Annotated in this window: 46 protein-coding genes, 1 tRNA gene and 2 pseudogenes (2 of these 49 running past the window's edge); 21 read left to right on the forward strand and 28 right to left on the reverse strand. The window is 60.4% G+C overall.

The genetic code is table 11. The annotated features are described in order from the left end of the window. Positions 1–544, reverse strand: the 5' end (the start) of a protein-coding gene (locus tag AC1D1N_RS23565; protein ID WP_477351385.1) for a PAS domain S-box protein. 3,443 nt of this gene lie to the left of the window's left edge; the window shows 544 of its 3,987 coding nt (coding positions 1–544); its start codon is at positions 542–544; its stop codon lies beyond the left edge, outside the window. 306 nt (positions 545–850) lie between these two features. Here AC1D1N_RS23565 and AC1D1N_RS23570 point away from each other — a divergent pair, with 306 nt between their 5' ends. From AC1D1N_RS23570 to AC1D1N_RS23580, 3 genes are all read left to right on the forward strand, one after another. Then, positions 851–1,309 (forward strand): phasin, encoded by a 459-nt coding sequence (locus tag AC1D1N_RS23570; RefSeq protein ID WP_112561969.1) that lies wholly within the window; start codon positions 851–853, stop codon positions 1,307–1,309. Between the two features lie 348 nt (positions 1,310–1,657). After that, positions 1,658–1,734, forward strand: a tRNA-His gene (locus tag AC1D1N_RS23575). A 231-nt stretch (positions 1,735–1,965) separates the two neighbouring features. After that, positions 1,966–2,556, forward strand: coding sequence for a hypothetical protein (locus AC1D1N_RS23580; protein ID WP_477351387.1), 591 nt, complete (start codon positions 1,966–1,968; stop codon positions 2,554–2,556). Here AC1D1N_RS23580 and AC1D1N_RS23585 read toward each other — a convergent pair. The 11 genes and pseudogenes from AC1D1N_RS23585 to AC1D1N_RS23635 form a co-directional block, all read right to left on the reverse strand. Next, complete coding sequence (locus AC1D1N_RS23585) at positions 2,553–2,753, reverse strand: hypothetical protein (protein ID WP_477351389.1); 201 nt, start codon at positions 2,751–2,753, stop codon at positions 2,553–2,555. The two genes, AC1D1N_RS23580 and AC1D1N_RS23585, sit on opposite strands and share 4 nt — an antisense overlap. After that, positions 2,750–2,887 carry a three component ABC system middle component gene (locus AC1D1N_RS23590; protein ID WP_436258324.1) on the reverse strand — a complete coding sequence of 46 codons (138 nt, stop codon included), beginning with the start codon at positions 2,885–2,887 and terminating at the stop codon, positions 2,750–2,752. Before AC1D1N_RS23590 ends, AC1D1N_RS23585 begins: the two co-directional genes overlap by 4 nt. A gap of 79 nt (positions 2,888–2,966) precedes the next feature. Next, positions 2,967–3,173: pseudogene (locus AC1D1N_RS23595) on the reverse strand (three component ABC system middle component); the annotation flags it as partial. Between the two features lie 84 nt (positions 3,174–3,257). After that, a complete protein-coding gene (locus tag AC1D1N_RS23600; RefSeq protein WP_477351485.1) occupies positions 3,258–3,353 on the reverse strand; it encodes an ABC-three component system protein in 96 nt (31 codons plus the stop codon). 29 nt (positions 3,354–3,382) lie between these two features. Beyond that, a pseudogene (locus AC1D1N_RS23605) lies at positions 3,383–3,727 on the reverse strand (IS3 family transposase); the annotation flags it as partial. Between the two features lie 253 nt (positions 3,728–3,980). Next, positions 3,981–4,382, reverse strand: coding sequence for a cytochrome o ubiquinol oxidase subunit IV (gene cyoD, locus AC1D1N_RS23610; RefSeq protein WP_107648313.1), 402 nt, complete (start codon positions 4,380–4,382; stop codon positions 3,981–3,983). Further along, positions 4,379–5,050, reverse strand: a complete 672-nt coding sequence (locus tag AC1D1N_RS23615) for a cytochrome (ubi)quinol oxidase subunit III (protein WP_436258325.1) — start codon at positions 5,048–5,050, stop codon at positions 4,379–4,381. The genes cyoD and AC1D1N_RS23615 overlap by 4 nt, the downstream gene beginning before the upstream one ends. Next, entirely contained in the window at positions 5,047–7,050 is a 2,004-nt protein-coding gene (cyoB, locus tag AC1D1N_RS23620) for a cytochrome o ubiquinol oxidase subunit I (protein WP_436258326.1), read from the reverse strand. Before cyoB ends, AC1D1N_RS23615 begins: the two co-directional genes overlap by 4 nt. A gap of 1 nt (position 7,051) precedes the next feature. Further along, complete coding sequence (gene cyoA, locus AC1D1N_RS23625; RefSeq protein WP_436258327.1) at positions 7,052–8,002, reverse strand: ubiquinol oxidase subunit II; 951 nt, start codon at positions 8,000–8,002, stop codon at positions 7,052–7,054. Between the two features lie 133 nt (positions 8,003–8,135). Then, positions 8,136–9,362, reverse strand: coding sequence for an oxalate decarboxylase family bicupin (locus tag AC1D1N_RS23630; RefSeq protein WP_436258328.1), 1,227 nt, complete (start codon positions 9,360–9,362; stop codon positions 8,136–8,138). A 266-nt stretch (positions 9,363–9,628) separates the two neighbouring features. Next, positions 9,629–10,210, reverse strand: coding sequence for an HdeD family acid-resistance protein (locus tag AC1D1N_RS23635; protein ID WP_436258329.1), 582 nt, complete (start codon positions 10,208–10,210; stop codon positions 9,629–9,631). Between the two features lie 387 nt (positions 10,211–10,597). Here AC1D1N_RS23635 and AC1D1N_RS23640 point away from each other — a divergent pair, with 387 nt between their 5' ends. The 6 genes from AC1D1N_RS23640 to AC1D1N_RS23665 all read left to right on the forward strand — a co-directional run bounded on the left by AC1D1N_RS23640 (position 10,598) and on the right by AC1D1N_RS23665 (position 15,557). Continuing rightward, positions 10,598–12,037, forward strand: coding sequence for a PAS domain-containing sensor histidine kinase (locus AC1D1N_RS23640; protein ID WP_436258330.1), 1,440 nt, complete (start codon positions 10,598–10,600; stop codon positions 12,035–12,037). Then, a complete protein-coding gene (locus AC1D1N_RS23645; protein ID WP_112563194.1) occupies positions 12,034–12,702 on the forward strand; it encodes a response regulator transcription factor in 669 nt (222 codons plus the stop codon). The genes AC1D1N_RS23640 and AC1D1N_RS23645 overlap by 4 nt, the downstream gene beginning before the upstream one ends. Before the next feature lie 117 nt (positions 12,703–12,819). Beyond that, on the forward strand, positions 12,820–13,194 hold the full coding sequence (locus AC1D1N_RS23650; protein ID WP_436258331.1) for a response regulator transcription factor: 375 nt from the start codon (positions 12,820–12,822) through the stop codon (positions 13,192–13,194). Between the two features lie 137 nt (positions 13,195–13,331). Next, a complete protein-coding gene (gene rpoH, locus AC1D1N_RS23655) occupies positions 13,332–14,228 on the forward strand; it encodes an RNA polymerase sigma factor RpoH (protein ID WP_436261904.1) in 897 nt (298 codons plus the stop codon). A 332-nt stretch (positions 14,229–14,560) separates the two neighbouring features. Next, the gene (locus AC1D1N_RS23660; protein WP_436258332.1) at positions 14,561–14,989 is read left to right on the forward strand and encodes a hypothetical protein; all 429 of its coding nucleotides are present in this window, start codon (positions 14,561–14,563) and stop codon (positions 14,987–14,989) included. A gap of 262 nt (positions 14,990–15,251) precedes the next feature. Further along, positions 15,252–15,557, forward strand: coding sequence for a hypothetical protein (locus AC1D1N_RS23665; RefSeq protein WP_436258333.1), 306 nt, complete (start codon positions 15,252–15,254; stop codon positions 15,555–15,557). Positions 15,558–15,849: 292 nt separating this feature from the next. Here the strand turns inward: AC1D1N_RS23665 and AC1D1N_RS23670 are convergent, their stop codons facing one another. The 4 genes from AC1D1N_RS23670 to AC1D1N_RS23685 form a co-directional block, all read right to left on the reverse strand. Continuing rightward, positions 15,850–17,349 carry an efflux transporter outer membrane subunit gene (locus AC1D1N_RS23670; RefSeq protein WP_477351395.1) on the reverse strand — a complete coding sequence of 500 codons (1,500 nt, stop codon included), beginning with the start codon at positions 17,347–17,349 and terminating at the stop codon, positions 15,850–15,852. 41 nt (positions 17,350–17,390) lie between these two features. Next, on the reverse strand, positions 17,391–18,977 hold the full coding sequence (locus AC1D1N_RS23675) for a DHA2 family efflux MFS transporter permease subunit (RefSeq protein ID WP_477351397.1): 1,587 nt from the start codon (positions 18,975–18,977) through the stop codon (positions 17,391–17,393). Further along, a complete protein-coding gene (locus tag AC1D1N_RS23680; RefSeq protein ID WP_477351399.1) occupies positions 18,974–20,272 on the reverse strand; it encodes an HlyD family secretion protein in 1,299 nt (432 codons plus the stop codon). The genes AC1D1N_RS23675 and AC1D1N_RS23680 overlap by 4 nt, the downstream gene beginning before the upstream one ends. Positions 20,273–20,752: 480 nt before the next feature. After that, positions 20,753–21,490, reverse strand: a complete 738-nt coding sequence (locus tag AC1D1N_RS23685; RefSeq protein WP_477351401.1) for a hypothetical protein — start codon at positions 21,488–21,490, stop codon at positions 20,753–20,755. Between the two features lie 126 nt (positions 21,491–21,616). On the opposite strand from AC1D1N_RS23685, the gene AC1D1N_RS23690 reads away from it, so the two are divergent. The 4 genes from AC1D1N_RS23690 to AC1D1N_RS23705 all read left to right on the forward strand — a co-directional run bounded on the left by AC1D1N_RS23690 (position 21,617) and on the right by AC1D1N_RS23705 (position 30,673). After that, positions 21,617–22,789, forward strand: a complete 1,173-nt coding sequence (locus AC1D1N_RS23690) for an efflux RND transporter periplasmic adaptor subunit (RefSeq protein WP_112563180.1) — start codon at positions 21,617–21,619, stop codon at positions 22,787–22,789. Continuing rightward, positions 22,786–25,926 (forward strand): efflux RND transporter permease subunit, encoded by a 3,141-nt coding sequence (locus AC1D1N_RS23695; RefSeq protein WP_477351403.1) that lies wholly within the window; start codon positions 22,786–22,788, stop codon positions 25,924–25,926. Before AC1D1N_RS23690 ends, AC1D1N_RS23695 begins: the two co-directional genes overlap by 4 nt. A gap of 1,352 nt (positions 25,927–27,278) precedes the next feature. Next, a complete protein-coding gene (locus tag AC1D1N_RS23700) occupies positions 27,279–28,181 on the forward strand; it encodes a hypothetical protein (protein ID WP_477351405.1) in 903 nt (300 codons plus the stop codon). A gap of 1,433 nt (positions 28,182–29,614) precedes the next feature. Next, positions 29,615–30,673, forward strand: a complete 1,059-nt coding sequence (locus tag AC1D1N_RS23705; RefSeq protein ID WP_436258340.1) for a helix-turn-helix domain-containing protein — start codon at positions 29,615–29,617, stop codon at positions 30,671–30,673. A 177-nt stretch (positions 30,674–30,850) separates the two neighbouring features. On the opposite strand, the gene AC1D1N_RS23710 is transcribed toward AC1D1N_RS23705, so the two are convergent. Both AC1D1N_RS23710 and AC1D1N_RS23715 read right to left on the reverse strand, forming a co-directional pair. Beyond that, positions 30,851–32,377 (reverse strand): DegQ family serine endoprotease, encoded by a 1,527-nt coding sequence (locus AC1D1N_RS23710; RefSeq protein ID WP_477351407.1) that lies wholly within the window; start codon positions 32,375–32,377, stop codon positions 30,851–30,853. Between the two features lie 267 nt (positions 32,378–32,644). Continuing rightward, on the reverse strand, positions 32,645–32,941 hold the full coding sequence (locus tag AC1D1N_RS23715; RefSeq protein ID WP_477351409.1) for a hypothetical protein: 297 nt from the start codon (positions 32,939–32,941) through the stop codon (positions 32,645–32,647). A gap of 538 nt (positions 32,942–33,479) precedes the next feature. Between AC1D1N_RS23715 and AC1D1N_RS23720 the strand changes: the two genes are divergently transcribed. The 6 genes from AC1D1N_RS23720 to AC1D1N_RS23745 all read left to right on the forward strand — a co-directional run bounded on the left by AC1D1N_RS23720 (position 33,480) and on the right by AC1D1N_RS23745 (position 42,402). Then, positions 33,480–35,924: a PAS domain-containing protein gene (locus AC1D1N_RS23720; protein WP_436258343.1), complete on the forward strand. Its 2,445-nt coding sequence runs from the start codon at positions 33,480–33,482 to the stop codon at positions 35,922–35,924. Next, positions 35,921–36,568 (forward strand): response regulator transcription factor, encoded by a 648-nt coding sequence (locus AC1D1N_RS23725; protein WP_436258344.1) that lies wholly within the window; start codon positions 35,921–35,923, stop codon positions 36,566–36,568. The genes AC1D1N_RS23720 and AC1D1N_RS23725 overlap by 4 nt, the downstream gene beginning before the upstream one ends. After that, complete coding sequence (locus AC1D1N_RS23730) at positions 36,565–36,954, forward strand: response regulator (protein WP_436258345.1); 390 nt, start codon at positions 36,565–36,567, stop codon at positions 36,952–36,954. Before AC1D1N_RS23725 ends, AC1D1N_RS23730 begins: the two co-directional genes overlap by 4 nt. Before the next feature lie 2 nt (positions 36,955–36,956). Next, positions 36,957–37,712: a response regulator transcription factor gene (locus tag AC1D1N_RS23735; RefSeq protein WP_436258346.1), complete on the forward strand. Its 756-nt coding sequence runs from the start codon at positions 36,957–36,959 to the stop codon at positions 37,710–37,712. A 726-nt stretch (positions 37,713–38,438) separates the two neighbouring features. Further along, positions 38,439–41,213 (forward strand): ATP-binding protein, encoded by a 2,775-nt coding sequence (locus AC1D1N_RS23740; RefSeq protein WP_477351412.1) that lies wholly within the window; start codon positions 38,439–38,441, stop codon positions 41,211–41,213. Between the two features lie 388 nt (positions 41,214–41,601). Next, positions 41,602–42,402 (forward strand): sensor histidine kinase, encoded by an 801-nt coding sequence (locus AC1D1N_RS23745; RefSeq protein ID WP_477351414.1) that lies wholly within the window; start codon positions 41,602–41,604, stop codon positions 42,400–42,402. Positions 42,403–42,577: 175 nt separating this feature from the next. Here the strand turns inward: AC1D1N_RS23745 and AC1D1N_RS23750 are convergent, their stop codons facing one another. The 7 genes from AC1D1N_RS23750 to AC1D1N_RS23780 all read right to left on the reverse strand — a co-directional run bounded on the left by AC1D1N_RS23750 (position 42,578) and on the right by AC1D1N_RS23780 (position 53,318). Continuing rightward, positions 42,578–42,814 carry a hypothetical protein gene (locus AC1D1N_RS23750; RefSeq protein ID WP_477351416.1) on the reverse strand — a complete coding sequence of 79 codons (237 nt, stop codon included), beginning with the start codon at positions 42,812–42,814 and terminating at the stop codon, positions 42,578–42,580. A 380-nt stretch (positions 42,815–43,194) separates the two neighbouring features. Continuing rightward, on the reverse strand, positions 43,195–44,445 hold the full coding sequence (locus AC1D1N_RS23755) for an efflux RND transporter periplasmic adaptor subunit (RefSeq protein WP_436258351.1): 1,251 nt from the start codon (positions 44,443–44,445) through the stop codon (positions 43,195–43,197). Further along, a complete protein-coding gene (locus AC1D1N_RS23760; RefSeq protein ID WP_436258352.1) occupies positions 44,442–47,615 on the reverse strand; it encodes an efflux RND transporter permease subunit in 3,174 nt (1,057 codons plus the stop codon). Before AC1D1N_RS23760 ends, AC1D1N_RS23755 begins: the two co-directional genes overlap by 4 nt. Positions 47,616–48,011: 396 nt before the next feature. Next, positions 48,012–48,737: an alpha/beta fold hydrolase gene (locus tag AC1D1N_RS23765; protein WP_477351487.1), complete on the reverse strand. Its 726-nt coding sequence runs from the start codon at positions 48,735–48,737 to the stop codon at positions 48,012–48,014. Positions 48,738–49,096: 359 nt separating this feature from the next. Further along, the gene (locus AC1D1N_RS23770; protein WP_112563150.1) at positions 49,097–49,666 is read right to left on the reverse strand and encodes a hypothetical protein; all 570 of its coding nucleotides are present in this window, start codon (positions 49,664–49,666) and stop codon (positions 49,097–49,099) included. 190 nt (positions 49,667–49,856) lie between these two features. After that, on the reverse strand, positions 49,857–52,145 hold the full coding sequence (locus AC1D1N_RS23775; RefSeq protein ID WP_436258354.1) for an FdhF/YdeP family oxidoreductase: 2,289 nt from the start codon (positions 52,143–52,145) through the stop codon (positions 49,857–49,859). Positions 52,146–52,244: 99 nt separating this feature from the next. Further along, entirely contained in the window at positions 52,245–53,318 is a 1,074-nt protein-coding gene (locus tag AC1D1N_RS23780) for a helix-turn-helix transcriptional regulator (RefSeq protein WP_436258355.1), read from the reverse strand. A 437-nt stretch (positions 53,319–53,755) separates the two neighbouring features. Here AC1D1N_RS23780 and AC1D1N_RS23785 point away from each other — a divergent pair, with 437 nt between their 5' ends. Both AC1D1N_RS23785 and AC1D1N_RS23790 read left to right on the forward strand, forming a co-directional pair. Beyond that, on the forward strand, positions 53,756–54,130 hold the full coding sequence (locus tag AC1D1N_RS23785) for a response regulator transcription factor (RefSeq protein ID WP_436258356.1): 375 nt from the start codon (positions 53,756–53,758) through the stop codon (positions 54,128–54,130). A 390-nt stretch (positions 54,131–54,520) separates the two neighbouring features. Next, positions 54,521–55,180: a response regulator transcription factor gene (locus AC1D1N_RS23790; protein WP_477351420.1), complete on the forward strand. Its 660-nt coding sequence runs from the start codon at positions 54,521–54,523 to the stop codon at positions 55,178–55,180. A gap of 161 nt (positions 55,181–55,341) precedes the next feature. On the opposite strand, the gene AC1D1N_RS23795 is transcribed toward AC1D1N_RS23790, so the two are convergent. From AC1D1N_RS23795 to AC1D1N_RS23805, 3 genes are all read right to left on the reverse strand, one after another. Continuing rightward, entirely contained in the window at positions 55,342–55,950 is a 609-nt protein-coding gene (locus AC1D1N_RS23795; RefSeq protein ID WP_436261906.1) for a sigma-70 family RNA polymerase sigma factor, read from the reverse strand. Between the two features lie 295 nt (positions 55,951–56,245). Continuing rightward, a complete protein-coding gene (locus AC1D1N_RS23800) occupies positions 56,246–57,088 on the reverse strand; it encodes a formate/nitrite transporter family protein (RefSeq protein ID WP_477351422.1) in 843 nt (280 codons plus the stop codon). 578 nt (positions 57,089–57,666) lie between these two features. Beyond that, positions 57,667–57,671: the final stretch of a malonate decarboxylase subunit alpha gene (locus AC1D1N_RS23805; protein WP_436258359.1), read on the reverse strand. 274 nt of this gene lie beyond the right edge of the window; 5 of the gene's 279 nt are visible here — the last part of the coding sequence; its start codon lies off the right edge, out of view — the gene reads right to left on this strand; the stop codon is at positions 57,667–57,669.

Genomic DNA, 57,671 nt, shown 5'->3' on the forward strand with positions numbered 1-57,671 from the left:
TCGCCACATCGGCGACGAGCGCCGCCAGCGTTTCAGGCCGGATGGCGAGCGCGGCAAAACCATCCGAAGCCGCCTCGACGGTGCCGGCGGCGTCGACAAAGGCGATGAAATGGCCGTCTTCGTTAAAGCCGCTGATGGCGCGGGCCGCAATGTCGGCGGCACTGCGCGAGCCGGTCTGCGCTGCCGGCAGCGCCAGCATGATGGCGCTTTCGCCGTCCGGCATGGTCACCGCACTGGCCAGGAAGCCGACGGCGCGGCTGGTCATGCCGGTCGCCAGTCGCACCGTGATGGCACGGTCGCTGCCGATCTTCGGAAAGCCTGCGGTCGCCATGATCTGCCGCCTGGCGATCAGCGGCAGCTGTGCCGAGGCGCCGATGATGGCTTCGATATCGGGATAGCCGAACACCGCCGCGCCCGGCCCGTTGGCCCAGATCACCTGTTCGAGGTCAGCCGACAGAATCGCGATCGCGTCGCCGGCGGCGAAGCGCCGGCGGACCGCGTCGAGCACGGCGACATCGAGGAAAGAGTAGTTCTCGGACGGCATGCGCTTGGCGGACCCTTTCGGTGAAACCTCTTGGCGAACCTACAAGGCGGGCAATTTGCAGTTAACGCTTTGTTAATAAAAGCCCACGCGGCGAAGGTCCACAAGCCGTGGCGGAAAGCAGACGGAATCTCTGGCCTCTTGGTTAACGACCCTTGGGTAATGCCGGGGTAACGTCGCGGAAGAAATTCATGGTGCACTGCAACAAAGATATTGCATCGCACAAAAAAACCGCTATATTGCCATCATACATGAACGAGACGGCTTGACGGCTTTCTGTCAAAGCCGCTACCCCCGAAAGGATGGAAAATGACCAAGGCCAAGACCGCTGAGACCATCGAAAACGTTGAATTCCCGAGCTTCGACGCCTCCAAGGCGACCGACCAGATCCGCGCTTTCGCCGAAAAGGGCGTTGAGCAGTCGAAGGAAGCCTATTCCAAGCTGAAGACCGGCGCGGAAGAGACCCAGAAAGTTCTGGAATCGACCTTCGAGACCGCCAAGACCGTTTCCAGCGACCTGTCGCTCAAGACCATCGCCGCTCTGCGCGCCAATGCCGAAGCCGGCTTCTCCCATCTCGAAGCCCTGATCGGCGCCAAGTCGCTGTCGGAAGTCGTCGAGCTGCAGACCGCCTTTCTGCGCAAGCGCGTCGAGTCGACCGTCGAGCAGGCCAAGGAATTCCAGGCCGTTGCTTCAAAGGCTGCCGAAGACGTCTCCAAGCCGGTCAAGACCGCTTTCGAGAAGGCCCTGAAGGACATCAAGGCCGCCTAATAATTACGCACAACTCTGCGATGCATCAAAACGTCGCATTTCGTCAGACAAATAGATGTGCGATAGAGTTGTCCAGCGAATACCCGGCGAGTGGAACCTCCTCCCTCTGCTCTCCGGGGTGACCAGCCAGCACCTCCTCCCGCTGGCTCGTAACAGGAAAAGGCCGGCACCTCCTCCCGCCGGCCTTTTCTTTTGCCTGCTGAAAAGCGGTGCCCGCTCGAGGAACCGGGCTTTGCCTTATCAAAGGCCTTGAATTAGACTCTGATAGACCGTATTGGACGCATCGCCGAACGACAGAGCGGATCTCGGAGAATGAATTTTTCGCCACGATCTGGCTCAGGCGAACGTGCCGTTGTAGCTCAGATGGTTAGAGCGCCGGATTGTGGATCCGGAGGTCGCTGGTTCGATCCCAGCCAACGGTACCATCGGCTTTCTCCATAAATCATTGAATTTATTATAGAATTTTGACTTGCCGGTAGTCGATCTTGCGGCTAATTCCTACTTTGTGTTACCTATTGTGATACAAATGGTGGTTTTAGAGACGTGGGAAGACGACGCGAAGAGCATGATCCTGACCGCTTCCTGCAACTGAGGGGCGATCATTTTCACTACTACCGGCGGTGCCCAGAGAGGTCAGGGACCTGGACGAGCGTGGGGTGTTCGTGCGTCGCGCCCTCGACACCACTGACCGCATGAGGGCGCGCACCGCCCGAGATCTGCACGAGGCTGCTGACAACGCTTTGTGGGCTTCGTTGATGCTGGGTGAAAATCCACAGGCGGCGCGTGTCCGATACGACCAAGCCATCAAGCGAGCCGAGTCGCTGGGATTCGTCTATCGGCCACTTGCCGAGATCCTGGTCGCCGAGCCGCTCGATACGATCCTGCAGCGGGTCGAGAGCACAATAGGGGAGCCTGCCAAATCACCATCTGTCGACGCGGTCGGCGGCGCGGTCGCCCGCCCTGACGATAAGATATCAGAAGCGCTGAAGTTGTATTTCAACGAGATTGCTCGCGACCAAATCCGCACCAAAAGCCCTGACCAAAAGAAGCGCTGGAAGGCAAAGCGCGAAATGAGCGTCGATGTCTTCATTGGTCTGATCGCCGATAAGCCGATGAGCGAGATCACGCGCGACGACGCGCGAGCGGTGCACAAATATTGGCTGGACCGAGTTGCACCCGAAAAAGGGCGAGCAGACCGTTCGGCATCGACAGGCAACCGAAACATTGGCAACCTTCGAACCCTCTAGGACACGCTGCGTCGAATCTCGCCTTCCGGGATGGTACACTCGCCGCGACCCCAGCAGTAGTCGACGATGTCGAGCAAGGCTGACTTGCCCGTCTTCGAAGCCCCAGTGACGATGTTCAGCCGGCCGAGAACGAACTCGATGTCGCGGCGCTCGCCGGCATGGGAATAGATCGCGATAGCTCGCAGTTGCAGGATCACGGCGTCACGCCCATTGTCTGGAGGATTTGGACCGGCGCGCCTTGGTTGGCGAACCATCGGCCGAGCAGGCCGGCAGCGCGGCGGATATCGTCGACGTCTGACGTCGTCGCCTCCGTCTTCGCCGTAAGCCTCATGGGCTTCGCGCCGTCCGCAGCCCTCTGCTTCCACCGTCAGGGCCCGATGCTGCGCGAGGAAGAGCAGGGCTTCTCGGCTGATCGGTCGAAGGCGTAGGGTGCGTTCAGGCCACTCGGCGAGCAGTGCCTCATTGTCCGCCGACCAGGTGGCGAAAGTCGTGTTCGCCCGGCCGGGCAGTACGGCAAGGGTGGGCGGGTGCAGCACCAAGGGCAGGACGACAAAGCCTAGGGGAAGCGGAAATGCCGTGGCGCGGATCCGTTCGTAGTCCTTAGTGGCACGAGCGATTAGCTCACCGCAGAAGGCGGGATTGAGAAGCGCAGCCCGCGGGAGGGCGGTCGTGCCAAGCTAAACTCCACCGCGAGGCCATGGTTAAACCTCCTCGGCGGCGCAAGCCGTCTCGTAGTCCGGATGCCATCCGACGCGCAGGTCGTTGGCCAGAATATGGTAGGAGCCGACGGTCAGGATGGCCTGGTGCCGGTTTTTCGGACACGAGGTTAAGCTAGCATAGCTTGCTCCTCGAACTCGATGGGGCTGAGATAGCCCAGAGTCGAGTGCCGTCGCCGAGGGTTATAGAAGCATTCGATGTAATCGAACACTTCCGCCCTCGCGTCATCCCTCGTCCTGTAGACCTTGCGGGCCGTCCGCGCGGTCTTGAGCGACGAGAACAAGCTTTCCATTGCGGCATTGTCCCAGACGTTGCCGGACCGGCTCATCGAGCAGGTAATGCCGTGATCGGCCATCAGGCGCTGGAACTGCTCGCTCGTATATTGCGATCCCTGGTCCGAATGATGCAGTAGGCTGTCTGGCTTGCCTCGGCGCCAGATCGCCATGATGAGGGCGCCTGGACTGGAGGCCCACCCAGAACCGCAGAATGCCTGCCGCCATTAATGTAATGTGATTGCCAGCACGAGCGTATAAGCCGAGGCTGCAAGCTGTGGATTGTGGAACGCGGCAACGCCAGCGATTGTGTAAGCGAATCTGCTCCACTGGTTGCGCCACGAAACAAGGAAAATGTGCTACGCACTGGCTGAGCTTTGAATCTACGCGCACGGGCACCTCTGCCGCGATAGATCGCGTCCGCCTCGCTTTGGGTCAACTTTGCATCTGCATGATCTGATCGATGGGCATCATGTTGTGGTTCATATGTGCCATGATCCAGAGCGATCCGACGATGACTAGGAGAACGATCAACACACCAAAGGCAAGCGCCAAGACGTTGTTGACGTTGTCGGGGCCGGTGGTGATGTGGAGGAAAAAGACGAGGTGAACGCCCATCTGCGCGATCGCAAGGACGGCCAGCGCGACAGGAATGCTCGGCTCCCAAACCAGTGCAGTGCGAGTGATAAAGAAAGACACCAGGGTAAGCAGCGTTGCGAGCCCTAGCCCGATCAAGTAAGTCCTGATTTCTTCGGCAGCCTCGTATCCGTCGAGGCTCTCGTCACCCGGCGCGGTGTCGACGTAGTGCGAGTCTTCGTCCTGCTCGGCGTGGCTCATTGGGTGACTCCCATCAGATACACCATTGTGAACAATCCGACCCAAATGATATCAAGGGCATGCCAGAACAGGCTGAAGCAAAGCAGGCGCCGCAGAATGGCGGGCCGGTAGCCCTTTGCGAACACCTGCGCCATCATCGTGAGCAGCCATAACAAGCCGATGGCCACATGCAGGCCATGGCAGCCAACCAGCGTAAAGAAGGCCGACAGGAACGCGCTCCGCGTTGGGCCTGCCCCGAGCGCAATCATGCCCATGAACTCGCGGACCTCGATGCCAAGGAATGCAGCCCCCAGTATGAAGGTTGCGGCCATCCCGCCATGGAACCAGAATCCGTTGCGCGTCCGGGTGCCGATGCCTGCGAGGCCGCAAGTGAAGCTCGACAAGAGAAGGCAGGCCGTCTCGATGCCGACATTGCCGAGGTCGAACAGTTCCCGCCCGCTCGGCCCGCCGGCCGTCGCGTCAACCAGCACCGCGTAGGTCGCGAAGAAGGCGGAGAACATGACGATGTCGCTCAGCAGGAATATCCAGAAGCCGTAGCCTGCGATGATACGCTTCGACGCTAGCGCATAGGCCGCATGCTTCGCGCTGTGTTGAATATCCGGCGAGCCCTGGGCACGCCCGACGTGGTTCGGGCCGTCCCGGCCGACGGCCGCGTCGAACGCGCTCATGACGGCGTCCCCGATAGGGCGAGTGTCTCGCCGCGCGCGGTTCGGTTGGCCCGATCGATGCGTGCTACCACGTCAGCCGGAATCAAATACTCGACTTCATCCCGCCAGGCGAAGACAACAAAGGTTGCGAACGCGCCCACCGCAGCCAGGACCACGATCCACCAGATATGCCAGATCAGTGCGAATCCCATGAAGGTGGCGAAAAAGGCGCAGATGAAGCCCGTGGGACTGTTCCTCGGCATCTCGATGTCCGCATAGGGAGGTTCCTCGCCCGGCATGGCCTGCTGGCGCGCGCGCTGCTTCATGCCCCAGTAAGCCTCGTCGCCCTCGACGTTCGGGAGCACCGAGAAATTGAAGGCTGGTGGCGGAGAGGGGGTCGCCCACTCGAGCGAGCGTCCATTCCAGGGGTCGCCGGTCTCGTCGCGAAGTTCCTTACGCCGGCGAATGCTGATGGCGAGTTGCGCGATCTGCAGGATTATGCCGACCAGGATGATGGCCGCGCCGCCGGCCGCGATCAGCAACCAGGGACGCCATTCGGGGACATCGTAGTGCTGCATGCGACGCGTCATACCCATCAGGCCTACGACATAAAGCGGCATGAAGGCGACGTAGAAGCCCACGATCCAGCACCAGAACGATGCTTTGCCAAGCCCTTCGTGCAGCCGGAAGCCGAAGGCTTTCGGAAACCAGTAGGTGTAGCCGGCGAAGGCACCGAAGAGCACGCCTCCGATGATGACGTTGTGGAAATGGGCCACAAGAAAAAGGCTGTTGTGCAGGACGAAGTCCACCGGGGGCACCGCGAGCAGGACGCCAGTCATCCCGCCGATGACAAATGTGACCATGAAGGCGATCGACCACAATATCGGTTGGGAATAGACGACCCGGCCACCATACATGGTGAAGAGCCAGTTGAAGACCTTTACGCCCGTGGGCACCGCGATAATCATCGAAGCGATACCGAAAATCGCGTTGACATCGGCGCCGGCCCCCATGGTGAAGAAGTGGTGCAACCACACAGTGAAGGAAAGTACGCATATGGCCATCGTCGCCATGACCATCGACCGATAGCCGAACAGCGGCTTGCGGGAAAAGGTCGAGATCACTTCCGAAAATATGCCGAAGGCGGGCAAGATCAGGATGTAAACTTCAGGATGTCCCCACGCCCAGATCAGGTTCATGAACATCATCACGTTGCCGCCGGCTTCATTGGTGAAGAAGTGAAAACCGACGTAGCGATCCAGCAGCAGCATCGCCAAAGTCGCCGTCAAGATGGGAAATGCCGCGACGATCAGCAGGTTGGAGGCGAGCGTCGTCCAGCAGAACATCGGCATTCGCATCAAGGTCATGCCAGGTGCACGAATCTTCAGGACCGTCGTGACGAAGTTGACGCCGGTGAGCAAGGTTCCCACACCGGATATCTGGAGCGACCAAAGATAATAGTCGACGCCGACGCCGGGCGAGTAAGCTATCTCCGACAGGGGAGGATACGGCAGCCACCCGGTGCGCGCGAACTCGCCCACGACCAGCGAAATATTGACGAGCAACGCGCCGGTAGCGGTGAGCCAAAAGCTGACCGAGTTGAGGGTCGGGAACGCCACGTCGCGGACCCCAAGCTGCAGCGGCATGACGAAGTTCATCAGCCCGATCACGAAGGGCATTGCGACAAAGAAGATCATCAGCGTGCCGTGGGCGGAGAAAATCTGGTCGTAGTGCTCGGGTGGCAAGTAGCCTTCGGAGCGGAACGCCAGCGCCTGTTGCGACCGCATCATGATCGCGTCGGCGAAGCCGCGCAGCAGCATCACCATCGCGAGCAGGATGTACATGATCCCGATCCGCTTGTGGTCCACGCTGGTGATCCACTCGCGCCAAAGGTACGGAAGCCAGCCCTTCAGCGTGACCCATGCGAGGACGCCGACAATCACCACACCCACCAGGGCGGCCGTGAACAGTGGGATCGGCTGGTCGAGGGGAATAGCTGCCCAGCTGAGTTTGCCCAACATCCTAGTCCTCCGTCCGTGGGGATACGCTCGGATTGGGCCGGCCGGTCTGCGGGCCAGGTACAGGCGGCAGTTGCTGTGTGACGATCTGCTGGAAGAGGTCAGGATCGACCGCACGGAAGGTGAAAGGAGTGGTGTTCACGCTTTGCCTGGCCAAGGCAGCGTAGCTCTTGGCATCGAGGCTTGGCCCCATGCCGCGCGTGGCATCAATCCAGGCAGCGAACCGCTGCGCCGACACCGCCTGCACCTCGAAATGCATGTCCGAGAAACCATTGCCACTATAGTGGCTCGAAAGGCCGCGGAAGGTGCCCGGAGCGTCCGCGCGCAGGTTCAACTGCGTTGTCATGCCGTTCATCGTGTAGATCATGCTGCCGAGCCGCGGTACGAAGAACGCATTCATCACGCTCGCGGACGTCAGCGAGAAATGAATGGGAGTGCCGGCAGGAACGACAAGATGGTTCACGCTCGCTATACGCTGGCCCGGGTAGATAAAGAGCCACTTCCAATCCAATGCGACCACCTGGACCTCCAGCGGTGGCGTGTTTGATGTCAACGGTTTCGCGGGATCGAGTTCATGGGATCCGATCCAGGCCACTCCGCCTAGGAGCATGATCACAAGGAGGGGAATGGACCAGACGATGAGCTCGATACGGCCCGAATACTCCCAATTCGGCAGGTAGGTCGCTCTTGTGTTGGAGGCTCGAAACCACCAGGCGAAGATAAAGGTGGCGACGATCGTCGGCACCACGATGGCGAGCATGATGGCGAGCGAATCTATCAGGATCGTTTTCTCTGCAAGCCCGACCGTCCCTTGCGGATCGAGAACCGCCGGCTGGCATGCCGTCAAAACGATCGGTGCCAGGAGGACAGCGCATCGCGCCACCCTGGCGCGCGTCGATCGACGACCCGGCAAAGGCCGTTCGCGGTCTGTCAGTCCATCTGACATGGCGGGCATCACTGCGCTCCCTCACGCTGTCGTGAGCATCCTGGTGTATGCTTCGCGTCCGAGCAGCGGGCTCGGAACGACAACAAGAACTGCAAGAGAAGCGAGGGCAGCGTCACCGGCTCGCGCACCCGGCTGCGCGATGCTAAGCCGGCACGACCGGCGACTTCTCCTTGCGCAAGGCGTGCAGAAACTGCGAGTCGACACGCAAACTGGCGCGGACCAACTCCGGCGGTGTGAGGGCAAGCCACTGATTCAGTGACACGTCGGCGAAGTGGTCGCTCTTGAACACCTCCAGATATCGCAGCGTCGTGTTGCCTGTGTTCTCGATATAGTGGCCCATGGCGAAGGGTACGTAGCCGACGTCGTTGGCCTGGAAGTCGAATGTGCGGGCCGCGCCCGACGCCGCGAACACCCCCATGCGGGCCTGACCCTGAATATAGTACTGCCATTCGTTCGTATTGGGATGCCAATGCAACTCGCGCACCGCTCCCGGCTCGACCTCAACCAGGGCCGCCGCGATTGTTCTGGAAGCCGGGAATACGCTGCTGTCGGTAATTCGCGCAGTTCCATGTTTCATCTTGATCGGAGCCTGTGCCATCATGCGGTGACTGAAAGCGTGCGGGACTTCAACCGCGCCCGCGATCTTGTCTGCGCTGAGCGGTCCCGGAACCCGCGCGGGAAACATGTAAAGCTCACTGGGATCGGGGATGCTCGCAAGGCTCGACGCCGGAACGCCGAAATTCTTGGCGAGCACCTCAGGAGGCGTGTGTTTCAGAAAGTCGCTCAAGAGGAAGGTGTTGTCCTCGTCGAAGTCGCCGTCATCGAACACCAAGAGGAATTCCGTCCCGTCCGGATCAAGGCCCTGGATCGAGTGTGGAATGCCCGACGGGAAATACCAAAGGTCGCCGGCGCCGACGTCGTCGACGAAATTGTGGCCATTGGCATCGACTGCCGTGATGCGTGCTTTCCCATACAGAACGTAGGCCCACTCGGCGGCCTTGTGCCAATGCAACTCACGCACGCCACCGGCATTCAGGCGCATGATCACGCCGGCGATGTCCTTGGAGACACCGAGCTCGCGCACTGTCACCTGCCGGGTCCAGCCGCCGCCAGACAGTCGGATGTGGGCATCGTCAAACGAGAAGCGCAGGTTCGGCAGCACACCCGCATCCGTACTCGGTGGCACCATCAGGTCCGGATTCTGAGCTATTCGGGAAGGATTCATCGGACCAGGGTTGGTGCCGCCGCGGCCGTTGGCTATCGGGTCACTTTTCTGCGCCTGGGCCAGTGTCGCCGTCGTGAGCAAGCCGCCGGCTGCTGTCGCAGCCAGCATGGTTCGACGGGATATCTTGTCGGTGACTATGCTCATTTTGTTTCTTTCCTTGTTGCGGTGGACTTCTCGACGGCGCCAATTGGTTGGCCGCGGACCGCATGAGTGTCCGCTGGGCACGCAAGGCACACGATATCGATCGGGCGCTGACGAGGTCTTTCTTGTTGACGCACGCAATAGCTGAATCGCACGACGATCGTGGCTGTCAGAGGTGGAGCGATGCGGAGGAACGCTGCTCGCGATCGTCTCGGGCGGCTTGCGGCAAATGGAAACGCTCAGGCTATCGCGCCCGCCTGTTTCCATTTTCACATCCACGACAACGTGCTGCTCTTCAGACCAAGGCCGAATGCCAGGAGTGTCGCACCTTGCATGGTCAGGTCGATTGTCAGAATCGCGCCTGGCGCCGCCAGAGTATTGAGTGGCCGTCCGAAGAGGATGACAAGGCCCGCAAGAAGCGTAACTGTCCCTGAAAACGCAACCCAGCCCCAGGCCAGATGGCGCCTGGACTGGAGGCCTACCCAGAACCGCAGAATGCCTGCCGCAGTTAGTGTGATTGCCAGCACGAGCGTGTAAGCCGACGTTGCAAGCAGTGGATTGTGGAACGCGGCGATGCCGGCGATTGCATAGGCGACGCCGCTCAACGACCAGAATGCAAACGATCTCCATCCCTGAATATTGAAAGCGTGCACGACCTGCGCGATGCCGGCTACCGACATCAACACGCCAATATAGAAGAGGGATAGCACCGTAGCGGCGAACAGCTCCGCGAATCCCAGAAAACCCAAGCTTAGCAGAGTGATGCCAAGCAATATGAAAAGCCAGCATTTTGCACGCAACTCTGGGAAGGCTGAGCCGAGATTTCGGGACCGTTCGATCGCATGTGCCATGAGTTCCTCCTTCAGTTCAGTCGAGAAACGCTGCCGAATGTAGATGTTAAGAAGGCGAGCGGTGGGTTCCGCCCAGGGCGTTGAACCGGGCGTAATCCTGTTTCGTCATACCGCTCTCGGTGCTGCCAGGACTTGTGCGTTGTTGCCTTGGCCGGCTCTGATTTGTGTTTTCCGCCAGATCCTGGGCTCGCTCTCAAGCCTGTGTCGTCGATGGGTCGCTCGGTCGCTGGGGCGCGCGACGAGGCGTTGCAGTGACAAAGGTGCAATCAGGCACCGACGACCGCAATTTCGAACAAGCAGAAAGGATTCTGTTGCCTAGGTTGAACGTTGCGCCACGGAGAGTCGATCAGCAGCGCAAGCGTCGACCAGGAATTGAGCAGAGACCTTATGCGGCACAGACTATCTCCGCCAGCATCCGGCAATTCGTGGCTGGTGGCGCTTCTAGCCATCCTTCTGGCGGCCGGGATATTCGTTGTCGATACGATTGATCCATTTTCTGGAGCTGTCGCGGTCCTCTATGTAGTCGTTATTCTACTCGCAGGTGCTGTCTTCCGCAGGCGCGGCATCGTCTTGTGTTCATTCGCCTGTGTAGCGCTCACCTCGGTGAGCTTCTGGCTTGTTCACGGAGAAGAAGCCAGTGGAGGCGCGCTCAGCCGCTGCCTCATGAGCATCGCGGCCATCGCCATTACCACCCTACTTGTCCTTAAAAACCAGTCGACCTCGACCGAGCTGTCTGAAAAGGCCCAACTGCTCGATTTGACGCATGATGCGATTTTCGTACGCAGCATGGACGGAACGATCGCTTACTGGAATCGTGGCGCTGAAGTCATTTACGGCTGGTCCGCCGAACACGCGGTGGGAAAGTCCACCCATCGGCTCCTGCAGACAGTCTTTCCAACCAGCCTGAACGAGATCAATCGGGAACTGCTCAGCTCCGACCGCTGGGAAGGTGAACTCGTGCACACGAAGCGGGACGGAGCCGTCGTTGTCGTTTCCAGCCGTTGGTCGCTGAAGAAGGATGCCGACGGCAAACCGTTGGCGGTTCTCGAAACGAATACGGACATATCGCAGCGCAGGCGTGCCGAAACCGAGGTCCTGAAGGCCCAGGCCGAACTCGCCCATGTGACACGCCTCACCACATTGGGTGAATTGACGGCCTCGATCGCGCACGAGGTGAACCAGCCGCTTGCCGGCATCGTTATGAACGGCGAGGCGTGCCTACGATGGATCGATCGGGACAAGCCCGATCTGGATGAGGTCCGCAGCGCGGTCAAGCGGAGCATCGCTGACGCCCAACGCGCCAGCGATATCGTCCATCGAATCCGGGCGCTGTCCAAAAAGGGCGACATCCAGATGGCCCTTGTCGACGTGAACGAGATCGTCAACGATTCCCTCGTGTTGGTGCGGCATGAGCTCGTTGCAAATCGCATCACCCTGAAACTGGATCTGGCCAGCCGGCCGCTGCCCGCACTTGGCGACCGTATCCAGCTTCAACAGGTCCTGATCAATCTGCTGATCAACGGGATTCAGGCAATGGCCTCCAGTAACAGCGACTTCCGCGAAATTCTCGTTACGACGTCGATCGATGAATCGAGCCAGGCAAATGTGAGAGTCCAGGATTCCGGACCAGGCATCGATCCCGACGGTGCGCGGCAGTTGTTCAAGGCCTTCTTCACCACCAAGGCGGATGGAATAGGCATGGGGCTGTCGATCTGCCGATCGATCGTTGAGTCGCATGGGGGCGATGTATGGATCGTGCCCAATCCGGGCGGTGGCGCGATATTCCAATTTTCCCTGCCACGCGTCGAAAAGGATGCCGGGTCATGATCCGACGCCCCGTCTCTCCCTCCCAGTCACAAGGCAACAACGGCGCCGTGCCTCCAACTGTTCTGGTCGTGGACGACGATCCGTCGCTACGTGAAGCTTTAAGCAGCCTCTTCCGGTCAGTTGGTACGCGCGTCGAGCTTTTCGGTTCTGCTCCCGAACTGCTGAACAGTCGGCTTCCCGACGGTCCAAGCTGCCTTGTGCTCGATATCAGGCTGCCGGAGGTGAGCGGACTCGAATTTCAAACGCAGTTGAGCAAGGCAGGCATTCACCTGCCGATCATTTTCATGACCGGACATGGCGACATTCCGATGTCGGTGCGCGCCATGAAGGCCGGCGCTGTCGATTTCCTCACCAAGCCCTTCCGAGATCAGGATATTCTGGATGCAGTCGCCGGCGCTCTGGAGCGCGACAGGCAGCGGCGAGAGAGAGATCGGGCGCTGTCGGAGCTGCAGAGCCTTCTGCGCACCCTGACCCCTCGGGAGCGCGAGGTGATGGCATTTGTCGCGACTGGATTGATGAACAAGCAAATCGCCGGCGAGATGCAACTCAGTGAAATCACGGTAAAAATCCACCGCGGGCGCCTGATGAAGAAAATGGGCGCCAGAACTCTAGCCGACCTGGTCAAGATGGCCGGCGCCCTGGGGATAGACGCTCCCGGGAAATAACTTTGTTACACCTCTGTATAACTTTCGCTTCCACGGGCACGGGCGCAATATCTCGCCGAGAAACAGTCGTTGAAACAGCAATGCTTGGGTCATCGGCAAGCACGGAGGAATAGTGAATTGACCCGTAACGCGATGATCTCGATCATCGACGACGATGAGTCCGTTCGACTTGCAACCGCAAGCCTCGTTAGATCGTTAGGTTTCGTCGCATTTGCATTCGAATCGGCCGAGGATTTCCTGAGATCATCTAGTCTGGAAGATACGTCATGCTTGATCTGCGATATCCAGATGCCCGGAATGACAGGAATAGAGCTGCAGGATCATTTGATCGAACATGGCTATCATATACCGACCATTTTGATCACCGCCTTTCCCGAGGAGCGTATCCGCAAACGCGCTCGGGAAACGGGCGCTATCGGCTTCTTCCGCAAGCCGTTGGATAGCCAGGCCATGATCAGCTGTATCGATTCTGTGCTTCATGGCACGCGCTAGCGGCACCTGGGTGCACCTTCGCCCTTCAAGCGAAGAGCGCGGCAAACAGCGGCAGAGTCAAACAGAGAAGCCAACATCGAAGGTCTATGGGCGTCGAGAAACAACTGATCTCCTGCGACGTAGGCAAGGAGTGCTTCATGGCACGCGCAGCAATAACAAATTTTTCGAGCGAAAGCGGGCTTCACCGTTATCTCGACGCGGTCAAACATTTCCCCATGCTGACGCCAGCGCAGGAACAAACGCTGGCGAAACGCTGGCGCGAGGACAACGATGCAGAGGCCGCTCACCAGCTGGTGGTGTCGCATCTTCGCCTCGTTGCCAAGGTTGCCATGCGCTATCGCGGATACGGGCTGCCGATGTCGGAGGTCATATCAGAGGGCAACATCGGTCTGATCAAGGCGGTCAATCGCTTCGAACCGGAGCGCGGCTTTCGTTTGGCGACCTATGCGATCTGGTGGATCAAGGCGTCCATTCGAGAATATGTCCTGCGCTCCTGGTCGCTGGTGAAGATCGGTACGACGCCCAATCAAAGAAAGTTGTTCTTCAATTTGCGGCGGCTCAAGGCTCGCCTATCGGCGCTGGACGACGGTGACCTGCATCCAGACCAGGTGGAACTCATTGCAAGCGACCTTGGCGTGACGGAGAAGGACGTTGTCTACATGAACAGCCGTATGGGCGGTGACACGTCGCTCAACGCGCCCCTGCGAGGTCTGCCCGAAAGCGAATGGCAAGATCTGCTGGTCGAGAGCGAGGACAACCAGGAATACAGGCTTGTTCAGTTCGAGGAAGCCTCCAACCGGCGCAAGGCGCTCTTCGACTCGCTGGGCGTGCTCAACGCACGCGAACGGCGTATCCTCGAGGCGCGCCGGCTTGCGGATGACCCGAGGAGTTTGGCGGATCTCTCCAACGAATTCGGCGTTTCGCGCGAGCGTGTGCGCCAGATTGAGATGCGCGCCTTCGAAAAACTGCAAAATGCAGTGAAGGTTGTCTATGCCAAACGGGATGAAATCCAGGCCGTTGTCAGTGCGGAGTAGATGGACGACGGTGCCGAATGACAGGACGGTCGGACCGGAGCGCAAATCGGCGCTGAGCAATATGGTGGCGCCCGGTTGGGGCTCCGACCGCCTGTGGGGGCTGTCACGACATGACCCGCAATCGCGGAGTTGGGTACTTCGCACCTGCCAAGATCGAAGCGCTGCCCGCCCATAGGGCGAATTGCCGGCAGTGCCATTCGATCAAAAAGTAACGTGTGTAGCTATTAGATATATATGCACCAAACAAGGGTATTATACTGAGAAATACCTCCTGTACCTACATTAAATGTAGCTTTCGAAGACTTTGAAAGCTTAAACTACAGGAGTGTATTATGAGAAAGATAACAGCAGCCTTGGCGACGATTGCTCTGGGCGCAATGCTGGCAACCGGCTCGGCGACGATGTCGATGGCGCACGGCGGTGGCGGTGGCGGTGGTCACGGCGGCGGCTTTGGCGGTGGCGGCTTCGGCGGTGGCGGCCATTCCGCAAGCATGGGTGGCGGCGGCCATTTCGGTGGCTTTGGCGGCGGCCATTTTGGCGGCGGCGGCTTTGGTGGTGAGCACGGCGTAGGCATCGCCGGTGGCGGTCGTATCGCAGGCTTGGGCGGTGAGGCGCATGTCCATGGCGTCCATGTCCGCGACGGTCACAGGTTCAGAAGGGGCCGCGGTTTCGGCAGCGACTATTATGACGACGGCTACTGCGGTTACCCGTATCCGTATCCATACGAAGGATATCTCGGCCTTTACCCATACTGTCCGTGATCCACCACGGCCTCTTCGAATCCGGACCCCACGAGTGGGGGCCGGATTCGAACACCTAAGGACTTTGCCTGGCACGTCTACCGAACTGCGGCCCGGCTGGAATTCGTTTCGTACTGCCGATGCCGTCGTGCACCCAACGAGTCATAGTCATAGATGATGATATATCTATGTCAAATATAGGAGCTATTTCGAGAATGAAATACATGACTAATATAAGTACTGTTCAACCAATCTTGGAATTCTCAATTTGCAGGAGCGTATCGTGAGAAAATCAGCGACAACATTGGCGAAGATTACTTTGGGCGTGATGCTGGCGACCGGCACGGCGACGGTCTCCATGGCGCGCGGCACCGGCAGCGATGGTCATGCCGTAGACTTTGGCGACTTAAGCAGCGGCGCCATTGGCAACCGCCAGCATCAACACCCGCACCACAAGGTCGTTTTTAGCGATGGGGAATATCACTTTCAGCCTTGGTGGAACTACGACACCGATGCTGCTTACTGCTCGTTTGATGCCGTAAATCAGAGTTACGACGGGCCCAGTGGAATGTGGCACTCTTGCCCGTGATCCAACCTCGCCGACCCGGGCGATTCGGATCGAAGTGGTTTCCCCCGATGGCGGCGCAATCCCCATGGGGCAACGGTCAAGTCCGCCGAGAGGCGGTTTGACCGATTTTTCCAAAGCCGTAATGAGACCCAGGAAGTGATCTAAAGCGCGTCGCGTTTGAACGGATTCATGCGACGCGCCTTAAGTTCTTGTTTTCATGCATGTCGTTATCGCAAAACCGCTGCGCACTTTTGCGCGACATGCATTAGCGCCGGCTTCCAGCACCTGCGTGCCACAACAAACCTCGGCATGGTCATGTCGGTTTCCTTGCCTTCGAAGGTCGTTGAGCGTTGATCGGAGGCTCGGGCGGCGCGTCCGGATACGTCAATTCCCACCCGCCACCGAGCGCTTTGTACAATTGGACGAGGTCGATCGAGATGTCGGTCGTGCTCTGTGCGTGAGCCTGTTCGGCTTGCAGCAATGTGCGTGCGGTGTCGAGCACGGTGGTGAACTCGGTCACTCCGTCATTGTAGCGGTCACGAGCCAGCGACAAGGCCTGTCGCAGATGCTCGACTTGCCTGGCCAGTCGGGCGCGTCGCTGCCGTTCGGTGCGATAGTCGATGAGGGCATCGACAACTTCGTGCCAGGCTCGCAGCACCGTCCTGTGGTAGGCGATCGCCGCCTCGACCTGCTGGGCCTTGCGAAGCTCCAGTGTCGCCTTCAGCCGGCCACCCTGGAAAACCGGTATCGAAATGCTCGGACCGAGGTTGGTTGTGATCGCCCTGGCCGTCAACAGGCTGCCGACCTTGAGGGCGTCAAGGCCCACCGATCCATTCAACTGGATGGATGGATAGAATTCGGCCACTGCCACGCCGATGTCGGCGGTGGCCGCGTGAAGCTGCGCTTCCGCGGCGCGAATGTCCGGGCGCCGCCGCGCGAGATCTGAAGGAATGCCGGCCGGAAACCGGGCAGGCATCGGAACCACCTGTTTGCCCGTGGCGAGTTCGCCGCGCAGTGCATCGGGCGGCAGGTCGAGCAGAAAGCTCACGGCGTTGATCTGCTGCGCTTCCTGTTGTTGCAGACCGGGCAACTGGGCACGGATGGCTTCGACCTGCGCGGCGGCGTTCTCGACATCCAGACTGGTGGTCAAGCCTTTCCGCTGGCGCGTTTGCGTCAACTGCAAAATGTCCTGCTGGATCTTCAGATTGTGATTGGCGATCCTGATCAGGCTTTGCGTGCCGCGCAGCTGGATATAGTCGCGTGCGATTTCAGCGAGGCTCGAGACGAGTGCGTCACGCCGCTGTTCCTCGGAAGACTGAACTTGCGCATCCGCCGCTTCGACCTGGCGGCGGACATGCCCCCAAAGATCGAGTTCCCACGAAGCATCGAAACCGCCAGTAAACAGATCGGCCGGCTTTGCGGAAGAAATGCTCGGCGAACCAAGGAGACCATCGATCAGGCTGCCTTTGGCGCTCACATCGCTAAGATTCTGATGTTGATATCTGGCGCTGCCATTGAGGCCAGGCAGTTGAGCGGAGGCCACGGCAGCGCGCTGAAAACGGCTTTCCGCGAGCCGGACGGTCGCGGTCTTCACATCGAGGTTGGCGTCGGCGACGCGCTGTATGAGCGAGGTAAGGGTCGCGTCTCGAAAGGCCTGCCACCAAGCAGGGTCGACCGGCTCGGGAACCGTCGCGCCGGACCCCTCGGAGGCCACCGGCGCGGCTGCCGCGCCGTCCGCAAACCAGCGTTTCGGCAGGCCCGGATCAGGCCGAACGAAATCCGGTCCGACAGTGCAACCTGCCAGCGCGAACATGACTGAAATCGCTGCAACAGCGTGCAAATTTTGGCCCATGATCAATCCGCGTGGCTGGCGCCCTCGCCATCGGCAGCCTTCTTGCCGGAGAGCAGGAGGCAAAAGGGAACGGCGAGGAAGGCGACAAAGGAGAAGAACAGAAAGACGTCCGAATAGGCGAGGACGGCAACTTGCGTCTGGAAGACCTGGTAGACCTTTCCAACCGCCATTCCATGGACCGATCCCGCAGCATGGCCCGTCGCCGTCAACGCACGTTCGTATTGATCAACCAGCGCGTCGTAGGGTTGATGAAAGGGAGAGGCCCATTCCGACAGATAGGATTGCCGGATCTGGCTCCGCTCGGTGACGAGCGAGGTTGCGACGGAGATCCCTATCGAACCGGACACGTTGCGAACCATCGAGAAGAGGGCCGCCCCGTCGCCGCTCAGTTCGCGTGGCAAGCTGAGATAGGTGGTCGTACTGATGGGCACGAACAGAAATGCCAGCGCGGCCGCCTGCAAGCTGCGCATCAGCACGAGTGTCGGGAAATCGATGTTCGGCGCCAGATGGCTCGAGAAGAAGAGCGCAAAGCCCATCACCAAAAAACCGGCCGCCAGGACGAACCGCGTCTGGACGATTGTCATGAGGCGTCCAACCAATGGAATAAGGATGATGACGATGATGCCGCCTGGAGAAAGAATGAGCCCCGCCCAGGTTGCGGTATAGCCAAGAACCTGTTGCGCGAGCTGCGGGATGACGACGGCGCTCGCGTAGAGGATACTGCCCATCGCCGCGATCATTGCGCAGCCGGCGGTGAAATTCCTGTCCTTGAACACGTCGAGATTGACGATCGGTTTCTTGGCAATCAGCAGCCAGCCGATCGCGCCCGCGATTCCCAGGAAAGCGAGCAGCGCCATCAACACGATGAAGGGCGAACCGAACCAATCGTCGTCCGTGCCGCGATCCATCATGATCAGCAGGCATCCGAGACCAAGCGTGATGAGCGACAGGCCAATGTAGTCGAGCCCCCGGCTCTTCCTGTTCTTCACCCAAGGCGGATCCTCGACTAGGATCGCATTTAAGAAAACCGCGAGGATGCCCACGGGTATGTTGATGAAGAAGATCCAGCGCCAGGTCGACTGATCGGTGATGATGCCGCCCAGCGTCGGGCCGAGAACCGGTGCGACGATCGTAGCGATCGCCGTCACGCCGAATGCGGCCGCGCGCCTGGCCGGCGGGAACGTGTCCAGGATGATCGACTGCTGGTTCGGTTGCAGGCCGCCGCCAAAGAAACCCTGCAGCAGCCGGAAGACGATCAGTTCGCCCAGACTGGTCGACGTCCCGCACAAGAACGAGAAGACCGTGAACATGGTGATGCAGATCAGGAAATAGCGCTTGCGCCCGAAGAGATCGCTCAGCCAGCCGGAAATGGTCAGCACGATTCCGTTTGCCACCAGGTAGGAGGTGAGCGCCCAGGTCGCCTCGTCATTGCTCGCCGACAGACTGCCGGCAATATGGGGCAAGGCAACATTGACGATCGTCGTGTCGAGGACTTCCATGAAGGCGGCAAGGGTCACCGAGACCGCGATGAGCCAGGGATTGTAGCGGGGCTTCCAGGTCGCGCCGGCCTCGGCTGAAGCGCTGCTCATCGAACCGATACCGTTGGAACCACCGATATGCCGAGCGGCAGCGGAACCTTGGGATCGAGCCCGCTGTCGATGACAATCTTGACCGGCACGCGTTGGACGATCTTTACGAAATTGCCGGTGGCGTTTTCGGGTGGGAAGGCGGTGAACTTCGAGCCGGACCCCATCTGGACACTGTCGACATGGCCATGCAGGTCGAGCCGAGGATAGGCATCCACGTCGATCCTTACGTTCTGGCCGGGCCGCAGGCCGTCAAGCTGGTTTTCCTTGAAGTTGGCCGTGATCCAAACGTTCGGCGGAACGATCGAGAAAATCTGCTGTCCAGGCGTGACGTAGTTGCCCATTTCCACGTTGCGCCGGGTTATCCAGCCATCCTGCGGTGCCGTCACGACCGTCCAGGAGAGGTTGAGTTCGGCTTGATCAAGCTGCGCTTGAGCCTGTTCGATTTGACCGTTCAACTGTTCGACCTGCGCGTCGCTCTGGCCGATGTGCTGCTCGACCGGTGAACTTAGCTGAACCTGGGCTTCGGCTTGCATGACTTGCGCTTTGCTTTGGCGCAGCGCCGCCAACGCGGCATCGACCTCCTGCTGCGTTGTCGCGGCTTTCGGCAGCGTGCTCTGCCGGTCATAGTCGGCCTGAGCCTTTGTCAAATTGGCCTGTGCCGTCAGCAGTTGTGCCTGGGCCTGTTGGAACAGGGCGGGGAAATTCCTGCGAGCGATCACGGTCGCCAGCCGTTCTCCGGCAGCCTGCGCCTTGGCGCTGTCGAGGGTCCCCCGCGCCCGGTACCGCTCGCTCATGTAGGAGCGCGCATCGATATGGATCAGCGGATCGCCCCTGTGGACATATTGGTTGTCAGTCACATCCAGCGACACGACGAGGCCCGAAACCTGCGGCGCGATGGTGACAACCCGCCCATCGACATAGGCGTCATCCGTGCTCACCAGGTTGAGGTTCGCGTACCAGTAGTAGGACCCGCCGAGGACAAGAGCAGCCAGGACAATGAAGCCGACGATGAAGACCGCTGGCCGGCGGTTTCGGTGTCCATTATCTGAACCGCCTGGTCCGCGCACATGCTCGTTTGCGACGGTCGCCTCGGGGTGCTCGTCCGCGGGCAGCGGGCCTCCAGAAGCTTGTTGGCCATGATCGCCTTCACCAGGGCGGCTATCGGCGGTTATGGAGATAGTGCGCTTCGGAATGCGAGCGATCGCAAATGTCTCGCCGATAGGGGCGCTTGCCGGCGGCTTCCTGGACCCGCCACTGGCCTGACGAAGTACACTGATCCTGACGGTCTGGGACATCGGGCGCCTCTCTCATGCGAACTGACCTGAGACGTTTCCCGATGTTGACGATTTCGCCTGTAGCGACCGCTATCGGCTCGCGAGCCGCTCACAGGCTTCGGCGGAAGCCAGCTTGCCGCCCAGGAACCAGCGGTCACGGGCTCGTTTCGACCCATGCGTTATTCGGGCAATTGGCTGTCTCTCCTTCCGTTTAGATTAGAGTGTTGGCGATCACGCGATCCATCCCACAAAGGTATACGAGAGCGCTGCATAAGTCTGAATGGCTCATACATTGGTTTGTAGCGGAGACTTCACCTTGCGGATGCGGTTCCCGGGCGCGCCAACACGAAACCGCTACCGAACAACGAAGGTTGACTCGCATCGTTGCACTTCACTGGAAGTGCCTCCCGGATTTTCCTCGGCCTGGTCGCTGGACAATCCAATGACGAGAAGCCGTCAAATGCGCGGGGTCGGCGTGCGAATAGGGAAATCCAGCCGCCTTTACGGAAGAGCGCTTCCCCTCCATCTGGCATCCTCTGCGATCTGACCGGACGAAATGCGTTCGAACGGCCCAATGACGTTCCTTTGCGCATGCCGCACCCGGACACACGAAACGACGGTAGTTCCAATGCGAAATGACAATGATGTTGCGACGCCAATCTTGCTGACCGCAATTGTGATCGCTCTGTTGTTCAGCGGGCCGAGCCTGGCGCAAGTCAGCACGCCCGCAACAGGAATGACTTCACCCCTCTCTGCAGTCGGTTCGCCCCTCAATCCGGTTGGTATTCCTCTGGGCGCGGTCGAACTCGATCCCGGTGGCTTGACCGCGCCTGGCTCGCCAACGACATCCGGCTCCATAGGCACGAGCAACCCCGGGTGTACCAATGTCCTGGCGCCTGGTGCTCTGGCCTCGCCTTCCGAAGTTGCCGGAACGACCTCCGCCCTCTCCACTTTCGATGGCGGAGGCGTTGACGGAACCACAACCATGAGCGGGACGTCTGTGAACCCGATGCCTTCAACAGCATTGGGCACCTGCAGCACGACGGCGTCGAGCGTGTCGCCTTCCGGTACCACATCGATCCTGTCCACCACCACTGGCACATCGTCCGGGACATCGTCCACGGGTCTTGGGACGCCGGCTGGGATTCCGCTTGGATCTTGGGAACTCAGCAATTTGGGCGTGAGCCCGATAATTAGCATTCCAACACCCGATTTAGCCGATCCGGTGACAAGTCCCATGGTGGCGGTTCCGACACTCGATGCACCGGGCACGTCCTGCGGGAACACCGATGTGACAGGCATGAGCAGCACATCCGGTTGCTGAAGAAGCGATCCCTTAAGAGCTGTCTTTGTTAGGAGCCCTCGATGCGCAAGCGACCTGTCATTGTTGCCGCGCTGCTGATCTTGATCGGCGGCGTTGGGTTTGCAGCCAAGCATGTCTACGATCCTTCCGAACCTGCGGCGGCCTCTGTTCCTGCGCCGGCGGTTCCGGTCGTTGCCGCAAAAGTGGCCAGTCACGACGTGCCGATCTACCTTCGCGGAGTAGGAACGGTGATCGCCTACAACAACGTGGTGGTGCACAGCCTGATTTCAGGACCGATTACGAAGATCGCATTCACGCAAGGTCAGACAGTGAAAAAGGGCGATCTGCTGGCACAGATCGACCCTGATCCCTATCAGGCACAAATCGATCAGATTACCGCGACCCGCGATCGCGACCAGGCGCAACTCGTCAATGCGCAGGCAAATCTGGACCGCTACACGCCACTGCTGGCGAAAGGCTTTGCCACTTCCCAGCTGGTGGCCACGCAGAAGGCTCAGGTCATCCAGCTCCAGGCGACAATCAAGGCAGACGAGGCTCTGTTACAGGCCGCTCAGATCAATCTCAGCTACACCCGTCTGACCTCGCCGATCGACGGTGTAACGGGTATCCGGCAGATCGACGAAGGCAACATCATTCATCCGACCGATACTTTTGGTCTGGTCGACGTTGCGCAGATCCAACCGATCTCGTTGATCTTTACGCTGCCCGAGGAAACCCTCCCTCAAATCCAGCAGCAGATGACCAAGGGGCCGCTTACGGTCTTCGCGTACAGCCAGGACGACAAGACCAAGCTCGACGAAGGCAAACTCCTGCTTGTCGACAACCAGATCGTCCAGACGACGGGTACGATCCGCCTCCGGGCCACGTTTCCGAACGCCGGGAAGCAACTCTGGCCGGGTGCGCTCGTGAATGCGCGTTTGCTTCTTGATACCCGCTCTGGGGGGCTGACGATCGCCGGCTCGGCGGTACAGCAAGGTCCGAACGGTCCCTATGTCTACGTGATCGCACCTGATGGAACCGCGCAGATGCGGCCTGTCACTGTCGCTCAGTTGACCGGGGGACAAGCTCTCATCGATTCCGGTCTCAAGGCGAACGAAACTGTCGTGGTCGACGGACAGTACAGGCTCGCGGAGGGTACCCCCGTCCAAGTGCTGCAGGGCAAGGCCGCCGATGAGGCCGCCTTGCAAAGCGCAGTGCAGCAAGCGATCCCGTGAACATCTCGGCCCCTTTCATTCACCGGCCGATCGCGACAGGCCTGCTGATGGTGGGCCTGCTGCTGTGCGGGCTCGCTACCTATCAGCTTCTGCCGGTCGCATCCCTGCCAAACGTCAACTTTCCCACGATTCAGGTATCAGCGCAGTTGCCCGGCGCCGATCCCGAAACCATGGCGTCGTCGGTAGCTACCCCGCTTGAGCAACAGATAAGCCAACTCCCCGGCGTGACCCAGTTGACTTCGACCAGCGCGCTTGGCAGCACACAGCTCACCGTTCAGTTCGACCTCAACCGGAGCGTCGACAGTGCAGCGGTTGACGTGCTGTCGGCGATCAATGCCGCCAGCCCCGATCTGCCGCTGGGCATCCCCTATCCGCCGACCATCCGCAAGGTTAATCCGGCGGATACGCCGATCCTGGTGCTCGCGCTGACATCCGATACCTTGCCGCTGACGACGGTCGATGCCTATGCGGAAAACATCCTGCTGCCGAAGATCTCGCAAATCTCCGGCGTCGGTCTTGTCGGCATCGGCGGCCAGCAGAAGCCGGCGATCCGTGTGCAGATCAATCCGCAGGCGGCCGCGGCCCGCGGCATTGGGCTTGAAGATGTTCGCAACGTGCTCGGCGAGGCCAATGTTGATATTGCAAAGGGCACGCTCAATAGCCCGCGTCAAACCTTCACGCTCAACACCAACGATCAACTGCTCAAACCTGACCCCTACAATGATATTATCGTCGCCTATCGCAATGGCTCGCCTGTCCGCATCCGCGACATCGGCGTCGCGATCGACGGGCCGGAGAACCACTTTGTAGCCGCTTGGTTCGACAAGAAGCCCGCTATCTTGCTGGCCATCCGGCGCCTGCCCGGTGCCAATGTGATCGAGACGGTCGGCCGCATCCAGGCTCTGTTGCCCCAACTACAGGCTTCGATCCCGCCCGGCGTCAAGGTATCGGTCGTTTCAGACCGCACACAAACCATCCGTGCCTCGGTCGCGGACGTTCAGTTCACGTTGATGCTGACCGTCGCTCTGGTGGTGATGGTGATCTTCCTGTTCCTGCGCAATTTCTGGGCCACAGTCATTCCCGCAGTAACCGTGCCCCTTTCGCTCGTCGGCACCTTTGCCGTGCTCTATGCGCTTGGTTACAGCCTCGATAATCTGTCGCTCATGGCCTTGTCGATCGCGGTCGGCTTCGTCGTCGACGATGCGGTCGTGGTGATCGAGAACATCGTCCGCCACGTCGAAGAGGGCCTCACCCCGATGCAGGCTGCGCTAAAGGGCTCGGGCGAAATCGGCTTCACCATCGTTTCGATTACGCTGTCGCTCATCGCGGTGTTCATTCCACTATTTCTGATGGGGGGCTATGTCGGCGAACTCTTCCAGGAGTTCGCCGTGACGGTGAGCGTTTCACTGATCCTGTCGTTGGTGATATCGCTGACGCTGACACCAATGATGTGCGCTCATCTGCTCAAGAATAAAGCCGATGTCAGGCATGGGCGGCTGTATACTATCTGCGAAAGCGGCTTCGATGCGCTGCTTGGATTGTATGAACGGGGTCTAAAGATCGTGCTGCGGCACACTTTGGTTGTGCTGCTCGCCATGCTCGGAACGATTGCCGTCACCGGCTATCTCTATGTTGTCATCCCGAAGGGCTTTTTCCCGCAACAAGACACCGGCCTGATTATCGGCGTCACCGAGGCCGACCAGGATATCTCGTTCCCGGCCATGGCCGAACGCCAGCAGGCGATAACCGACACTGTGCTGAAGGATCCGGCGGTAGCTTCGGTCGGAGCCTCGATAGGAGCAACTGGCGGGAGCACGCTCAATCGAGGGACGATGTACATCGCCTTGAAGCCCAACAACCAGCGTGACGTCAGCGCCGATCAGGTGATCAGCCGGCTGTCATCCCAACTCGCCAGAACCCAAGGCATAGCGCTTTACATGCAAGCGGCGCAGGACATCACTGTCGGCGGTCGCGTTTCGAAGACGCAGTATCAATATACTCTGGCCGATGCCGATTCCAACGAGCTCAACCATTGGGCGCCGATCTTCCTCGACAAGCTTAAAAGCATGCCGGGAATCGTCGACGTCGCCACCGATCAGGAGAATGCCGGACCACTACTCGATGTGACCGTCAATCGCGAAGTCGCGTCGAGTTTCGGTATCCTTCCATCGACCATCGACAACACGCTCGATGATGCCTTCGGCCAGCGCATCGTCTCCACGATGTTTACCCAGCTCAACCAGTATCACGTCGTTCTCGAGGTCAGCCCGGAATTCCAGTACGGTCCCGAAGCGCTCAAGGATATCTATCTGAATTCCTCGACAGGGCAGCAGGTGCCGTTAAGCGCCCTGGTGACCAGCGTGACGAAGGCTGCGCCGATCGTGATCAATCATCAAGGCATGTTCCCGGCGGTCACGATCTCCTTCAATCTAAAACCGGGGGCGGCGCTCGGAAATGTGGTCGCCGCTATCCAGCAGTTCGAGCGCGATGCCGGAAAGCCGGCTTCGCTCGCAACCAGCTTCCAGGGCAATGCGCAGGCCTTTCAGTCGGCGCTGTCAGGCATGCCAATCCTGATCGGAGTGGCGCTTGTGGTGATCTACATCATCCTTGGAGTACTTTACGAGAGCCTGATCCATCCGATTACCATTCTGTCGACGCTGCCTTCAGCTGCTATCGGCGCCTTGTTGTTGCTGATGGCGGTGCATATGGACTTCAGCGTGATAGCGATGATCGGCGTTATCCTGCTGATCGGCATCGTCAAGAAGAACGGCATCATGCTTGTCGACTTTGCGCTCGAGGTCGAGAGGAACGAAGGCCTCAGTCCGCAGGAGTCGATCTACCGGGCTTGCACCATACGTTTCAGGCCGATCCTAATGACCACCATGGCGGCGCTTCTAGGCGGCGTGCCGATGATGCTGGGCACCGGCGCCGGATCGGAAATCCGCCAGCCGCTCGGCTACACGATCGTGGGTGGCTTGGTGCTGTCGCAAGTTCTCACGCTCTACACGACGCCGGTGGTCTACCTGTATCTTGAGCGGCTCGGCAAATTCCTGGGGGGCTTGCGAGGCGCAAAAACACCGCCTGTGGAACCCGAGCAGGGCGAACTCTTCTCCGAAACGACGCACACGGCCGGCTAGACCACGATCCCAGACAAGTGGGAACCGGTTTTAGGATAAGATCATGGTCAGACATTGAGATAGGGCCCGTCCCGATTCCATCGGGATGGAACAGGCTCCAGGCGCGATTGGTCGTGATTGCCTCGGTCATGTTCTCATGGATTGCACAGCGTCAAGTCGTTGCGCGCGATGCGGGGGCAGACCTGCGCGGCTCGTCCGGCCCGCCGACGCGAGACAGTATTATGAGCTTGGTTCGCGGCTCAGCGGGGAGGTTCAGGTCCCGTTGTTAGGGGGTATGAAGCAGTAGACGTTTTTCCCAGCCGCGCAAATGTGGGCTGTTTCGTTCCATGAGTAGGGATGTTCAGGCACCCTTCTGGACGGCTCGATCGGCGTCCATACTCCATTGAGTTTACCCCACCACTTTCCACCCTCGAACTTGGCGACCGTTGGCCGACAGTCGCCGCCGTGGCAGCACGAGCCACCCAGCGTGTTATGCATCCCCATGTAGATGTCGTGCCACTTCTCGTGCCCTTGGCCGTAGTTGCCCTCGGGAGGGCCAGCCGGGACGTGGGAGGTGTGGTCCTGAGCCAGTGCGGGGCTGGCCACCAGCAGGAAAACCAGTGGGCGGAAGTCCATCGCTCAACATCCTCCATTTGGTGTTGCGGGTTGTCTCGTCGAAACATTCCAGAGAGCAAAAGTAGTACTGGTGAGGTATTTTCACCTCATGCACGCAGCTTAGACATTTCATTCGTTGTTCCTTCCTTTTTGGAAGCATGCATAGATTTTGCCATAGACTTGAATCATCCATTGGTATGGCTGCGTAAGCAAATTGGTGAAATGGTTACTTATGGCGTCTTATCGAGCAGGCGTCGGACGAACATGCCCGGCAAGAACGGCGAACACACTCAGAGCCAAGCGCAATCAGCACCCGACGCCGGCTTTGCATGGAAGCCAAGCCAAGGAACGCAACGGGCGAAACTCGAACCAGAGCGGCGTTTGCGAAAGATATTTCCTTGCTCGAGCGCAACACTCGACGCTCGACCACGAGGATTTCAATGCATGGCGTCCAGGAAGTCGATGCGGCCCTACAAGTCCTCCGCCGGAGGATGGGCGTGCTGCGGGTGACCGCCCTCGCAGAACAGGGCATAGCAATGGCTGTCAGGCTCGGGTGCCCCGTACCGCTGGATTGCGGTCGGCATACGCGCCCCTGGCGGACGGTCCGATACATGAGGGGCCAAGTGGATGACCGTCCGCAATTCCTGCAGCGAGTGGATGCAGGCGAAACCCGTGGACGACGAAGCGCTCGGCATCGGCGCTTCGAGGTGATCAAGAGCGCCTGGCCTGAGGGGTGAATTTTTCGGTAGGAGAGTGGGATGGCTAACCGCGCCTGGCACCTGACGGTGCCCAGCTTCTTATTGGCTCTCATTGCAAGTTCGGAAGCCTCGGCGTCCTACGTTGGAGACCGCTTCTTTCCCTCTACCCTGGCGACCGTCGTTCCCACCCCGGCCGACTTCGTCAATTTTCCCCAATTGACGCAGTTGCCTGACACCGCCTCGCGCGAGGTCGACTTTCCTTTCTCCTACAGCAAGCTCATCACCCCGGATTGGTCGGTCTCGTTCACCGCGAACTACCGCATGATCGATCAGGGGAGCACACGGGCGGGCTTCGACAATCTGGTGCTTGGCACACAGTACGAACTCTATTCCAGCGCCGAGCATGAGTTCGTGCTCTCGGCAGGCGGCACGCTGGCGCTGGGCGGTACCGGGTCGTCCGACATTGCCAAGTCGTTCTCCACACTGACGCCGACCGTTTACGTGGGCAAGGGCTTCGGCGATCTGTCGGACTCGATGGCATGGCTGCGCCCGGTCAATGTCACCGCGACCCTCGGTGTCGCACTGCCAACCGAATCCACCACCGTGACCGGTGCCACCTCGGTCGACAACCCAGACATCCTGCAATGGGGCTTTGCCCTGGAATACAGCCTGCTCACCAATTCGCATTCCGTAGGCAAGGGGAATGCTCATCGCTTCGCCGAGGGTTTGGTGCCGCTGGTGGAATTTGCGATGCAGACGCCATTGGACGGGCCGTCGGCTGGAGAGACCACGGGCACGATCAATCCTGGCGTCATCTGGGTGGGCGAGTACGCTCAACTCGGGGTGGAGGCGATCATTCCGATCAATGAGAGTTCGGGGCGCGACATCGGCGTGCGCGCGCAGCTCCACTTCTATCTCGGCAACATCTTTTCGAACGCGATCGGAAAGCCGATCTTCGACTGACCGCGCCCCGCGTTGCGTATGAACATGACCAGGAACCCTCCCGGCTAGAAGCGAGGCCGCCATGCAAGGACCTCGGACCCATCGGTGAGAGTCGACGACGAGGAACGCCCTGGCCTTGTGCTTCGCCTCACTTCTTGTTTGCCGAATTATACTCCAAGGCTATGAAGATAAACAATTACAGCCAAGTCGGATGTGTTACGTATAGTGCCTCGAGACGTGTTTCGAAACCTATATAAACATCTCCGGCATGAGCGACAATTCTGTCGCCAATTCGAGTTTCGCCGGCTGTGCAACAGAACAACGGGTGAAATACATGAGCTCTCTCTCAATCGCGGCTGCAGTCGCGGCAGTCCTGCTGTCGACCGCTTGGGCCGCTGCAGCAAGTTCGCCTCGTGGACACACGCAGGCGAAGTTCGATCATGTCGAACGAAGAACAAACAGCAACCACTCATTGTTGCCGAGGCACGTTCAAGCACCGACAACCAGATCGGCCAAGAAGCCCATAGCGCAACCCAATAATAACGGGGACGAGTATCCCTCGGCCGATTCCGACCTGTTTTCGGGTATGAACGGGTTTTGATGACAAGGCCTCGCGCGGCGCGGTGATTGCGGTTGAGGCTGCCCTGAACGCGCCGTCGGCTTGAGTTGGCCTCACCTGTGACAGGGCTTGGCGAACTGCCGGCAGCGCTGTTCACTCCTCCCTGCCCAGGACGTCGCGATGAGCGGTCGAGCGCCGGCTGCGACTTCGGATCCCTGTCTGCGGAATCGCGCGATACATCGCGCTGGCTAGTCGCACCACCGAGGGCTGCGACCGCCGGCAGCGCTTCGGCGATCGATCGTGAATCGACTCTGCCCGGAAGGCAGGAGGAAAAGATGGGCCGATGACGCCATGTCATCGGCCCAAGAACTCGAGCGGTGAGAAACGCTCCCGGGGGGAAGAGCGCCTTCACAATCGATCAGCGGGCGAGGGAGGGGAGAGGCCCGCAGGATCGACCTGGCACGAGTTGGAGCGCTGCCACGATGGTGGACGGAATGGGATCGAAACCACGATCGCAGCGCCGACCTGCAACCTAGTGCTTTTTGCCGTCGGCGCTTCGTCATTCTTGCCGGCTTTGCATCCAGCTTGCGGATTTCGCGCGGAACGTCAAAAAGCCCAAGCCGTGCAGAAAACCTCGTTCAAGATCATCAAGGCATGACATCCAGTAGCGCCAAATCGACCAATCACCTGGGATCGGCCGCGATTGAAGAAGCGGCCAACTGGTCCGTGCGGCACAAATACCATTACTATGGATTGTGACGTCCAATCACAAACCAAAGTATGAGTAGTTCAAACCAATACTCTATAACCACCGACGGATGTAGAATGGGATAAATCATAGCCGGCGCCTTACGCTGACATCCGATGGGATAACCCGAAGGATGTGCGCCAAGCCATGTTGATGAATCCTGCCTCCAGTGACACCGATACACTCGCGATTGCTGCCTTCGCGGCCAATGCTCGGCGACCGGAGCAAACGGGACCATTCCTGTCGGCGGATTGGCGTGCTCCGCTCAACGGCGGAAAGGCACAACGTACCAACTCCGTGGCGCATGCGCAGTTCCGGCGCCGGAGCACCGAAGCGGCCGATTACCGTGTCGAGATATCCTCAGCCGACGCCGTGAGCAGTCGCACGGCGATTTCGGATGGGATCGTTGCCGAGGTGGTCCAAGCCGCCGGTCGTGACAAATTCGAATTCCGGTTTCGCGCGCCCATGCACTTGCTGGTGGTCTACGAGCAGGGCACGCGGCAAGACGGCGATACCTTCGTCGAAGGTTTACCCCGATCGAAACTGCGGGATTTTGGCCGCCGGCTGACCTTGGTGCCCGCCGGTCGCGAATATCTTGAATGGCATGCGCCGCGGACGTTTGCGCGTCTCATGTTTGTCTATCTCGATCCTGCCAAGCTGCAAGTTCCGTTCAACGCTGGCATGACAGATGTGACGTTCGCGGCGAAGCTTTTCTTTGAGGACGCAACGCTTTTGGGCACAGCCCTCAAACTGATGAGGTCGCTCGAAAGTCCAACCCCGGAGAATCGGTGCTACCTGGAAGCACTGGGCATCGTCCTGGCTCATGAGCTGATCCGTTTCCACGAGGGGACGCCGAGAGCCGAACCTCAGCTTCGAGGCGGGCTTGCGGCTTGGCAGCAACGGATCGTCACGGCGCATATCGAGGCGCATTTGGGCGAACCGGTGCCGCTCGCCACTCTTGCGCAACTTGCCAGGTTGAGCCCATGCTATTTTTGCCGCGCCTTCAAGCTGTCTTTTGGGATGCCTCCGCATCGGTACCTTACCAGCCGTCGAATCGAGCATGCCAAAGGTCTCCTCGCGACGCGCACTCATTCGGTGACGGACATCGGATTGACTGTCGGATATAGCGAAACCAGCTCATTCACCGCCGCTTTTCGCAAGGCGACCGGCCTGACGCCGAGTGCTTACCAGCGGAGCCTCGGATAGACCCTGGACGGCCCGGCCTGGCTGGGACCCAGTTTGGCTGGGAATTTCGCAGTACGTGAAACTCGCCCCTGTGAAGCCAGCGCTCTTCGATCGAGACTTTGTGCTGGCTCTGACCTTCTCTACCCTTGATCGGAGATCTGGCTTCTGGCGCAATTGGCGGGCGCGTTATATTTCATGTCAACCATGGCCGAATGGCACGGCGATGAAGGTCTGCTGTTCGCCACGCTTGATCAGCAGCAGCACCGACTTCTTGCTGGATTTTGTTGCGGCGCTAATGGTCTGGCTCGCCTCCTCAGCAGTCTGTACCGGCACGCGATTGACCGAGACGATGATGTCGCCCAATTCAATCCCCGAGGTGGCTGCCGGCTGGTCCGGATCGACACCCTCGACTACGGCACCACGCACCTGCGAAGGCACATTCAAGGCCTGGCGAACGGTTTGATCGAGGTCACCAAGCGCCAGACCGAGTGTTGGAAAACTGGAATGCATCGGCTGGGAAGAGTTGATTGCGGCCACCTGTTTGACGCTGTCGTCATTGCCGCCGACGACCACCGACAACGCAACTGTCTTCCCATCGCGCCAAACGGACAGCGCCTCCCTTTTTCCCGGTGTGAGATCCGCCACGGCGCGAGACAGGGTCTTGGGCTCCTTGATGGTTTGACCGGCAAATCCGGTGATGACGTCGCCGGTCTCGATGCCCGCATGAGCGGCGGGCGATCCATCGCCGACATGAGCGACCAAAGCACCTTCAGGCGTCGGCAGACCGAGGGCGTTGGCGAGGTCCGTTGTAACCGGCTGCATCTCGATGCCGAGCAGCCCATGCTCGATCGAACCGTTTTTCACCAGCTTGGCGACGATCTGTTTGGCCTCATTGGAAGGGATCGCAAATCCGACGCCGACGCTGCCGCCATTGGGCGAGTAGATCGCGGTGTTGATACCCACGACAGCACCACTGGTGTCGACAAGAGGTCCACCCGAGTTGCCGTGGTTGATCGGCGCGTCGATCTGAAGGAAATCGTCGTAGGGACCACTGTTGAGGTCGCGCCCGCGGGCAGAAACGATTCCCGCTGTGACTGTCGTTCCGATGCCGAACGGATTGCCTATCGCCAGAATCGGGTCGCCTGCCCTGAGTCCGTCGGAATTACCCCAGGCAACAGTGGGAAGGAGCTTCCCAGCCTTTACTTTCAGGACCGCAAGGTCCGACTTTGCGTCGTGACCGACAAGGGTCGCCGGCAGCTCGGTTCCATCGTCGAGCGTCACCGTGATATCGGAAGCTCCGTCGATGACGTGGTTGTTGGTGACGATGGTGCCGTCCGAGCTGATGATGAAGCCGGAACCGAGCGCCTCCGCCAGTTGTGTCGCTCCTTGCGGTGGTGCCTTGGGTGCCGGGATTCCCCGATTGCCGAAGAATTGAGGCAACGGCTCATCGGACGACAGACCGCTGTCTGAAGGCTGGATTTGATCATCGGGCGCCGATGAAGTTTTCACGATCGACGTGATCGTCACCACCGCCGGCTTGTCGGTCGCAACGATTGGAGCATAGGAGGTGGCCGAAGCGGGAATGGCGGAGCCAACCGGTGAAGGCCCCGTTTGCGTATCGGCCAGACTCGCGTTCAGAGCGACCCCAGCAGCGAGCGGCCCTACGAGGACGGCGGAGAAAAGCAGCACGGCGCGGTGCCTGCGGAGGATGTTGAAAGTTGACATGGTCGCGATCCGTGCGAGGCTTGGTCCTGGCGCCGTGGCGCGTTCCGCGTGCGGAACCGTCTATCCGGCGTATGGCCGATCGGATGCCCTAGCCTCGCTGATGGACTTCCGATCGAACCGATTTACTTAAGCTGGTACTGGCCCGCTTCCGGGTTGTGTTTTGTTTGCAAGGCTGCGGCGGTTACTTGCGGGACGGCGCAGTTTTCTTTCGAGAAAGACCGACCATTTCGCATGGAAGTGTCTCCTCGCTGAGGCCCGCATTGGGCTTCAGTCAACTTTGGCCACTTCAGCTGCCTGATCTGGAATCAAGAGCACCCTGTAGGTCATGCCCTCGCACTTGAGCAGGTAGACAGTCTGATTGGGGGCGGACTCGGCCTCAATGCGCTCCGCAGAAGTCGGATTTTTGCAACGGAAGCCTTGGCTTCGCACCTGGTCGGCAACGACGGTTGCCGCGGTGTCCTGGTCTTTGGCTGCGGCGGTCGCTATGGTGCCCGTGAGACAGATCGACATGAAAACGCCGGCGCCAATCGATGAAATCTGCAGCAGCGCTCGATTGCAGTCCATTTGTAGTCTCCTCGTCTTATTTCACCGGCAACCGCTACCGCAGAAAATCGGCGGCTTCGACCTTGGAAGCCGTCCGTCGCAGACGGTCACATCGTGACCTTGGGCCGCCTTCGATCAGGTTCGACAGCAGCATACCGGCTGGCTTGTGGAACGGCTTTGTCTGCTTTGCGGCCACTGGCCCTTCCTTGCGGTTATCAGTCCTGACGTTGCAGCGTGTACCTGTCGATGGACGCTGCGTGTCCAGTCCGGGCCTGTCGGTCCCGAGGGGAGCTCGGCAGACCGGTGTCAGTCGGCCGGTGCGCTGGGGATACACATATTTGAGCGTCACCCGCTGCTGTCCGCCCAGTTCACGGTGCAACGGCAGCGGCGGGCGACCGGCTGTCCATCACGTCTTTCCATTATGCCTGGGCGGCATTCTATTCTGATATAGTGCGGTGGAAGTCCGACATCTCGGGGGACCGATCATGTTGCCTTCTTGTGGGGCGAGGCCCTGAGGTCGCTCGCGCGGCAGCAGGAGCCGCGTCGGGAGTATCCGAAAATGAAAGCAATGTCGCCGCTGCGGACATATGGCTTGGCCATAGCCATTTCCGGCGTCGGCTTGTTGGTGTTCTGGCTGTCCGGCGAACAGGAAGAAATCACCGTACGCCATACTTACATGCGTTTAGCCCTCCTTGCCGCAATTGCGATCGTGACCGGCTTTCTCATTCAAGAGTCGCAAAGGCAGGCTGCGTTGGATCGCGCTGTGTATGACGCGCGTGAATTCCTGGAGCGCATTCCCGGACTGGCATGGATCGTCGACACGGAAGGCCGGTTGGCCAAGGTGAACACGAGCCTTCGGGATTATCTCGGCACCGGCGACACCGGTAATCTCCATTGTCGGCAGGTTATTCATCCGGAGGACTTCGACCGAACTGCAGGCCTCATGTCGCAATGCCTGGAGAATGGCCAGGAATTTCATGGCGCGTACCGGCTTCGTCGCCACGATGGCACCTATCGCTGGTTCCGTGTCGCGGCCTGCCCCAGGCACAATCGGAACGGCAAGTTCAACGGGTGGTATGGGATCTTGCTCGATATCGATGACCAGAAGGTCCAGGAGGAAGCCCTGCGTGCGAGCGAGCACAGCGTCCGGTCAATACTCGACAACATCCCGGGGATGATCGCAACCGCTGACTCCGAAGGCAATCAAGACTACGCCAACAAGACGCAAAGGGATTATTTTGGACTGGATCTCTTCGAGCTGAGTGGGATGGGCTTTCTCAGCATCATTCATCCCGACGAACGCGACAGCGTTGCGGCAGCACGACAGCGTTGCATTCAAACCGGCGAGCCAATGGACCGCGCGTACCGCATGCGGCGACACGATGGCGTATACCGCTGGTTCCATGCTCGCGTCGAACCAATTTTCGACGAGGATGGCAAAGTCATACGCTGGTACGGCCTGTTCACCGACATCGATGACCTCAAGAGAGCGGAACAGGCTTTGGAGGCCAAAGAGCTTCAGCTCCAGCGGCTGATCGACGCTCTTCCGACACTGGTCTGGTCCGCCCACCCAGACGGGTCCACCGAGTTCCTGAACCGGAGATGGCTCGAATACACAGGCCTGTCTCAGGAGCAGGCAAGCGACTGGGGTTGGACTGCCGCTATACATTCGGACGATCGGGACCGGCTTGTCGAATACTGGCGATCTCTCCTGGCAGCGGGTGCGCCGGGCGAGATCGAGGCACGGCTGCGCCGCTTCGATGGCCAATACCGCTGGTTCCTTTTCCAGGGCGAACCAGTGCTCGATGCCTCCGGCATTGTGATCCATTGGTTCGGGAGTAACACCGATATCGACGATCGCAAGCGGGCCGAGGAGGCGCTGCGAGCCAGACAGTATGAACTCCAGCAGCTTGTCGACACCATACCGACACTCGTCTGGTCCGTCACTCCCGAGGGTGAACCAGCCTACATCAACAAGCAGTTGGAAACCTACTATGGCCGCAAGATCGACCACAGTGAGCCCAAGGAGGGCACCAAGCTGGACGGGGCACTTGGACGCCTTATGCATCCCGATGACTTGGAGGCTGTGAAGAGAAGCCTGATCCACTCATTGAAGACCGGGGAGCCTTTCGCCATGCGGTACCGCAACCGCCGGGGCGATGGCATCTATCGCTGGGTTGATAATCGCGCCCAGCCGCTACGGGACGACGATGGCCGCATCGTGAAATGGTATGGCGTCATCATCGACATCGATGACGAGATGAGAGCACATGACGTCGTTCGTGCGACGCAGGACAAGCTTTCGCGCGCTTCGCAGCTTGCGAGCCTCGCCGAGCTATCGGCCTCGATCGCGCATGAGGTCAATCAGCCCTTGGCGGCTGTCATAACCAACAGTCATGCCTGCCAACGCTGGTTGTCAGCGGATCCTCCAAACCTGCAGCGGGCACGCATTACCGCGGAGCGAATGGTTCGCGATTCCATGGCGGCGGCCGAGGTCGTCAGCCGAATACGAGCACTCTTCAAACAGACCGCTTCGTCCAGAACTTCAATAAATCTCAACGAGGTGATCGGCGAGGTGCGTCAGCTGATGTTCGATGAAATAATCTCGCAGGGCATCTTCGTTGAGACGGATCTCGATGCGGCCCTGCCGCCAGTGATCGCGGACCGCGTACAGATGCAGCAGGTGCTGGTCAATCTGGTCCGCAACGGGATCGACGCAATGAAGTCGACAATCGACGTGCCGAAATCGCTGAAGTTTGGATCACGCCGCTGTGGAGAGAATGCGATCCTGGTCGACGTCCGCGACAACGGCGACGGAATTGCCGAACCAGAACGAATTTTCGAACCGTTTTTCACGACGAAGGCGGGGGGGATGGGCATGGGCCTGGCAATCTGTCGCTCGATACTGGAATCACATGACGGTCGGCTTTGGGCAGAGAACATCGAGCCAAGGGGAACGGTGTTCTCGTTTACGCTGCCGATCCAATCGGGCGACGCGGCATGACCCAGGACGACTGCCTCGTTTTCATCGTTGATGACGACCAGCGCATATGCGAGGCGCTGTGCGAGCTTCTGGCGGCAAGAGGCCTGGCTTCCGTCGCCTTCAACTCGATTTCCGACTATCTGGCTTTCCCCCGGGCGGACCTGCCCGGTTGCCTGATCCTCGATGTCGAACTCCCTGATATCAACGGGCTGGAATTCCAGAAACAGACCGACCACGAGCAACATCCGCCTATCATCTTCATTACCGGACACGGCGACATTCCATCTTCTGTACGCGCCATCCGGCGCGGCGCCGTGGATTTCCTCACCAAACCGTTCAGCGAAACCGAGTTGATGAAATCCATCCACACGGCGATCGATCGGGATTGCGGCGCCCGCCTGGAGCGGGCCGAGCTTGTGACGCTAAAGCGCCGCCTTTCATCCCTGACCTCTCGCGAACGCCAGGTTCTGCCGCTGGTCATCAGCGGTCTGCTCAACAAGCAGGCGGCTGCGGAACTTGGGATCAGTGAGGTAACGCTGCAAATCCATCGCAGCAAGATCATGCACAAGATGGAGGCGGCATCGCTGGCCGATCTCGTGAGGATCGCCGAAAGGCTGCAAGTACCAGTAACCCATTCTCGGCGCGCGGGAACATCTTCGAAATGAAAGCTGCACGGAAATCAACGATCGCGGTTGTCGATGACGACGTTCGGGTCCTCGAGTCGATCGAGGACCTCCTGGAGTCGGCGGGACACTCGGTTCGTTTGTTCTCATCTCCTCAGTCTCTCCTCGAACACGACGTGTTGCGTAAGATAGATTGCCTGATTGCCGATATCGGCATGCCAGTTGTCGACGGCTTCGAGCTTCGCCGGCGAGCGCGAAATGTGCGCCCGGACTTGCCCGTCATTTTCATTACGGCGCGCCATGAAGCCGCAGACCAAAGGCGCGCTGCTGCTGAGAGTCATCATGGCTTCTTTCGAAAGCCCTTCGATGCTTCAGCCCTGCTTGCGGCGGTCGCCCTGGCCGTTTTGGCCTCATCCCGAGGGGAATAGTGATGACAAGTGATCTGATGACCCGGAAATATGAACGCTTGCTGCTGCGGCCGACGCAGTCATACGCTCGTCCGGTGGCTGCTCCCATTTATGCTCGGGCTACCCAAGACGCGTTTGTCTTCATCGTCGAGGACGATCTTTCGATGCGCGAAGGGCTGGTCGATTTGTTGGAATCCGTCGGTTTGCAGAGCCGGGCATTTTCGTCTCCGACCGAGCTGTTGAATATGGAACTGCCGGACCTTGCGGGCTGTTTCGTGCTGGATATTCGTCTGCCCGGCATCAGCGGTCTCGACTTTCAAGCCCGCCTTGTCGCCGCGGGCGTTCGAGTTCCAATCATATTCATGACGGGCCACGCCGACGTTCCGATGGCGGTGAGAGCCATGAAGGCGGGTGCAGTCGACTTTCTGACGAAGCCGTTTCGCGAACAGGAAATGCTGGATGCCGTCACAAGGGCAATCGAGCTGGACAGCATGCGCCTCGATAGCGATCGGCAGGCGATCGAGACCTTCGCCCGATTTCAGACGCTAAGCGAGCGCGAACGCGAGGTGATGGATCTCGTGACGGCAGGATTGATGAACAAGCAGGTTGCCGGAAGGATTGGCGTGGTAGAATCCACGGTTAAGATCTATCGTGCTCAAGTCATGAGAAGGATGCGCGCGCAATCCCTGGCAGATCTGGTCAGGATGGCCGAACTGCTGCGCTCGGCACCTGCTCCCATAACCAGCCTCAGGGCTATTCTGGATAGACCTAAGTTGTAGTCCACCCCGCCGATCGGATACGGATCTGTACCAACCCAGAATGGAGGCTCGGACACGCTTGCTTTATCCTTGCGCTCTCTCCGCGGCAACGCGTGGAACGACAGCTGTCGAGGGGGCTTGGAGGGGGGGGCATTGATGTCGGAGTTGCAGGACATTCTCGACTGGAGCGTGGCCGAAGGAGATTTGCCTTTCGTTGTCGGCATGGCGGCTGACCGAAACGGCGTTCGCTCCGTTCATGGCCCAGTCGCTGCCCTTCGTGGAACCGTTGCATGAAGCGTTACGGCGAGTTTGAGCGGGCGGTCAACTCCCAACCGCCATCAGAAGGCGGACCCAAGATTGGTCCAATACAGATTTGCGGGAGCAAATCCCTTACCACCGACCGCGCCTTTCAGCCTTGAACCGACCTTGGTCCCAGACCTCATCAACAAGGACTAGCGCAATGCATTCCATCTGCTGCCACCGAGAATTGTCGTTTCCTCGCATCGCGCAGCGCAGCACCAGGATGCGTTGGCGGCTCTGGTTCGCCACTTCCTTCGGACGTCGCTCAACATGACCCCAGAGGGCCGGTCTTGACGAGTTAAAGGTCGTAAAAAGATGCAAAGAAGGCCACCCGGATCTTCGAGCATGAGGCCGCCAGGGGCCGGGTCGGCCGTCGCAAATGGCGGCGAACTGGAGACGGGTCAAGTCCTGTCTTTCGGCCCCTTTCGCTTGATCGGGGCAGAGCGGGTGCTGGTCAGGGATGGCAAACCTGTTGCCATCGGCGGCCGCGCTCTCGACGTGCTGATTGCGTTGACCGGCCGGCCGGGCGAAGTCGTGAGCGGGCGAGAACTGATCGATCTCGTTTGGCCGGGCGTCTTTGTCGAGGAAGCCAATCTTCGCGTGCACGTCGCCGCCCTTCGCAAAGTGGTGGGGGACGGCAAGGAGGGCGTCCGCTACATCGTCAATGTTCCCGGCCGGGGCTACGCCTTCGTTGCACCGGTCCGGCGCTCCGGCGCGGGCGGCACGGCCCCGGCGCGGCCCCCGGGTTTCCCCACCTCGTTGCAACTGCTGGTCGGCCGCAGCGAGACCGTCACCGCACTGTCCTCGCTGCTTTTGTCGCGCCGCTTCGTCAGTGTGGTCGGACCAGGCGGCATAGGCAAGACGACCGTCGCCGTGGCAGTCGCCAATGCGCTGCGCCAGGAATTCGGCGACGATGCGGTTTGCTTTGTCGACCTGGGTTCGCTTACCAACCCGGCAGACGTTGCCAGTGCCGTCGCCTCGGCACTCGGCTGCTTTGTCCAGGGCCCTGATCACGAGCCGTACATACGCGCCTTCCTGGCTGACAAGCGGATACTCGTCGTTCTCGACAATTGCGAGCATGTCATCGAGACGGCCGCGCCGCTCTGCGCACGCCTGCTTCACGTAGCGCCGTCGGTGCACTTGTTGGCGACCAGTCGCGAGGCGTTGCGCGTTGAGGGCGAGTATGTGCATTTGCTGATGCCTCTCGACAGTCCGCCTGACGAAACGCCATCTGCCGTTCAAGCGCTGGCTTCGCCCGCCGTGCAGCTCTTCATGGAGCGGGCGGCATCGAGCGGGCACCATGCCCGGCTCAGCGACGCCGAAGCTCCAATTGTCGCCAGGATCTGCCGCCAGCTCGACGGGATCGCCTTGGCGATAGAGCTTGTCGCCAGCCGTGTGGGCACCCATGGCATTCAAGGAACCGCCGATCTCTTGGACAGCGGCGCCGAGCTGTTCCTGCCGGGCCGGCGCACCGCATTGCCCCGGCATCAGACGTTGCGGGCCATGCTCGACTGGAGTTTCAGGCTCCTGTCGGCGGACGAGCAGAGAATTCTCCGCAGGCTGTCCGTGTTCGTTGGCCCATTCACGCTGGCGGCGGCGCATGCGGTCGCCGGGGACGCCGATGGTGAGACGCAGACAGTGACCAACGCGATCGCCAGCCTGGTCGACAAGTCCCTCATGACGGTCTTGTCGACGAGCGGGCCTGCTTATTACCGGTTATTGGATACGACACGCGTCTATGCCGCGGCCAAGCTCACCGAAGACGGGCAAGCAGAAGCCGCCGAACGACGTCACGCTGGCTACTTCACCGGCTTTCTCAAGCAGGGCATGGCCAAAGGGTCGGCTTTCGATGGCCACAACGTTGCTGTCCACGCTCCCCACATCGGCAACGTTCGCAAAGCGCTCGCATGGAGCTTTTCGAGCTCGGATGACCGGTATCTCGCCATTGAGCTGGCTGCCCATGCGGCTCCGCTATTCCTGGGGCTTTCACTGTTGGATGAGTGCCAGCAATGGTGCCGGCGAGCCCTCAGCGCACTGCAGGAGGCGGATCACGGGACGCAATGGGAACTGGAACTTCAGGGCGCCCTGGCGATGTCATCCATGTATGCCCGCGGCAACAGCCTGGAAGTCAGGGCCGGGATCGAGCGCGGCCTGGAACTCTCCGAGATTTTGCAGGATGGACGGCATCAACTCCAGCTGCTCTCTGGACTCTACATTTTTCTCACGCGCCAGGGCGACTTCAGCGGCGCATTGGCGGCCGCCAAGCGAAGCGCCGCCGTTGCCAAGGCCAGCGGAGGCCCGACCGAAAACGCCATTACGGAATGGATGTTGGGCGGATCATATCACTTGACCGGCAATCAGGCGGCTGCGCTGCGCCACTGCAAACAAGGCTCGAAGCTGGCGTCGGATTTCAGGCTGGAGAGGGTGAGCTTCTTTGGCCACGACCACCACGTATCGGGGCTTGCAACGCTCGCCAGGTCCTTGTGGCTGTGCGGCTTCGCGGATCAGGGTTGCAAAGTCGCACGTCAGGGAATCAAGAGGGCGCAGAGCTACGATCATCCAGTCTCATATTGCATTGCTCTCATCTATCTCGTCCCTGTTCTCAGCTGGAGTGGCGACTTCAGGGCAGCGGAAGAGCATACCGAAATCGTAATCGAGCAGGCTATCAAATACTCCCTTGCTCCCTATCGCGCCGTCAGCCTCGCGCTGAAAGGTGAACTCATGGTCGCGCGCGGCGATGCGCCATCGGGCGTCGAGATCTTGCGGGCGGGGCTGAAGGCGATGGATGCCGATCAATACCGCATCGTGACGCTGTCGACGCGGCGTGCCTTGGCCGAAGGACTGGCCCTTTCCGGACGGCCGCAGGAAGCGCTGGCCACGATAGACGAGGCTGTGGCGCGTGCGGAGCAGATTGGCGAGATATTGTGGTTACCCGACTTGCTGCGAGCCAGAGGCGAAATCCTGCTGACGCAGCCGCGACCGGACCTTCCGGCGGCTGAGCGTGCACTGCTTCGCTCGATCGATTGCGCCCGCAAGCAATCGGCCTTGAGCTGGCAGTTGAGATCTGCAATCCCGCTGGCGCGCATGTGGAAGGAGCACGACCGGGGCAAGGACGCCCGCTCCATGCTCGAAGACATCTATCAGCGATTTACAGAGGGATTTGGAACCCAAGACCTCGTTGCCGCGCGCCGACTTCTCGAAGAGCTGAATTCGACCAGCTGAGCTCGGCAAACCAGTCGTGGTTCGCCTTCAACCCGATGGCTCTTCAGGTCACCGCCAGGCGTCTGGAGCGATTCTCCACGCATGTGGTTATTCACTGCCTGTCTTGGGCGCGAATATTTACAGCTATTTGCAACGCTAAACTCGCATCGCAGCTCATGGGGCGGATAATCCATGGCATGAAATTCCAGGCAATCGTCACGCTGGAGAGGATCATGATGTGGGACATGCGCATAGCTTCATCACACCGAACGCTCCGGAGGATTTCCTCCCCGGCAAAGGGAATAGTCTCACCGCGCCCATTCGCACGGTCAGGCGCATTGATCCTCTGCAGCCCCCGGTACCGCCCACGACCAGATCGCGCCCGTCTTGCCGCAGGAGCCCGTACCTGATGTATGGCACCCAATCGACAACAATAAGCGAGCACGCGGTGTGCATCGCGCATGAAGTGAACCAGCCGCTTACCGCCATTCTGACAAACGCGGAAACCGCGTTGCTGTGGTTGACGAGAGACCCGGCGAATCTCGATGAGGCGAAACAGGCCATCGAACGGATCATCGGCAACACCCTTCGCGCCGCCGATGTCGTCAGAGGTGTTCGGGATCTGGTCCGAAGATCCCCGCCCATAGCGGCTAACCTCGACATCAACGACTTGATCAAGGACCTCCTCAATCTCGTCAGCCTCGATCTGCGCCTTCACCGCATCACGGTCGAGGTCGATCTCGCTGAGAACCTGGAGTCGATCAGGGGCGATCACGGTCAATTGGAACGAGTCGTCGCCAACCTGGTCGCGAACGGCATCGAGGCGATGCGCACCGTGCAGGATCGGCAACGAAAGTTGCGGATCAGCACCCGGCTCGACAAAAATGGGGACGTGCTGGTTGCTGTCGAGGACACGGGCACGGGCCTTGATCCAGCGCTGGTCGACCGCATCTTCGATCCCCTGTTCACGACCAAGTGCGAGGGCATGGGTTTGGGACTGTGGATATGCCGCTCTATCGTCACGGCCCACGGCGGTCGGCTGTGGGCCACGCCCAATCTTCCGCACGGCAGCATTTTCCGGTTCGTTGTCCCAGCCACGGTCGGGCCAAGCACGGTTGGGTCAAAAACAGTTGCGCCAGGTCGATGCCGGCAGACGATGCGAGCGAACCGCCAGCTCGAAAGTTTTGTCAGCGGCGCTGCATGTTCATGATCTCGTTCGGCGGCATGAGAAGTCGGAAACATGCCTGGCTTGAGGAATACTCCAGGTAACCAGGCCTTCCTGCGGGCGGCTGGTCCCTGCGCCCTTGGCATGCGCGTAGACTTCATGCTGCAGACCCCGCCGTTCCTGAGAGGCGGCGGGGCTGCGGCGAGACGGTAGGGCCTTCTCATTCACCCATGAACTGCTGGAGGAGGTTCTTGCCCGCAGTCGGATGGGCCCTGAACGAGTTGATGCCGTCAAACCATCCATTCTGCGAGAAGTCGCCGTATTCGGTGCTGCCGCCTCGGCCATGGTCGTGATTGCCGTCATGGTCCCCGCCGCGCGACGAGGCGGCAAAGGCGCCGGTGAGTGGGATGGCGACGATCATCGCGGCAAGCGTCGCCTTCAGAGGGATAGAACGCATGATTAAGTCTCCTTTTCGTTAAGGAAGGCGGCCATTTGTCCACCGCGCATTCCGGCTACAGGCACTCGGGAACTTTCGGGTCGATGTTCGTCTCGCCTCTGCTGTTCTCGTCCTGCATCGCTTATCTAGCAACGATCAGAATTACTAAATAGCATATCAAAGTATCATTCATGTATAAGCTAGTATGGAGTGTCGGTGTTCGGCCCGTGTATGGCGCCAAGGACGGTGGTCTCGATTTCACGCCGAGCGCCCTTGAACCGAACCCAGGTGAACGGAACTAATGCATGTCGCGCAAAAGTGCGCAGCGGTTTTGCGATAGCGACATGCATGGAAACAACACCCTGAAGCGCGTCGCGTGAGGCCGGTCAACGCGACGCGCTTCAGGGTGTTCCGACGGCCGCAGGACTGATCTGCACCTTGCTGCCCTCGGCAAGTTCGACCGGCGGATTGAGGATCACCAGGTCACCCTGTTTGACGCCGTCACGGACCTCGACCTCCTTTCCGAGATCGCGCGCCACCGATATCTTTCGAATATGCGCAATACCGTCCTCGACCACGGCAACCTGCAGCCCACCGGCGTTGAAGATGATCGCGTCTGCCGACACGGAGAAGCTGGGCGTCTTGCGCGGGATCTGTAGTTCGACCGTGCAATAGGTGCCGGGCGTGAGGACACCATCAGGGTTAGGAATGTCGATTTCGGTCAGCAGGGTCCGCGTGCCCGGTGCCAGCGCATCGGCAATCCGCGTCACCGTACCGGGGAAGGTACGGCCGGGGATTTCGGGGACCTGGAGCACAGCCTTGACCCCCGGGGTCAATCCAAAGGCCTGGTCCTGGGGGACGAAGACCTGGGCACGGATCACATCGCCCTGCATGATGGCGAACAGGAAAGTGCTGTTGGTCGTGTCGGCCTGCACCAGGCTGCCGATATCGACGTTGCGTTGAGTGATGACGCCGTCGAACGGGGCGACGACCTGCTGGTAGGCCTGTTGCTGGTCGAGCACGCGCAGTTCGTCCTGCTGTGCGTTCACATTGGCTTGCGCAACGCCGACAGCCGCCTCCTGTGCCTTGAGGCTTTGGACGTCGATCGTACCCTGCTGCTTGGTGATCCAGCCCTGGTCCACCAGCGGTTTGTCCCTTTGCCACGTCACCTTGGCGAGATCGAGATTGGCTTGTGCCTGTTGCAGCGCCGCCTTGAGCTGTCCCAAGGTTGCCTGGGCCTGCAGAATCTGGTCATCGAGTTCCGGCACGGCAATCTTGGCCAGCAACTGTCCCTTCTTGACCTTGTCCCCGATATCGACCTCACGCGTTTCGATATAGCCGCTGGCTCGCGCGAAGATGTCGGCGACGTCGTAGGCCGTTGTGGTGGCGGGCAGACTGACTTGCACGATGTCGTCGCTCGGCCTTACCGCCGCAATACGCACCTGCGGGATGAAGTCACGCGCCTGTTCGGCGGCCGCCGCGAGCTCGCGGTTGCGCGAATAGTATCCCTGGACGCCAAAGGCCAGTCCCGTCGTCAGCAGGGTCAGCGCGCCCAATGCAAGCAGCCAGCCTCCGCCCCTGCGCGGCCGCCGCTCCGTTGTGCCATCCATCACCGTGTCGTCGGGCTGATCCAGGTGGTCCCTCGGCTTCATGCGATTTCCTCCTCGAAGACGCCGTGAGCCGTCTTGCCGTCCTGTCCACTGCGCAGCAGCGCGAACAGGTACGGCACGATGAGAAGCGTCGTGGGCGTTGCGAACAAAAGTCCCCCGATGACCGCGCGCGCCAATGCGGCATTCTGCTCTTCGCCCGCTCCGCCGATCGCCATGGGGACCATGCCGACGATCATCGCGGCCGCGGTCATGAGCACGGGCCTGATCCGGGTATGACCGGCTTCGATCGCCGCATCGAACGCGGACTTGCCCGCCAGTTGTTGGTCCCGGGCGAAGGTCACGAGCAGGATGGAATTGGCCGAAGCGACCCCGACCGCCATGATCGCTCCCATCAGTGAAGGCACGTTGAGCGTCGTGCCAGTGATGAACAGCATCGTCACGATGCCGCACAAGGTCGCCGGCAAGGCAAGGATGACAACGAAGGGGTCGCCGAAGTTCTGGTAGTTCACGACCATCAGCAGATAGACGAACACGGCGGCGAACAGGATGCCAATGCCGAGGTCCCAGAAGGCATCGTTCATGCTCTGGATCTGGCCTATGACCTGGATGTTGTTTCCAGGCGAAAGCTGCTTCTGCAGGTCGGCAACGACCGCGCTGATCTGGCTGGAGACGCTTCCCAGATCGCGGCCCTGGACGCTTGCGTAGACTTCGTAGACCGGCTGGACATTCGCCTGGTTGGCGTTGGTCGGGAGACTGTCGCGCTTGAACGTCGCGACGTTGCTAAGCTGCCCAGGAACCTGTGCACCGGCGGTATTGATGGTTGAGGACACGGGCGTGTTGCCGAGATCGTTCAGTGACGCGATCTTGTTTTCCGGTGTCTGAACGGCGAGATAGTAGGGAATGCCCGTGGTCGGGTCGGTCCAGAAATTCGGCGACACCTGCTCGGAGGAACTCAGGCTCACATTGATGTTGTTGGCGATCGTGCTGGCATCGAGGCCGAGCTGCGCCGCCCGTGTGCGATCGATATCGGCATAGAACGCCGGCGCGTCGACTTCCTGCTGCAGGTGTGCGTCGACCACACCGGGAATCGCTGCGATGCGGCGCCGCAGTTCCATCGCGATCCGCAGATTGGTAGCGCGGTCATAGCCGACCGTACGGACATCGATCTGCGCCGGCAGTCCGAAATTGAGGATCTGCGTGATGATGTCGGCCGACTGGAAGTAGAACAGAACGTCTGGAAAGGCGCTGGGCAGCGCCGCGCGCAATTTGCGCACATAGTCGGCAGTCGGCGCGTGGCCGTCCTTCAATGCGACCAGGATCACGCCGTCATTCACGCCGATGGTCGATCCATCCGTGAACGCCAAATTGTAGGCACGCGCCGGCAGGCCGATATTGTCGACGACAAGCTGGAGGTCGCGATCGGGAACGATCTCGCGGATCTTGTTTTCGACAGCCTGGAAGATCTTCTCCGTCTCCTCGATCCGGGTTCCCGCGGGAGCCCGCACATGGAGTTGGATCTGGCCGCCATCGATCGCGGGAAAGAAATCGCGACCGACGAGCGTCGACAGCACAGCGCCCAACGCGAGCACCAGGGCTGCAATGACGGGAACGATGAACCGGCGCCTGAGGAGTACGGCCAGCAGCTCGGCATAATGCAGGCGCATGGCCTCGAAACCCCGTTCGAACCTGGCGTGAAACCTGCCGAACCAGCCCGTCGAGGCATCGTGGCGCTCGCTTTTGAGCAGCAGCCCGATGGTGATTGGAGTGAGCGTCCTCGAAAGTCCATAGGATGCCAGCATCGCGAACACGACGGCAAGACCGAGCGGCGTGAACAGATATTTTGCTGGACCTTCCAGAAAGACCACCGATGTGAACACGCAGCTTATGGCCAGCGTCGACACCAGGGTCGGCACGGCGATGCCGGCGGCTCCATGCAGCGTCGCCTGCGGCAGCGACTGCCCTTCCTCGGTGAGCAGGCGATGGGTGTTCTCGAGCGTCACCGTCGAATCGTCGACGAGGATGCCTATCGCCAGTGCCAGTCCCCCCAGCGTCATCGTATTGAGCGTTTCGCCCAGGAAATACAGCGCCACGACCGACGACAGGATCGCAAGCGGGATCGAGATCATGACGACCAGCGTCGATCGCCACGATCCGAGAAACAGCAAGATCATTAGGGCGGTGAGCGCGGCCGCGATCACGCCCTCCCGCAGCACGCCGGCGATCGATTGCTTGACGAACACCGACTGGTCGAAGAGCTCTCTGATTTCCATACCGGGAGGTGCTGCGGCACGCGCCGTCTTCAAGGCATCCCGAACGGCATCGACCACCTCCAGCGTCGAGGCATTGCCGTTCTTGATGATGCTGAGCAGAACCGAATGCCGGCCGTTCTCGCGAACGATGTTCTGCTGAACCAGCCATCCGTCATGGACCTGGCCGACATCCTTGACGAACACCGTGGCGCCATTCACGACCTTGACCGGAATATTGTTGAGCTCGTCGATGGTTGCCGGCGTGGCGTTGGTGCGCACGACATACTGCGTGTTGCCGATCTTGGCGGTGCCCGACGGCAAGGTCAGGTTCTGGGCGTTGACCGCGCTGACCACGTCGAGCGGCGTCAGGCCCTTGGCTAGGAGCTTCGACGGGTCGAGGTCGACCATGATCTGGCGATATTTTCCGCCCGCCGGTGTTGGCAGCGTGACACCCGGGATCGGGGCCAGTTGCTGGCGGATCCGATAGATGCCGTAGTCGTAGAGCTCCTGTTCGTTGAGGGTGTCGGAGCTCAGGCTGATCTGCAGGACCGGCACGCTGGAGGCGTTGAACTGCACCACGAGCGGTGCCTGGATTCCCGGTGGCAGGAGGGCGCGAATGGCGTTTGTCGCCGAAACGATCTGCGCAATTGCGAGGTCGAGATTCACATCCTGCTGAAAATAGATCTTCTGGACCGATAGTCCCCCTAAGGTCTGCGCCTCAATGTTCTTGATGCCATTGACGTTGGAGCTGATCGCATACTGGCTGTACGTGGTGACGCGCTGTTCCATCTCGGGCGTGCTGAGGCCGCCATAGCTCCAGATTACAGTCACCACCGGAATGTTGATTTCCGGGAAAACGTCCAGCCGCATCTCGCGACTTGCGACGGCGCCGAGAAAGAGAATCAGGGCAGCCAGCACATAGAACGTGTGCGGAAATCGCAGCGCGAACCGAACGATGCCCATGTCTCAGCCGATGACCTTCCTGGTGACGTTAGTCGGAACGGCTCGAGCGATGAACGTCGCCGTTTTGCCGGATTTTAGTGAGTGTCTGCGAAATGGCTTTGCGCCCATTGCTTTGAATGTCCGGTGCTTGCGCCCAAAAAAGCGTCGGCGCCGAGCGTTGCTCTGTGACGCCGCCAGGCTCATGGCCGGGCGCAATCCGCCCCATGGCGGGTGCGACCGGTCAGTCATCGTCAGTTTGGTGGGCACGGACCGGTTTGGGCACATTAGTGCAGCGAGCAAGGCCATTCCTGCCGCCATGTGGATGCAGTATGCGGCCCGGGCGGTCGTCGCCGGGACGGCCCGCCCAGGCCGTCACGCCCGTCCGCACGCTTCGCCAGGACAGTTTCAAATCCAATGTCACCGGCCCGCGGCAGCCAGAATGAGGTCGGTGACCTCCTTGGGATGGGAAACCAGCGACAGGTGGCCCGCATCGATCTCCACCGTCGTCGCGTGCATGCGTTTTGCGAGAAACCGTTCGAGGTCAGGGTTGATCGTCTTGTCCTGCTTCGACACCGCATAGAACGATGGCTTGGAATGCCATGCAGCTTCGGTGGTTCGTCCGCCGAAGATAGTCGCCGCGGTGGGCTCCTGAACCGCATACAGGACCTTCGCTTGCCTGGGCGCGACACCGTTCGCGAAGTATTTCATGAATGACTCTTCGGACAATCTGGAGAAACCATCATTCACCTGGATGCCGGCCCGGACGGGTCCTGCGGGAAATTTTGCGGAGAGAGCGACGAAATCCTCGCCGGCATCCGGTGCTCGCGCAGCCACATAGACCAGCGATGTGACCTTGGTATCAGTCCCTGCTTCGCTGATGACGGTGCCGCCCCAGGAATGCGCTACCAGCACGGTTGGCCCATCCTGCAGCGCCAGCGCCCGGCGCGTCTCCGCGACCGAGTCCGCCAGCGACGTCAGCGGATTCTGCACCGCGGTCACTTTCAGGCCGGCTGCCTGAAGGAGCGGGATCACCTCGGCCCAGCTCGATCCGTCCGCCCACGCTCCGTGCACGAGCACGACGTTGCGCGCCACGGTATGCACGGGCTTGGGCGCTGGCTTGGGATTGTCGGCGGCGTCCGCCACGGCGACTCCCGACAGGCCGAGAGTGATGGCAATTGCGATGGCATTGATGATCTCGCGCACGGGACTCTTCCTTCCGTTTTTGCAAACAATCGAACGCGCCGACGACCCGAGATGAGGGCCGGCGATGCGGTAGCAAATCCTGCGGCCGGCTTCCGTTGCCGAGACTTGGCGGAGGCAGCTCGTGGCGACAATCTCGATTTCGCGGTTCGGCGTCTTTCAGAAACGCCCCTGCCTTTCTCACCCCGCACGGACAGGTCCGGTGGCGAGCCGTCCTAAACGACCGAAGCAAAAAAAGGGCGGGGATCGCTGATGCGACCCACCGCCAGTTCGGACGCCCGCGGGAGGAGCGGACGGGCGCCTCAGGGGTTCGGCAGAATGGCGCGTGCACGGCGTGTATGGGCGCTTCGCCTCCAACGCAACGCTTCGCCGCGCGGAACAGGTTGGGCGGCAAACATTGGGTGAGGGGCAAAGAACAGGGCGACGAGAAGTCGCGTCGCGGAAAGCTCGTCGCCGGCCGTCGGCAGCGCCAGCATGGCACACTGCCAAATCTGCCCATCGAGCGCCCAGGTCGCATGTCGCGCTTGCGGCAACTGCTCCGCAGCGGCCCGCACACATAGGCGCCGGAGCTGCCCCCGGCTGGGCTGAGGGAGCGCGGACAGCTTGTGACCACTGCGGTCCCCACCACAAAGCGCGCCCAGCGCCGCGCCCCATTTTGCGAACACGAAGTCAGCTCCCCGCTCCAGCACGACTGCTTCGGCAAGATAGGGTTCCAGAACCCCAAACTGCGCCAGCTCGACACTGCCGCTGGCGCCATCGGTACCGCGACCGAACCCGTCCAGCCACTTGGCTGCGGCCCAGCGCGACGCGGCTCCAAGATCGCCACTGCGGAGCCTCCTGGGGGCAGATCGGCATTGGTCATGGGAAATCATTTTGCCACTCCGGTCGCTTTTCGAAGCAAATCTCGTAGATGCCAGTGAACAACGAACGCCTAGAAAAGTATTGCCATTGAGCCCGCTCGCTTTCGTGAAGGAACGTTCGTCAACGAGAAGCACACGACATCGACACGCAAGAAAAAGTCCATGGCGAGGATGAACTGAAGGCACGCGACCGCGCCGATGGTCAAACCGCCTCGGCACGCGAGCGCGAAATGCGTATCGGAATTGCTTTGTAAGAGGGCGTGAAGCTCATCGGATCGTGCGAATAGAGCGGCACGAGAGGGTTTGCCTCGGGATAGTAGGCAGCACAGCTGCCATTCGGGAACGCATACGGGACGATTCGGAAATTGGACAGGCGGCGCTCAACGCCGTCGGTGGACAGAGTGATCAAGTCGACGCGGTCGTCGGCCTGGAGGCCACGCCTTTCCATCTCCTGTTCGTTGAGGAAGACCACGTCGCGCTGACCGAAGACACCGCGATAGCGGTCGGACATCGAATATATCGTGGTGTTGTACTGATCATGACTGCGCACCGTCGTCAGCCATAGTACGTCGAGACCGTCCTGGGGCGGATCCTCGCCGAGACCGTCGAAGACAAGGAAATTCGCCTTGCCGGAAGCTGTCGCCCAGATGCGTTCGCGCGCGTTTGACGTCAGATGGAAGCCGCCCGGGATGCGAATGCGGGCATTGTAGCCCCGGAAGATCGGGAACACGTCTTCGATCGCGTCGCGGATAAGGTCGTAGTCGGCGGTAAAGCCTTCCCAGTCGACGACGGAACGCGCACCCAGTGTTGCCCGCGCAATACCGGCGACGATTGCAGGTTCGCTCCTCAGGTGCTCTGACGCCGGAACATTGCGGCCCGCCGAGGCGTGCACCATCGACATCGAATCCTCGACCGTGACCGACTGCGGCCCTGTTGCCTGGATATCGATTTCGGTGCGCCCGAGGCAAGGCAGGATCAGCGCTTCGCGCCCGTGTACCAGATGGCTGCGATTGAGCTTGGTCGACACTTGAACTGTCAGGTCGAGCTTGCGCAAGGCAGCGCGTGTCACCTCCCAGTCGGGGATGGCGGACACGAAGTTGCCACCTATGGCGAAGAACACTTTCACCTTGCCGTCTTTCATGGCCTCCAGCGCGGTCACGACGTTGTGGCCGTGCTGGGACGGCGGCTTGAAGCCGAAGCGGCGCTCAAGCCGATCGAGAAATTCCCTTGTCGGCGTTTCGGTGATGCCGACGGTGCGATCGCCCTGGACGTTGGAATGGCCGCGTACGGGGCAAAGCCCAGCGCCCTCCCGGCCGATATGGCCGCGCAGCAGCGTAAGATTGGCCAGCTGCTGCACGCTTTGTGCGCCCCGCCGGTGCTGCGTGATGCCCATGCCATAGACAATGATCGCTCGTTCGGCCTGCATATAGGCGCGAGCGGCGTATTCGATGTCGTCGCGAGCGAGCCCCGACTGAGACACGATGTCCTCCCATCGCGTCGCCCGCAGGTCGGCGGTGAGAGCCTCGATACCCGTGGTATGGCCCTTGATGAAATCCCAGTCGAGGACCGGCGGGAGTTCGCCTGCGCGCGCCGCATCGTCAGCCTCCATGAGAACTTTCATGAGTCCCTTGACGACCGCGACATCGCCGCCGACACGCAGCTGATAAAGCTTGGCGCTGATCGGCGTCGACGTAAGCGTTGCCATTTCGACCGGGCTCTGGGGTGACTGGAATCGCTCCAGGGCGCGCTCGCGGAACGGATTGAAGGACATGATGGTTGCGCCGCGCCGCGAGGCGTTGCGCAGGCTCGTCATCATGCGAGGGCTGTTCGTGCCCGGATTCTGGCCGAAGATGAAGATGCAGTCCGTCTTGTCGAAATCGGAAAGCAGGCAGGTACCCTTGCCGACGCCGAGCGAGTGCGGCAGGCCGACGCTGGTAGCCTCGTGGCACATGTTCGAGCAATCAGGGAAATTGTTGGTGCCGAATTCGCGCACGAAGAGCTGGAAGAGGAACGCTGCCTCGTTCGAGGTGCGACCGGATGTGTAGAACTCGGCCATGTTGGGATCCGGCAATCCGTTGAGGTGGCGGGCAACGGTTGCAAAGGCCTCGTCCCAACCGACCGGCACGTAGTGGTCGGATGCGGCGTCGTAGGCCATCGGATGGGTCAGTCGCCCAACCATCTCGAGATCGAAATCGCTCCAGTTTGAAAGCTCGGTAACGGTATGGGCGGTGAAAAACTCCGGCGTGCAGCGTTTCGCCGTGGCTTCCCAGGCAACCGCCTTGCCCCCGTTCTCGCAAAACTCGAAGGATGAAGTGTGCTTGGGGTCCGGCCAGGCGCAGCCGGGGCAATCGAATCCCTCCGGCTGGTTCATGCGCCCCAGGGTGACCGCCCCCTTGATCGGGATTCCCTGCTCGACAAGGTGTTCGCCCAGCGCCTTGAGCGCTCCCCACCCGCCGGCCGGGGCATTGTAGGGACGGATATCATTGGCCATCGGAGATGCCTTTACGGACAGCTGAAGAATCCTCGCTGGGCAAGGAGCATTCCGGCAAGCAACATCTTTCCATCGCAGTGGTGCTGCCAGCGATGTCGACTATGTTGCGCCAGCAGCGCTGCGGGGTGGCAACCCTCCCGGAGATGCCAGTTGAATGGGCCACGTATCCGATCCACGAGGCCGGTAGCGCCAAGGGGAGGGATCGCTGTTGGAAGGGCTCTCTGCGACATCCGTGCGATTGCCGCAACGCCAGCGATAGGGGGTCTCGCCAACGAAACGTCTGAAGACCGTGGTGAAATGGGCCTGGTTCTGAAAGCCCACGCTCAGCGCCACGTCGACCAGGGTCATCTCGGTCTCGATGAGCATCTGCTTGGCGCGGTCAATCCGTCGCCGCAGCAAGAATTCATGCGGGCGAATGCCGGTGGCTGCCCGGAACTGTGCGGCGAAATACATTCGGCTGAGCCCCGCCACTGCTGCCATGTCGGCGAGCGTAATCGTCTCATCGAGATGTGAATCGATGTAATCGACAACGCGCTTCCACCGCCATTTCGGCAGGGCCGCCGTAGCGCGTGCCGGCTCATTCAGGTCTGGCTCCGGATCCGAGCGCAGCGTGAGCAAGCGGGTTACGATGGCAAGGCGGACTGCGTCGGCATAGAGATTGCCAAATCCATCATGGCTGCCTTCGGCCGCCTCGAGCGCTCTGGAAAGCCGCTCGACGACCGGATCAGAGGAGTGCCGTTCCGGGACCAGCTCGGCAAGGCCGAGGTCCCGGGGCGCGTGCAAGATGTTCAGCCCGCCGATCACGCGTCGGCCTGCTTCGGCGAATTGCGCCGTGCCCGCCTTGGGCACTGCCGCGGGATCAGGGCCCGCCACTGCATTTGCATGCATCGTCAGAGCGCCGTGATGGGGTTGCAGCATCGCTGCGGTGGACACCGAGAGAACGACATTCATATGAGTGAGGGGGATCGTAATCATGCCGGAATCTGACGCCACCGGGTAGGCGCCGCGGCTTGCGTCGAATGGATCGAACAATGACGAGCCGAATTCAGGCGTTCGCGGCGGGCCGGCGGCGTGCATCGGTCGGGCCATGCCGTCGCCTGGAGGAAGGACGGGCCGATCCTCTTCCGGCTGCCGATCGTAATATTCGGATGCAGACAATGAGTGGAACTGCATTGGACCATTGCTCCTCTGCCCTCAGAATTTTTCTTCTGCTTGCCGGGCCAAGGTACACGGGTGGGAAACCTGCTCCATTGAATGGCAGTCTGAATGAATCATATCATCAGTTATGCGGCATATACGATGGTATCACTATTGGCGGAGGCGGCGCCTTGGCGCTCGGGCGATGACGGCAACTTTGCGCAACGAGGCCGCCGGCGCCGTGCGATAATGATATCCACCGTGCAGTTGAACCTTGACGCTTCGACGTAACCGTACGGTTCTCCGCCCGGCCGCGAGGTCACGGCATGGCTGCCTGTGAACCTCAGCTCGCTCAAACCTCTGTATAGTTTCGGTCCTGGCGCTGCGCTGTATGCTGGCGCCGAGATGACATCGCGCCGGGCGACGCCGGATGACACAGTCTCCGGGGGGACACCGAGGTGCCGAAAATTCCTATGATTGCCATTGTTGACGACGACGAGGCGATCCGCACGTCCACCGCGAATCTGATGCGTTCCTTAGGCTTTGCGGCGAACCTGTTTGCCTCGGGCGAGGAACTCTTGCGTTCGCCCCGGCTCGCCGACGCCTGCTGTGTCATTACCGATGTACAGATGCCGGGAATGAACGGTTTGGAGCTGCAGACGTTGCTCTTGGCACGTGGCCACACCGTTCCGGTGATCTTTATCACGGCCTATCCTGACGAACGCACCCGGCAAAAAGCCCTCGCTGCCGGGGCGGCAGGCTTCTTCTACAAGCCTTTTGACGCCGCCGCCATGATCCGGTGCATCGACAATGCGCTGAACTGGCCACGCGAAAACAAGCCGGAATGACCTCTTCGTGGTGATCCGAGCGCTGCCACCTCGATGCCCTTGGGAGCAAAGTCGCGTGCGTTCCAGATCGGCATTTGCGTTCGTTCCGGGAAGATTGCCGCCAACCTGTGCGGTTGAATTCCAGGCAGGTTTCGGTGATCGCCTGTCTGGCACCGCTGCGCAGAGGGCGCGACGGTGGAGGCGTCAGCGCGCATGAGCTGCGCCGGCAGCTGGATCGGTGGTATTGATAGTGTATTCGAACGAACCATCGCGGAAGCGGTCCGATCTGCCTCGGCATTGCCGACAGTCGCGACCACGTCTCGCCCGGTGGCGGCGGCCGTTGCCAAATTAATATGCTAAGATGGCGCTGTGCCATTCCGCAGCAGGAATCGTGAGAGGCGTATCGCTATCGTGACAGCAGGTTCCAATCCAGGCCGAACCGCGTCGACCACTTTTGCGTCGACCGTCTATGTCATCGATGATGATGACGCTGTGCGGGATGCCCTGAGCGGCCTGTTCAGATCCGTGGGGCTGCATGTCGAGTTGTTCGCCTCCGCCAGCCAATTCCTGCAGGGCAAACTACCGGAAACGCCAAGCTGCCTCGTGCTCGATATCCGGTTGCCCGGCGTAAGCGGCCTCGATTTCCAGACTCATCTTGCAAAGTCGAACATTCAAATGCCGATCGTCTTTATGACCGGACACGGCGATGTCCCGATGTCGGTGCGCGCGATGAAAGCCGGGGCGATCGATTTTCTGACCAAACCGTTCCGGGACCAGGACATGCTTGATGCGGTTTACGGCGCCCTCGAGACAGACCGCATAAGGTGGGAATCCGACCAGGAAGTGGCGACGATATCGGCCCTGTACCAAACACTGACTTCTCGCGAAAAGGAGGTCATGTTTTTCGTGACCAAAGGCTTGATGAACAAGCAGATCGCGGGCGAGATGGGCCTCAGCGAAATTACGGTCAAGATCCATCGCGGGCATCTCATGCGGAAGATGGCGGTCCGAACCTTGCCTGACCTGGTACGGGTTGCAGAGCGGTTGGGCCTTCGAAGCGCAAACCACTAGAGCGATCCCGCCCGCTCGCTCCAGCCGTTCTCGATGCTGTAGCCGCGGTCCGGCCACATACCGGCTCCGCCGTTCGCCGGATATACCCCCGTGACGCCGCGCCGGCGTGGACGGCCGGTGCCTTGGGCTCATCATGCAAACGGCGCCGGTTCATTCTTGGCTCACCCTGGTCGTCCAGGCCGCGAGACACCTTCGAGGATCGATCGCAACTCCTCTCTACCCCTGGCGATCCGCGACGTCAGCGTGCCCGCCGGAATACCCAGCGCCTTCGTGGCATCGGCGTAGGAAAGGCCGTCGACCGCGACAAGCACGAGCGCTGCGCGCCGTTCGGGATTAATCTGCTGAAGCGCCGAGAACACGTCCAGCGATATGAGCCTGTCGGTCTGTGGCGACGTCGCGATCGCATCTATCGTTTCTGAAATCGTGGTAACCGCCTGGGCATGGCGTTTGGCGCGCCGCAACTGGTCGACGAACAGATTGTGCATGATCGTGAGCAGCCAGCGGCGTGGGGTATCGCCTGCCGTCCAATTCGCCATCCTAGACAGCGCCCTTTCGAGGCTGTCCTGCACAAGGTCTTCGGCGGCATCGCGGTCCCGCAGCAGCGCGCGCGCATAGCCGCGCAGCCGTGGAATCTCCTCGACGATCGCTCGCCTGCGTTCGTCGGCGATTTCGGCCGCCGCGAGGCTTGCCGAAGCGGCGTCAGCCGAGTGAAAACGTGACTGCCGCGAAACACCGGGCGGACATTCAAGATGCGTCATGTTCGTGGTCATCAGGCAGTGCGCAAGGGCGGCGATTGCAACTCGTGATCCGGACTGAACCCGTTCGGACACGAAGCAGACAGCCACAGCCATCCGCTCCTTCGGGACTGCACGTCTGGTCTCTGATGCATGTGCGGCTCCTGGCTTGCTGCGGCCAATCAATACTGCGTGCGGCTGAGGTGCCGCCGGCGCCACCATGGCGGAGCCGACAGAAGGCTTCTTTTCGAAACGACTACATTCTTTCGCGATGCAATGTGGGCGGCTCGATGTTGAGGAAGGAGATGTGTTCGCGAGAGGGCCGGCCCGATCACTCGGCCGGGCCGAATGACATCCTCGCCGCGGGGGCGGGCATGCCTTCTGCGCCGCCCCTCAGATAGGTCCAATAGAGAGGAAGCCCCGTGAACAGGAACCCGCCGGCAATGTTGCCCAGGGTCACGGGTATCTGGTTCCAGTACCACCAGTCTGCGAAGCTGATCTTGGCCCCGAGCATCATCCCCATGGGAATGACGAACATGTTGACGACGCAGTGCTCGAAGCCGAGTGCGAAGAAGGCGAATATTGGCAACCAGCATCCGACGATCCTGCCGACGGCGGACTTCGAACTCGTTCCCATGATGACGCCGAGGCAGACCATCCAGTTGCAGAGCATTGCCTTGACGAAACCGGTCACCAGTCCATCATATCCATATGGCTCATAGGCGATCGTCTTTGCTTCGGCGAGCGCGCGCAGATGATCTCCGAGCGCACCCGCCCCGACATTGCCGACATCGGTCAGGACGACATAGAACAGCCCGGCGAAGGCTAGCGAGCCGAGCATGTTGCCGACAAAAACCCAGAACCAGTTGGCCAACATCCGGCCGACCGTCGTGCGGTGAGCCAGGACGGCCAGTGGTACCAGTCCAAAATTCCCGGTCAGGAGTTCGAGGCCAAGGATGATGATGATGGCAAACCCCACCGGGAAGATGAGAGCACCGACAAGCCCGACATTTGTCTGAAGCGCACCCTCCAAGGCCAGACATGTCGCGAAGGCGAGGAGCGCGCCGGAAAGCATGCCGCGGATCAAGAGATCAGGAACGCTGTGAGCGGCCTTGGCGGCGCCGAGATCCACCATTGCCCGCGCGATTTCGAGCGGCGAGAGGCTGTCATTCATGATCGCTGTCCTTCCGGGTCAGGCACGTCTCCCGTGCGTCGTCACCAGGACTGGATAGCCGACGGCACTTCGCCGCGACATTCTACGCAGGGCAACCAGACTAAGCGCTTGATTTAGGTCAGACATTCCTTGGTATGCCTTGTCGACCGCGGTCAGGTCGGGTGCCGGCCCGGAAACCGCCGCGCACTCACCGGCGAGGACGTGCAGCGGATCGTTAACGATGGCGACGTCGAGTCCATGGACGCTGCGCGGCGCGCCACGAGGTCGAAGGCGATCGACGCGCCAGCATGGCGGTGAGGATCTTGCGTCGTAGTGATCTGCGCCGCGTCGCGGGTGGACAGCGGCTCGACCTAGAAGTTCGACGTGCCGTCACGAAGTCGACCGGTCGCCCGGCACGTCGATGCGCGGCATCTTGTTGACCCACTCGTTGCTGCGCAAGCATCCCTTGCTTGACGCGGTCGCCTCGATAACGACAAGCGGATCCTCGGCGTTGGACCAATCTAGAGATTGCCCTCGCGATCCGCACAGGGTGCCACGGTGAGCGCGACATGCGGGGTCAGATTGATGAGGTAGGCAAGCTACC

The organism is Mesorhizobium sp. P2_B5 (assembly GCF_056404775.1).

What these genes read in the sequence shown, in the direction of transcription:
- AC1D1N_RS23570 (WP_112561969.1), top strand. Translation starts at nt 851, where the DNA reads ATGACCAAGGCCAAGACCGCTGAGACCATCGAAAACGTTGAATTCCCG.
- AC1D1N_RS23590 (WP_436258324.1), bottom strand. Translation starts at nt 2,887, where the DNA reads ATGAGGCTTACGGCGAAGACGGAGGCGACGACGTCAGACGTCGACGAT.
- cyoD (WP_107648313.1), bottom strand. Translation starts at nt 4,382, where the DNA reads ATGAGCCACGCCGAGCAGGACGAAGACTCGCACTACGTCGACACCGCG.
- AC1D1N_RS23615 (WP_436258325.1), bottom strand. Translation starts at nt 5,050, where the DNA reads ATGAGCGCGTTCGACGCGGCCGTCGGCCGGGACGGCCCGAACCACGTC.
- cyoB (WP_436258326.1), bottom strand. Translation starts at nt 7,050, where the DNA reads ATGTTGGGCAAACTCAGCTGGGCAGCTATTCCCCTCGACCAGCCGATC.
- cyoA (WP_436258327.1), bottom strand. Translation starts at nt 8,002, where the DNA reads ATGCCCGCCATGTCAGATGGACTGACAGACCGCGAACGGCCTTTGCCG.
- AC1D1N_RS23630 (WP_436258328.1), bottom strand. Translation starts at nt 9,362, where the DNA reads ATGAGCATAGTCACCGACAAGATATCCCGTCGAACCATGCTGGCTGCG.
- AC1D1N_RS23635 (WP_436258329.1), bottom strand. Translation starts at nt 10,210, where the DNA reads ATGGCACATGCGATCGAACGGTCCCGAAATCTCGGCTCAGCCTTCCCA.
- AC1D1N_RS23640 (WP_436258330.1), top strand. Translation starts at nt 10,598, where the DNA reads ATGCGGCACAGACTATCTCCGCCAGCATCCGGCAATTCGTGGCTGGTG.
- AC1D1N_RS23645 (WP_112563194.1), top strand. Translation starts at nt 12,034, where the DNA reads ATGATCCGACGCCCCGTCTCTCCCTCCCAGTCACAAGGCAACAACGGC.
- rpoH (WP_436261904.1), top strand. Translation starts at nt 13,332, where the DNA reads ATGGCACGCGCAGCAATAACAAATTTTTCGAGCGAAAGCGGGCTTCAC.
- AC1D1N_RS23660 (WP_436258332.1), top strand. Translation starts at nt 14,561, where the DNA reads ATGAGAAAGATAACAGCAGCCTTGGCGACGATTGCTCTGGGCGCAATG.
- AC1D1N_RS23670 (WP_477351395.1), bottom strand. Translation starts at nt 17,349, where the DNA reads ATGTTCGCGCTGGCAGGTTGCACTGTCGGACCGGATTTCGTTCGGCCT.
- AC1D1N_RS23675 (WP_477351397.1), bottom strand. Translation starts at nt 18,977, where the DNA reads ATGAGCAGCGCTTCAGCCGAGGCCGGCGCGACCTGGAAGCCCCGCTAC.
- AC1D1N_RS23680 (WP_477351399.1), bottom strand. Translation starts at nt 20,272, where the DNA reads ATGTCCCAGACCGTCAGGATCAGTGTACTTCGTCAGGCCAGTGGCGGG.
- AC1D1N_RS23685 (WP_477351401.1), bottom strand. Translation starts at nt 21,490, where the DNA reads ATGGGACTTGTCACCGGATCGGCTAAATCGGGTGTTGGAATGCTAATT.
- AC1D1N_RS23690 (WP_112563180.1), top strand. Translation starts at nt 21,617, where the DNA reads ATGCGCAAGCGACCTGTCATTGTTGCCGCGCTGCTGATCTTGATCGGC.
- AC1D1N_RS23700 (WP_477351405.1), top strand. Translation starts at nt 27,279, where the DNA reads ATGGCTAACCGCGCCTGGCACCTGACGGTGCCCAGCTTCTTATTGGCT.
- AC1D1N_RS23705 (WP_436258340.1), top strand. Translation starts at nt 29,615, where the DNA reads ATGTTGATGAATCCTGCCTCCAGTGACACCGATACACTCGCGATTGCT.
- AC1D1N_RS23710 (WP_477351407.1), bottom strand. Translation starts at nt 32,377, where the DNA reads ATGTCAACTTTCAACATCCTCCGCAGGCACCGCGCCGTGCTGCTTTTC.
- AC1D1N_RS23715 (WP_477351409.1), bottom strand. Translation starts at nt 32,941, where the DNA reads ATGGACTGCAATCGAGCGCTGCTGCAGATTTCATCGATTGGCGCCGGC.
- AC1D1N_RS23720 (WP_436258343.1), top strand. Translation starts at nt 33,480, where the DNA reads ATGAAAGCAATGTCGCCGCTGCGGACATATGGCTTGGCCATAGCCATT.
- AC1D1N_RS23725 (WP_436258344.1), top strand. Translation starts at nt 35,921, where the DNA reads ATGACCCAGGACGACTGCCTCGTTTTCATCGTTGATGACGACCAGCGC.
- AC1D1N_RS23730 (WP_436258345.1), top strand. Translation starts at nt 36,565, where the DNA reads ATGAAAGCTGCACGGAAATCAACGATCGCGGTTGTCGATGACGACGTT.
- AC1D1N_RS23735 (WP_436258346.1), top strand. Translation starts at nt 36,957, where the DNA reads ATGACAAGTGATCTGATGACCCGGAAATATGAACGCTTGCTGCTGCGG.
- AC1D1N_RS23745 (WP_477351414.1), top strand. Translation starts at nt 41,602, where the DNA reads ATGTATGGCACCCAATCGACAACAATAAGCGAGCACGCGGTGTGCATC.
- AC1D1N_RS23750 (WP_477351416.1), bottom strand. Translation starts at nt 42,814, where the DNA reads ATGCGTTCTATCCCTCTGAAGGCGACGCTTGCCGCGATGATCGTCGCC.
- AC1D1N_RS23755 (WP_436258351.1), bottom strand. Translation starts at nt 44,445, where the DNA reads ATGAAGCCGAGGGACCACCTGGATCAGCCCGACGACACGGTGATGGAT.
- AC1D1N_RS23760 (WP_436258352.1), bottom strand. Translation starts at nt 47,615, where the DNA reads ATGGGCATCGTTCGGTTCGCGCTGCGATTTCCGCACACGTTCTATGTG.
- AC1D1N_RS23770 (WP_112563150.1), bottom strand. Translation starts at nt 49,666, where the DNA reads ATGATTTCCCATGACCAATGCCGATCTGCCCCCAGGAGGCTCCGCAGT.
- AC1D1N_RS23775 (WP_436258354.1), bottom strand. Translation starts at nt 52,145, where the DNA reads ATGGCCAATGATATCCGTCCCTACAATGCCCCGGCCGGCGGGTGGGGA.
- AC1D1N_RS23780 (WP_436258355.1), bottom strand. Translation starts at nt 53,318, where the DNA reads ATGCAGTTCCACTCATTGTCTGCATCCGAATATTACGATCGGCAGCCG.
- AC1D1N_RS23785 (WP_436258356.1), top strand. Translation starts at nt 53,756, where the DNA reads ATGATTGCCATTGTTGACGACGACGAGGCGATCCGCACGTCCACCGCG.
- AC1D1N_RS23795 (WP_436261906.1), bottom strand. Translation starts at nt 55,950, where the DNA reads ATGACCACGAACATGACGCATCTTGAATGTCCGCCCGGTGTTTCGCGG.
- AC1D1N_RS23800 (WP_477351422.1), bottom strand. Translation starts at nt 57,088, where the DNA reads ATGAATGACAGCCTCTCGCCGCTCGAAATCGCGCGGGCAATGGTGGAT.